The organism is Alkalihalobacillus deserti, assembly GCF_020734105.1.
Classification (GTDB): domain Bacteria; phylum Bacillota; class Bacilli; order Bacillales; family Bacillaceae_D; genus Halalkalibacter; species Halalkalibacter deserti.
The window spans coordinates 229527-287197 of the sequence record NZ_JAJAFR010000003.1; the positions used below are offsets into that span (position 1 = coordinate 229527).

The window sequence follows — 57671 nt, forward strand, 5'->3', positions numbered from 1 at the left end:
CTTATTTTTATCAAAATGCTCGTTTAATTGATAATTATATAATTGAAGCGTAGGAGGAACTACCATGTACCGTACAATGATGAAAGCCAAAATTCACCGTGCACGTGTAACGGAGTCGAATTTAAATTATGTTGGTAGTATAACCATTGATGAAGATATTATGGATGCTGTCGACATTTTAGAAAATGAAAAAGTACAAATTGTTAACAATAATAATGGTGCTAGGTTTGAAACCTATGTGATTAAGGGACCTAGAGGCAGTAATGTTTTTTGTTTAAATGGAGCAGCTGCCAGGCTTGTCCATGAAGGTGATGTAATAATTGTGATTTCTTATGCTCTTGTGGCTGATGAAAAAGTGAAAGAACATAAACCGAGAGTAGCTATTATGAATGAGCATAATCAAATTGTTGAAATGTTACATGCAGAGCCAGCTTCTACCGTTCTATAATTCGCATATTCCTCTCCTCTTCGATGAACACTTTAGATAAGCGTTTGTAGAGGAGGGGTTTTTTTGAATGAATGGTTATCTTCATGGCAAACCATTTTTAAAGAGACAGAGAAAAAATGGACACTGATGTCCGAAGAAGAACAGAAAGAGCAGATAAATTATTTAGAAGAAACAGCAGGCACGCTTTTAGATACATGGACAGAAATGGATGAAAAGATTAATGATTTGCGTGATGTAGTCGGTAAAAATGATTTAATTTCGTTTAGATCTAAAGGTACATGGTTGTACGAATTAGAGATGTTTGAACAAGCGAGTGATGAACTTGAAAAAGAAAAAACAATTGGAGAAAAAGATCTATTACGTAGGTTATATCTAGGTTATGCTTTGCTTTTTTCAAATCAAATGGCAAGAGCTAGAGAAACCTTTTTATATTTGGTACAAGTTAGTCCACATCCACATATTAAGCACTTTGCTTATATTGGCTTAGGTTGTGTGCAAACTCAAGAAGAGCGTGTTCAGGATGCGATTGTTTCTTTCCAGTCAGCCAAACAACTTACGTTAACGACTGATGTCGTGTATAATTTAGGAGTATGCTATTTTTTTGAAGAAACGTTTCATCTCGCTGAAGAATATTTTATGGCTTATTGCGAAGAAGAACCTGAAGATGGTGAAGCCTTGTTCTTTTTAGGTTGTTGCCAATGGGAAACTGGAAAAAAGGATGAAGCGTGGGCATCTTGGACAACAAGTATTCACTTGTTGAAATCAAAAGAGGCTTTGCTTTCATTGGCCTATGTCTGTGAATGGCATGGTTATCATTATGCAGCTATACATTGTTATAAAAGAATTCAGGAAAAACATGGGGAGACGATTCCTACTTTGCATGGTTTAGCTTGGAACTATGCTCTAATTGATAATAAGGAGAGCGCTCTTAAATTTTTCCGTGAAGTACTTCTTCTAGATCCGGGTAACAATGATATTAGAAAATCGCTTCATTGGCTTGGGGACACTTGGACAGAAGTACATGAACTGTAATTAAAGGAGTAGGGTCGTTTAAATAGAGGTGGAAAAATGAAAGAACGCTATACTGTGGTTGATGTTGAGACAACAGGACATTCAGTTGTAAAAGGAGACAGAGTCATTCAAATAGGCGCTGTTGTTATAGAAAATGGTGAGGTGGTAGAAACGTTTGCTACGTTTGTGAATCCTGGTCAATCCATTCCTCCCTTTATTGAGGATTTAACGGGTATTTCTGATGCTAATGTAGCAAATGCCCCTTCTTTTCATGAAATCATACCTGATTTCCTCGAGTTATTAGAAGGGAGTTCCTTTGTTGCACATAATGTGGACTTTGATGAGTCTTTTCTAAGAACGCAGATCGAGTTAGAAGGCTATCAATTTCCTAAGATGTCTGTTTTTGACACGGTTGAATTATCAAGGATCTTATTACCTCAACAGGAAAGCTATAAATTAAATCAGTTAGCTGAACAACTTGGCTTTTCTCATGAACGTCCTCATCAGGCGGATAGTGATGCGGAGGTTACGGCAACTCTTTTTTTGACTTTAATACATAAATTAAAAAAATTACCATTATTGACCCTTCAACAATTGGTTCCTTTATCAAGAAGATTTAAAAGTGATTTAGAACCTTTATTAACCAGTTTCATTCATAAAAAAATGATAAATGGGATAAATGATGAAAAGTATTTTGATTGCTATCGTCAATTGGCCTTAAAAAAAACAGTTGAAGAGCAGCGAGAAGTTGATTCAGATTCTTGTTTCACTTTTGCTGACTACTCTTCTTTTTTATTTGAAGAAGATGGGAAGATGGAACTAGCTTTTTCAAAGTATGAATTAAGACCAGGACAACGACAAATGATGAAAGAAGTAGATGAAGCATTTCAACAAAATGAACATAAAATGATTGAAGCAGGAACGGGTACAGGAAAGTCCCTTGCTTATTTGATACCTGCGGCTTTCTATGCTCACGAGAACAACCAGCCAGTTGTCATTAGTACGCAAACGATACCGTTGCAAGAACAGTTACTAGCCCGTGACTTGCCTTTACTTAAAAAAATGCTTCCCTTCCATGTGGATGCAGCTTTGTTAAAAGGCCGAAGTCATTATTTATGCTTAAGAAAATTTGAACAATCTCTTACTTCAATTGATTCAGATAGTTATGATGTTTTATTAACGAAAGCTTTGTTACTAATTTGGCTAACGGAAACGGACCAGGGCGATATCGAAGAATTAAATCTACCTTCGGGGGGGAGAGGGTTTTGGTTTGAAATTCAAAGTGATGCAGCTTCTGATTTAGGGCGTTATAGTCCATGGTTTTCTCGTTGCTTTTATCATCGAGCTAGGAAAAGAGCACAACAAGCCAATTTAATTATTACAAACCATGCTCTTTTGTGTACCGATTTGGTTCATGAGCAAAGGTTATTGCCCGCTTACACTCATGCTGTAATTGATGAGGCGCATCATTTAGAAGAAACGGCAAGTGATCATTTAGGAGCGAAAACCGACTTTTTAACATTCTCCTATTTGTTTCAACGGATGGGACTGAATCAAGAAGCGGATATGTTGAAAACGTTAAATCATTTGATTGAGAACTATCAGATCGCTGTTAAAGCTGAGGACCTTTCGTTCAAAATTATAAGCTTAAAAGAAGAAATGGATGAGTTATTTCGGATGCTTCATGGATATGTCATGCAAAAGCAGAAAACGAGTTCGAGTGATGTAGGTCGCTTTCGTTATCGTTTTGAAAGTTATGCGGAAAATAACTCGCATTGGCAAGCGATTTTAGAATGTGCGATGCGTATTCATATGCAAACAAAAGATTGCTTACAACAACTCAAACGATGGTTAAAACCATTTCAAGATATTCGGGATGACATGACGTATAAAGACAGAGGGTTTGTTGTTGATATAGAAAGTGTTATCGACTCTTTATATGAAGAAGAACAAGTTCTTTATGAGATGTTACTTGAGTGTGATTCGAATGTTGTGTATTGGATTGAGATTGAACCAAGAGGAGCAAAGAATGCGACATTTCTTTTTAGTAAACCAATTGATGTATCTGACTTACTTGCTGATCATTTTTTTACGAAGAAGAAAAGTGTTGTGCTCACCTCTGCTACTTTATCGGTGAATGGGACATTTCGTTATCAAGAAAAACGATTAGGATTGACAGACTTTGGAGTGAAGACATCGATTATTCCTTCGCCTTTTTCCTATATGGACCAAGTTAGAGTTCTATTACCTAAAGATATTCCTGCAATTAAAGACGTTAAGGAAGAAGAGTTTGCAGTTGAGGTAGCGATTAAGTTATGGAGATTAATGGAAGTCTCTAAAGGGAAAATGTTAGTTTTATTTACTTCATATGAAATGCTTAAACAAGTTTATTATCATGTTAAAGATTTCAATGAATTTGGTTTGTATCAGCTTATTGGTCAAGGTATTACAAGTGGAAGCAGAGCAAAATTAATGAAAATGTTCAAGCAAAGTACTCAAGCTACTCTATTTGGCACAAGTAGTTTTTGGGAAGGCATTGATCTTCCTGGAGATGAATTAAGAACATTGGTCATTGTGAGATTACCCTTTTCTCCACCGGATCAACCGTTGCTGCAGGCTCAATTTGAAAAGGCAAAAAAAGACGGACAGAACCCATTTATGGAAATATCATTACCACAGGCTATTATTCGCTTTAAACAAGGATTTGGCCGTTTAATTAGAACAGCTGACGATCGTGGAGTCGTGTTTGTTTTTGACCGGAGAATTTCGACGTCTCGCTATGGAAAACAATTTATTCGTTCCTTACCAGATGTACCTGTTTATGAAGATCAATTGGAAAATTTGCTCGAACAATTTCAAGACTATATGTAAAAGTATGGAGGCGTGCTGCTATGCGAAAAGGTCTTTTAGGACTGTTAGGCCTTATTGTCTTAGGAGTTATTGTAGGATTAGATCTCGGTGTTACGACAAATGATCATGATGAACAATTAGAACTTGACTTAAAACTAGCAGAAGAAGATTTTGGATTGGTTTTTATAGATTTACCAAATGGAGAATCAACTTATATCGAGTTACCTAATGGCCAGACTGTTCTAATTGGAACAGGAGCGGAAGATTCTTCAGAAGAATTATTTTCTCGTTTAAATAAACTTAAAGTAAGCCAAATAAACACCATTATCCTACCAAGATTTGAAAAAGAGTATAGTGGCAACGTTGAAAAAATTGTTACAAAGCTACAAACGCAACAACTTATCGTGCCTGAGCAAGGCTTAAGTCAAGCTATTACACAATATCAACATTTAGAAATAGATATAGTCGGTTGGGCAGATGATGAAGAATACGCCTTTAGTGAATATCTGAAATTTAAAACATTATCTACCCATTCTTCGTTACTGCCGGTGCTTTCCTTTATTCTTACTATACATGATAAACATCGTTTCTTCTTTTCGTCTGAAGCGAATAAGCAGCTTGAACAAAATTGGGTAGAAGAGGGATTATCACCAGTTGCCATTTTAAAAGTAGCTGAATTCGGGACGGAAGAAGGAACAACTCAACGCTTTTTAAAAGAAATTGATCCACAAGTTGCGATTCTCTTTTCGAAAAAAAACAGCAAGATCAGTAGTGCGCTATTGGAAAGGCTACAAGAAACCTGGATTGACACCTACACACTGAACCAGAATGGATCCGTAATCATAAAAGTAAACGACTTTGACTACGAACTCGTAACCGTACATTTTTAAGTGTTCATCCCAAAAGGTCGAACTTTACCTTTTGGGATGAACACGAAGCATGAGCGGAACCGCTGCAAGGTTTTAAGTTTGTTCTGAGCGCTCTTCTCGGGACAAACGCGCAGCGAGTGAAGCCATGCCACGCTTAAGCATTATTAGTGTAAAAAGGTCTTTACCTTTTGGGATGAACACGAAAATGTTCTGCACAGGGCATTGTGCAGAACATCATTGAGGTGTGAGTAGGAAATGTTATTGTTTGTTATTGAACTTTGTCTTATGATGGTACTACGATATTTAATCAGGACGATCTTGAAAAAACGATGGAAATATAGTTTGTCTAATTGAAATAGGAAATACTTGATGCCATTTCAACCCTTTACGACGTAATAGAGCAACATCGTTTTTTTCTTTTTGAAAACGTTCTGCAGTTGACTTTAAGCTAGACAAAATGTACGCCCCCTTTCATCGGCGTACTTATAGTATCACCATGAGTGCTATAACTATGTTAGCAATACCTGTACATCGAGGAATAACTTTATTTAAATGGAGGAGCAGAAATGGAACAAAAAATGGTTGTGTTATCAACTACTTGTGTGAATAAAACGGCTGATCTTTATAAGATTGTTGATTCACTTAATCGGACTTTGAAAGAGCAGGATCTGATGTTTGGTCTCGCATTGGATAAACAAGATCATGACAAAATGGTTTTTACGATTTATCGTACTTAGTTGGAGTATAAAATGAAAAAATGGATTATTATCGTTTTCTTTTTTATGATGATTTCTCTAACTGGAGCTGGAGTTTACGCATATCAAACGATTCGCGAACCTTTGTTGCACAACCTTGAACAGGCAGAACACTATGTGAAAGGTCACTTGTTAAAAACCGTCTATGATGTTTCTTATTATCACGGGACTGAAGCTTTTTATGTTCTAAATGGTTTAACGGAAGAAGAGGAAGACACGGTTGTTTGGGTTTCTGAAGATTTTTCTTTTCATCATACAGAAAAAACAAGCGATGGAATTTCAAAAGAAGATGCCATTGCTATCGTAAGAAAAGAAGACAGTGTAAAAAGAATTCAGTCTGTAAAACTAGGCTATGAGAGAGGGTTACCTATATATGAGGTGACGTATCTTAATAAAGACAATCGAAAAGGATATTATTATCTTACTTTTGATGATGGAACTTTTATGAAAAGATATGTACTTCGAACTGATTAAATGGATCGAAGTAATGAGAAAAAGCAATGATTCATATATTTTAACGTATTTGGACTTGAATCATTGTAGGTGACACACTATAGTGTATATATAAAACTTTGGAGGGACAATTAATAATGAATTTAGCTAAAAGAGTATCTACCTTAACACCTTCTTCAACACTTGCCATTACAGCAAAAGCGAAGGAGCTTAAAGAGCAAGGACATGATGTAATAGGACTTGGGGCAGGTGAACCTGATTTTAATACACCACAATACATAATTGATGCTGCAGTACGTTCGATGGAAGAAGGACATACAAAATATACACCTTCAGCTGGTTTACCTAAATTAAAACAAGCTATTATTGGAAAGTTCGAGACGGATCAACAAATTACCTATACTCCAGGTGAAATTCTCGTTGGTTCAGGCGCGAAACATGTATTATATACATTATTTCAAGCCATTTTAGATGCTGGGGATGAAGTGATTATTCCGACACCTTACTGGGTAAGTTATCCAGAACAAGTGAAACTGGCAGAGGGAACTCCTGTTTATATCGAAGGACTTGAAAGTAATGAGTTTAAAGTGACTGCGGAGCAACTCGAACAAGCTATTACCGAAAAAACAAAGGCATTTATTCTGAACTCACCGAGTAATCCTACAGGCTCGATGTATTCAGAGGATGAACTTCGTCAACTTGGCGAAGTATGTATCAAACAGAATGTTCTTATTGTTTCTGATGAAATTTATGAAAAGCTTGTTTATGGTGGGGTAGCACATACGTCAGTTGCTCAGCTATCTAAAGAATTAAAAGAACAGACGATGGTTGTAAATGGAGTATCGAAATCACATTCGATGACAGGATGGAGAATCGGTTATGCTGCAGGGAATGCTGAGATCATAAGAGCGATGACGAACCTAGCAAGCCACAGTACATCGAATCCAACAACAACTGCCCAATATGGTTCGATTGCAGCTTACACAGAAGATGACGGCTCTGTGGAAACAATGAGACAAGCATTTGAAGGTCGTTTAGACCAAGTCTTCGATAAACTTGTTTCCATTCCTGGAGTATCGTGCGTAAAGCCACAAGGTGCATTCTATCTTTTCCCTAATGTTAGTGAAGCTGTAAAATTAAATGGCTTTGCAAGCGTGGATGCTTGGGTTGAAGCGATTCTTGAAGAAGAGAAAGTTGCACTTGTACCCGGGTCCGGATTTGGTGCTCCAGATAATGTTCGCTTATCTTATGCGACATCTCTTGAAGCGTTAGAGGAAGCATTAACTAGAATTGAACGATTTGTTCGTACACATACAAAATAAATTATACATTTTTCATCTGATGAAAAGCTCCATCTAACAGGTTAAGACGGAGCTAGGTTTACAAATACGATCAAAGGTGACTCAAAGGGGGCAAAATACCAACCTTTGAGTCACCTTTTTTACTCAAGACAATTCGTTGACTTGAAAAAATGCAGAAGGGTATAATGAAGGATATTATACATAGTAGCGATGGAGGTATAAATGTGAAAACAACTATAGCTAAAGTGGGCCAATATGTTGAACAACAAGTTACGATCGGTGCTTGGCTTGCTGGAAAGAGATCAAGTGGCAAAATTGCTTTTTTACAATTACGAGATGGGACAGGCTTTATCCAAGGTGTTGTAGTGAAAGCTGAAGTTGAAGAGGCGATGTTTCAACAAGCGAAAAATTTAACACAAGAGAGTTCTTTATATGTTACAGGAATCATTCGCGCTGATGATCGAGCCCCGTCTGGATATGAATTAACTATTACTAAAATTGAAGTATTACATGAAGCTGTAGATTATCCAATTACACCAAAAGAGCATGGCACAGAATTTCTAATGGACAATCGTCATTTGTGGCTACGGTCAAAACGTCAGCATGCCGTGATGAAAATCAGAAACGAGATTATTCGTGCGACATATGAGTTTTTCAATGAGAATGATTTTGTTAAGATTGATCCTCCTATCTTAACGGGAAGTGCCCCAGAAGGAACTTCAGAGCTTTTTGCAACGAAATATTTTGATGAAGATGCTTATCTTTCTCAAAGTGGGCAACTTTATATGGAAGCAGCAGCTATGGCGATGGGCCGTGTATTTTCATTCGGGCCAACTTTCCGTGCTGAGAAATCGAAAACACGTCGTCACCTGATCGAGTTCTGGATGATTGAACCAGAGATGGCTTTTGTTGAGTTTAATGAAAACCTTGAAATTCAGGAACAATATGTATCGTACGTCGTTCAATCTGTATTGAAAAACTGTCAGTTGGAGTTAAAAACACTCGGGCGTGATCTTTCTAAGCTAGAGGCTATCCAAGCGCCATTCCCGAGAATTACGTATGATGATGCCATTAAGTTCTTAAATGAAAAAGGATTTAATGATATTTCTTGGGGAGATGATTTTGGTGCTCCTCATGAAACGGCTATTGCTGAACATTATGAGAAACCAGTATTCATTACACATTATCCAACATCCTTAAAACCGTTTTATATGCAACCTGCAGCTGAACGTCAAGATGTTGTCCTTTGTGCAGATCTGATTGCCCCAGAAGGCTATGGAGAGATTATCGGTGGCTCGCAAAGAATTCATGATTATGAATTACTAAAGAAAAATTTACAATTTCATAACCTCTCTCTTGAAGCGTATCAGTGGTATCTTGATTTGCGTAAATATGGATCAGTTCCACATTCCGGCTTTGGTTTAGGGCTTGAGCGAACGGTAGCATGGATTTCTGGTGTAGAACATGTTCGCGAAACGATCCCATTCCCTAGACTTCTAAATCGCCTATATCCTTAAGGGGTAATAAAAGCTGAAAAAACGTATACACTTCGTGAGCTTGTGCAAGCCTGCTATGAACACTCATAGCAGGCTTTTACATATAAGAGTATCAAATAAAGAGAAAATGTTGAGCGATTTCCTACTTGGAGAAAAACCTTTCTTCTGAACTTTCTGTATTGTTTAAAGTCAGGAAAAGGAAACCCGGGTTATGATTTTACATGTTATAATAGAGGGTAGAGGTGTTAGCTGATGGACCAGAATTTATTAATAAGATGGACAACCCAAAGACAACTTTCCATACCAACATTATTGCTCAAACATTATAAACAGTTAGGACTGAAGGAAGAAGAACTTGTTACTCTATTACACGTTCAATCATGTATTGATGATGGCGATGGTTTTCCAACTCCAGAGCTTCTAAGCGAACGAATGACTTTGTCTATGAATGATTGTGCCGACATGCTTGGACGATTGATTCGCAATGGTTTTTTAACGTTAGACAAACGGTGGGATGAACACGGAATTTTATTTGAATTTTTCACGCTTGAACCGCTATGGGTTCGTTTAATCCAATTGGTAAAAGGTGAACAGATGCAAGTACAAGAACAGCAGAAGCAAAGTGATGAAGGTTTATTATATAAAAAGTTTGAAGAAGAATTCTGTAGGCCCTTATCTCCAATTGAGGCTGAAACGTTATCAATGTGGTTAGACCAAGATAATCATTCTTCAGAATTAATTATCGCTGCTTTGCGTGAAGCGGTTGTATCGTCTAAATTGAACTTTCGATATATTGATCGAATCCTGTTTGAATGGAAACGTAACGGGATCAGGACATTAGACCAAGCAAAAGCACATGGAGAGAAATTCCGTAAATATAATCAACAATCTAAACCAGAATCAAAAAGAGTTCGAGCTGAATCGTATCCAACTTTTAGCTGGCTTGATCAGTCGTAAGGGAAGATAGGGAGAGAATAAAGATGTTATCCAAAAAACAAACGATAGAGGCTCTTAATGTCATTGCCGAGATGTTTCCTGATGCGGAGTGTGAGCTTACACATTCAAATCCGTTTGAGTTAGTTATTGCGGTTCTCCTTTCGGCACAATGCACAGATGCGCTCGTAAATAAGGTAACTCCTTCCTTATTTAACAAGTACAAGCAACCTGACGATTATTTAGCCGTACCATTAGAAGAGTTAGAGCAAGATATTCGATCAATTGGACTTTTTCGAACCAAAGCTAAAAATATAAAAAAGCTATGTCAAACGTTGATTGAGGAGTATAATGGGGAAGTACCGGGAGAAAGAGATGAACTTGTAAAGCTTGCTGGGGTAGGGCGTAAAACAGCCAATGTAGTGACATCTGTTGCGTTTGGTGTACCAGCGATTGCGGTTGACACACATGTAGAGCGTGTGTCAAAACGCTTGGCCGTTTGTCGTTGGAAAGATAATGTTCTACAAGTAGAGGAAACATTAATGAAAAAAATTCCTGAAGAGCGATGGTCTGATTCTCACCATCAACTTATTTTCTTTGGTCGGTACCATTGTAAAGCGCAGTCGCCAAGATGTGAAACTTGTCCGTTATTAGATGTTTGCCGTGAAGGCAAAAAGCGCATGAAAGCGCGTGAAAAAATATGATTATTATACCTGACTCTTTTCAAGTCCAACCTTTTTATTACCAAAAAACGATTTATCTTCCGGATTTGAATCGTTCATTTAAAGACATCTGTCGAGCTGTTCCTTTCTATTACGATATGGTAGAGGAGGAGATATTTTGGAAAAACAAGCATGATATTATACCAGTCATTTTCGAATGGTGGAATGAAGAAGAACAGACGCTCACATCCTTATATCGTGAACGTAATTCGAAAAAAGCTAAACCTATTATGATTACAATGATAGCTGCCTTTATTGATTGTTTATTTTGGATGAATAATAAGAAACTTACGGGGCTTAATCAACTTAAAGAGGCTTTAGCACCATTTAAATTTAAACCGGTTAATTGTGTAGAAAGGCTAGATTTTCTACTTCTTAATCCATCTCAATTTCATTCATTTACACAGTTAAGAGCCTTATTTCTAGAAATGAAAAAAATATACGCTAAAATGAAGGTAATAGAACATAAAGTTTAAAGAGAAGGTCTCGTACTGATCCTTCTTGCATTAATATAATAATCTGAATACATAGTTAGCTAAAAAAGTGGGTGGATACGATGAGTATAGTATTAGATTCAATGGTAAAAGTGACAAAGATAACAGAAAAAGAGCAAGAACGTAAACAATTAATGGTAGAAAAAGCGGAAAATAACAGTTTTCAAGTGGCTTTCTGTGGTCATTTCTCTGCTGGGAAATCGACGATTCTCAATCATTTATTAGGCGCAGAAATGTTACCAACTAGTCCTATTCCAACAAGTGCAAATATAATTGGCATTAAAAATGGCGATTTAAGTTTAACCGTTCAGTCAATCGAGGGAGACAAAACAAAATGGGTAGGGGAAATCCCTTGGCAGCGTGTTCGAGAATGGGGTATGGATGGTGGCGAGATCTCTTCTCTAACGATTCAAGCGCCATTACCGTTCTTAGGAGCTAACAGTTGGATTTATGATACTCCTGGAGTCGACTCTACAGATCCAACTCATCAGTCCGTTACATTAGAAGCGCTTTATACAACGGATTTCATCTGTTATGTGATGGATTATAATCATGTTCAATCTGAAACGAATTTAACTTTTTTGAAACAATTATCGGATGAAAAGAAGCCGTTGTACTTAATTGTAAATCAAATTGATAAGCATGATGACCGTGAACTTTCTTTTCAAGAGTTCGATCAGTCCATTCGTGACACCTTTGCTTCATGGGGAATTAACATCCTAAAACTGCGATATACGAGTATGAAAGCAAAGCAACACCCACTTAATCAGTTAGCACAGTTTGAAAAAGAAATGAAAGCCATTTTATATCGAGGGCAAGAGCTACAACCCTTCGCTAAACAGCGTCTACAGCAAGGTTTCTACTTAAGCATTATTAATCGACTCGAAGAAGAAAAAGAGGATGAACTAGATCAAGTCAAAGAAGAGCTGAAACAACATGGTTTTTCTTTAAAACAGTTAGATCGAAGACAAACATTAGCTGTAAGTTATGAACAATCCATTCATGCAAGGAAACTGTTTGAAGAAAGCTTTGAAAGGGAATGGCAGAAAATCGTGAAGGACGTTACGGTTTTCCCTTATACAACCACAGAGCTTGTAAGAAGTTGGCTAGAAAGCCTCGAAGCTAATTTCAAAGTAGGTCTATTATTTACGAAAAAGAAAACACAAGAAGAACAAGAGGTTAGACTAAAACGTTTACTAGAAGAAACTCAAGATAAAGTTAAAAGCCAATTAGAGTTTCATTTGCATAAACTATTTTACTCATATGACTTCACTTTGTTGACTAATCGCGAACAGGTTGAGACTGAGTTAAATCAACTTCATGTGGTCATTGATGATCTTTTTTTTAAAGAAGCGGTTCAACCTGGCCCTAAAAATAGAGAATATGTGTATACATTTACGAAAGATCGAACAGCAACCATTATCAAACTCCTTCGTCAAAAGTCAGCATCAATCATCAATTTAATGGCATTAGGAATGCAGGATCATTGGGAAGAAGAACAAGATAAAATAGAAAAAGAGCTAGAGCAACTTCATGAGATCGATGTATTTGCTATGCAATTAGTAAAAATAGAGGATAGCTATGATTCGGTTGTAATGGATCATCTAGATCGTGTAAACCAATACCAAGACGCTGGAGGTTTTGAACGAGTTCTAGTGGAAGCTATGGATAAAGAAGTGCCTAAGTTTAAGGTGTCAGCATCCGTTTCCTCGATCACATTACCAGATGAATCAGTAATTGATACGGATTGGCAGCAAGACGATGTGATAATAAATGAATTTAACGATGAGCAAGCACACGAATGGATCAATCAAGTAGCTTCTGTGCTTAATCAGTATCAAGTTATAGAAAGAACAGATTTTGAACGATCGATGTTACTTGAACGTATCCAACGATTTAAAGAGCAAACGTTTACGATCTCTTTATTTGGCGCTTTCAGTGCTGGTAAATCTAGTTTTGCTAATGCTCTACTTGGAGACACAGTTTTACCTGTTTCACCGCATCCAACAACGGCTACAGTCAATATTGTTAAGCGTTCAGAAAAAGACCACGCTTCTGGTACAGCTATTGTGCAAGTGAAAACAAAAAAACAATTATCTGATGAAATCCAATCAGTGGGAGAGCAATTAGACCGGGAAGTAACCATTGAAACTCTTTCATCATGGAAAGAAGACCCTACAGTTACAACCAGTTGGCAAAAAACGTATCAAGCATATCTCTCAACTTTAAAAAATAGTCTGGCAGATGGGAAATGGGAATTAGGTTCATCTTTTGAAGTAACTCTACAGGAACTTCAACCATTTGTTGCAAATGAACATGACGCGTGTCTCATTGATCAAGTGACGCTTTACTATGATTGTCCTTTAACGAAGCAAGGGATCATTCTTGTGGATACACCAGGTGTTAATTCTATTCACGGTAGACATACGAATGTTGCGTTTAAACAGTTGAGGGATTCTGATGCGATCTTTTATTTAACGTATTATAACCATGCTTTTTCTAAAGCAGACCAACAGTTCTTGCAGCAAATGGCGAAAGTTAATGAAGGCTTTCGAACAGATAAATTATATTTCATATTAAATGCAGCTGACTTGGCTAGTAGTCCATATGAATTGAATGGTGTAAGGAAACATGTGTTTGATCAATTAATAAATAACGGTCTTAATGAACCTCGGTTATATCCACTCTCCAGTAAGCAAGGTTTAAAAGGGAAACAACAGCAGGGAGATGGAGATGAACTATTTACAAGCTTTGAAAAAGCGTTCTACGACAAAACGATTACGGAACTTAAGCGATTAAGCTTTGATTTATTAGGAGAAGAATTAAAGCGCTATAAAACCATGCTTATGAATAGTTTAGAATATGCAACAGGTGAGGAGCAGGGCAGAGAAGAAGAACGAAATAAAATCGTCTCATCTATATCTATCTGGCAAAAGAAAATTGATGAGTTAAAACCTTTAACTGCCCAACAAACGAGTACACAAGAAGTCAATCAACTTTTCTTATTTTTACGTGACCGAGTTCGCTATGTTTTAGGAGATCAATTCTCTGAAGCAGTCAATGTTACAACAGTTATTGGAGCAAGTAAACGTGCTCAACAAAAAGCATTACTAACATCACTTCAAGAGTGGAGAAGTGAAGGAGAGCATTTTATTAAGCAGGAGATACAAGCAACGTTAACCCGGATTGAGATTGCGTTGTCGAACGCGATAGAAGACTGGATGGAAGAAACGATTAAACAGATTCGCAGCGATTTCCCTGCATTTCAAGCATCATATGAACGAGGGGAACAAGATTTACCTTTAAAAAAGACTGAGAAATTTATAACCGTTGAAATAGACGAATATAAAGGTTATTTTCAATCGGCTAAATCGTTTTTCGAAGAGGGTCAACTTAAAAAGTTAAAAGAAGACCTTGTTCAAAAGGGAACGGAGCAGTCAAGTTCAGCGTTACGGAAAGTAGAACAACAAACTCTAGCTTTATTGGGAGAAAGATTTGAAAGAGATATGATCCAAGCAAAAGAAAAGCTTAGAGAAGGGTTGATCCGTGAACTAGAGAGATTTGAATCGTTAAAGGATCCTAAGCTTGTTGAAGAATTAGTAAATGAATTCAAAGACCTTAAAGCACTGTAGAAAAAAGACCCGCAACTTAGCGGGTCTTTTCATTATTCTTGGTTAGTTGCTTCTTCGTCAGTGTTTTGTTCACCATCAGTAGTAATATCGTCATCTATTGCATCTTCAACAACATCGAGAGGATCTGGTATAATTATTTCTTCCTCATCTTTTTCCTCATCTTCTTCCTCATCTTCAACAGTTTCTTCTTCAATTATTGCTTCTTCTATTTTAACTTCTACTGAAGCAGGGTCACTTCTTAAAGAGCTGTTATCATCTGAAATAGCAATAACAGTAAAGACATAACTAGAGCCTGGTTGTGGACCACCGAAAATGTATTGCATTTCTTTCTTGCGATCAAGTGTTTGAGGACTGCCTCCATCAATAGCTACCTGAACTTCAAACGTTACATTTTCACGATGCTCTTCGGGATAATCCCATGTAACGATAATCTGATTAGCGGATTCTTCATAGCTCGCCATTAAGCTAGTGGGAGCATCGATTTTTATGAATTGTTCAGAGACACGAGTTGGTTCATTCCCACGAACGAAAAGCTCCTGAATGATTTCACTTTGAGGTGTCCATTCACTTGGTAGTAAACCCGTTGATTGTTCTACATTAACTCGTACAACAGAGTTAGGCATAGTGAAATCGGGTGTTTCAATCTCTGCCGATACATTTTGCATGATTGCTTTGAAAATTTGCTGGGCTGCTTGTCGTGAATTAGCACCACTGGCGAAATAATTGTTGCTAGCATTATCAGCGTTACGATTAAATCCTGTCCATACAGACATTGTATAGTTTGTTGTGTAACCTGAGAACCAGATATCAGGTACGCCGCCCTCGGGGATTCCGAGTCTTTCTCGATCAGCCTGAGCAAAGTTAGTTGTTCCTGTTTTCCCTGCCATAGGCAAGCCGGCAATATTGGCTACACCACCAGTACCGTTTGTAACAGCTGTTTTTAACATATCCGTAATCATATATGCTGTATAATCAGCCATTGCTTGCTTTGGTTCTGGTTCTAGGTTGATGACTCGCCCGTCGGGGAATTCAACTCTACGAACTGTATAAGGTTCGGTGTAAGTACCATTATTGCCAAAAGCCGCATAAGCACCAGCTAGTTCCTTCGTCGTGACACCATTAGCAAATCCACCAAGCCCATATGCTTCTGGCATTTGGTTATTCTGAATTTGTGACTCAATTGGTATTCCAAGCCCTTCAGCAAACGACTGAGCTCGTTCTACGCCAACTTCTTGTAAAGCTTTAATCGCTGTTACATTTCGAGAGCGAGCTAAAGCTGTACGCATTGATATCTGGCCAACATACCGTCGATCGAAATTTCGAATAGGAGTTCCATTCGAATAAGCATGCTGCTCATCGGTAATTCGATGAGCTGTTGACCACTGTAGATATTCGATGGCAGGGCCATAATCGAGAACGGGCTTAATCGTTGAACCGGGTTGACGTCGTTCATCGGTGGCTAAATTATACCCACGCTGTAAGCCGGTGTCTTCTCGCCCACTTCCAAGAGCTTTTATTTGCCCTGTTTTTGTATCAAGAAGGGTAACGGCAGCAGTAAAGTCCTCATTATCTGGGTAGACCCCTACAAATTCATCTGTTTGTAGCACCTTTTCAACATGTTCCTGAGCTGAAACATCAAGTGTTGTATACACTTTTAAACCTGCATTGTAAATATCACTAATCGAAATCCCTTCCATTGCTTCAAGTTCCGATAATACTTGATTGTAAAATGCTTCATATGAATAGGATTCTCTTTCGGTTAAGACGATCTGATCTTCAAGTGGAACAGCTTTAGCCTCTGCAGCTTCTTCACTTGTGATTTTTCCATGTTGTTCCATTAAAGAGAGAACAAGATTTCGTCGACTTTCAGCAGCTTCCGGGTTTTTGGTTGGATCATAGTAACTTGGACGACGCGGAATGCCTGCAAGCAGGGCAGCATCTGCTAACGATAACTCTTCAACCGATTTATTAAAGTAGGTTTGCGATGCGAGTTCAACCCCATATACACCAGAACCTAAATAAATTTGGTTTAAATACATCTCAAGAATTTGATCTTTTGAGTAGTGTTGTTCTAATTGGATCGCTAGATATTGCTCTTGAATTTTTCGCGTTATTTTTTTCTCATCATTTAGGAAAAGATTTTTTACAAGTTGTTGCGTAATGGTACTTGCACCTTCTGCACCGAATCCACCAGTAATATTCGCTCTAACTGCACCAAACAGACGTTTAATATCTATTCCGAAGTGATCACGAAAACGGATATCTTCTACGGAAATAAAAGCATCTTCAACAACTTGAGGAACATCTTGTATACTAACAGTGACACGGCGCTCGGTCGTTTCTAGTTGTGATACAAAGACATCCTCATCATCATGAATAAGAAGACCTTGAGTTAACATAAGCTTCTCTTCATCGAGATCTGGAGCCCCTTGTATCATAGCAAAGATGGTCACACCACCAGCTATAGCAGTAACAAATGCTAAGATAACAAAAGCTAACAACAATTTTTTCCTTATGCCTTTTTTAGGAACTTTATTATTATTTTTCTGTTGTCGGGCTTGACGACGCCCAAATCTCGTATTATTTGTTTCGTTTGACATCGTATTACTCCCTTTCCTCTATGATTTTATGACTCATTCTTAAAATAAACAGAGTCAATCACCTGTAAATAATCAATCCGTGGATGATATCCTATTTTAATCAAATAACCGAATTTTTCAATATCTGATTTACGGATAGATTTTCTTGAGGATTCTTTTTGATCATAAAATTGTATTAAATGGCTTGCATCAAGTAAATAGACTTCGTCTGTGACTGAAAATCTTAAAATGACGAAAGCAATTCCATTTTGAATCATGACTTGTTTCATATGTTCAATTTGATGGTCATGAAAGTTTTGCAATGGAAAAGAAGTTTTATTTTTTGTTTCCTTCGCTTCGAAGTCAAGATAATGACCGCGATAGACTCCATTGTAGTCTGTTGTTGATGCTTGTTTGAAGTATGCTTCTTTAATGACAGCAGCACTTCTTTTTGGGTAATCAACTTGGACAATTTGGACTGGAGTTGGTTTCTTATGAATGACGGCCTGTTTTTTTTCTAAATAAAACTGATTCGTTTCATTTAGATCTTCTTCTAGTGTCATTCCTCGATTGCTATAAGTGACTTCTTTTTGTGGTGTTTTTTTTAAGGGACTAGGCCCATTAAATTGCCGTCCGTTTGGATAACGTATCGCCATATCGCTCACAAACCTTTCCAAACAAATATCTATCCATGCATGGATTTTCTAAAAACTGAAGAAAGTATAATTAGATTCCATCACATTATCTTACCATAAATAGACACTTATAAGGTAAAAGTTTTATGAATAAACGATGAACGAATAAAGAGGGTGTATCTATGTTAGCAGAAATACGAGATGAGATCATAAAGCAGACAGAACAAGGTAACATCGATAATATTTCACGTACCGTATTTTATGAACAATTTTATAAAAAAAACCCAGAGATAAAATGGTCACTTTTAGCTGGAATTGTGTCAAGAAATGCTGGCTGGAATATGACAGATCTCAAAAGTGAATGGTTTCAAACATTGTTGACAGATCGTTATAGATTTTTATTATTCCAAACATATGAACGGGCTAACTGGACAATTTTTGCGGATGCCTATCCGCAATTGCTTTGGTATGCATGGGCTAAATCAATAAGTCGGCCTAATTACGAGCTCCTTGAGCTGTTAGGGGTCTCTAAATTTATGCAAAAAGAGTGGAAGTTATATATTGAAAACCGAGATGATGATAGACTTTGTACAGCTCTGATTATCAACGAGCAACATATGTTAGAAGAAACCGTAATGAAGAAATCATTATATAAAAAGAAAATTTTTTCTTCTCTTCTTTATATTTTGGAAGAACATGCTCATATGAGCTATGTTATTTTTCCAACCATTGAGGGAAAAGTGTATGGTTTTTATGTGAGGAACTTTAAGAATGTAAAAGCTCGTATTTGGTTAGGGAAACAGCTACAGCAATTATTATCTCATCCTTTTATTCATAAAGATGTTTATCAATTTACTCTCGAAACTCCTCCAACAGGTTCTAGAGATGACTATGAGCAATTTATGTCTTGGTCGACAGGTAACACAAGTCCTATACTTCGAGATGTTTACCCAGTCGTCTCCCACCACTGGAGGAAGAAAGTAGATTGGTCTAAACAAGTACAAGAGCCTGCACACTATTTTAATCCAATCAAAAAAACCAGCCCGGTGGAACGAACAACATGGTTACAGAACAAGTGGGTAGAATTATTTCTCATTCAACATATAAAAAAAATTGCCTCAAAAAGGCATTCACCATGACTTTTTAAGACAATTTTATAACGCTCCTATTTAAACAACTCCAATCCGCAGTTAACCATTACATTTGGTTTTGAAGTGACTTATTTAACGAGACTGTATCATTATTCGGCTGGGCGATTAGGGCCACCTAGCTTTTTGTCCCCAGTATAACCTTGCTTTCGTTGTTCTTTTGCTTTGTCGTGTGTATTAAGTTCACTTTGTTGTTTATTTTCTTTGTTCATTTTTGAACAGCCTCCTTTTTTGGTTTCAGATTTAGTATGCGAGAGGCATGTGTTCTCCATTCATGACGTCCATCAACAAATGCTTACAAGTTTTGTCAAAATCCGAAGATCTTTCTTAGTCGAGAGAGTATTTTCACTATCTTTGACGAATTAATTCTAGTTTTGTCAAGGGTGAAGGGATCTGCTCATTAAGAGACGAATTCGTTTGCAAGAAGAAAAAATGGGAGGGACGTTTAATGGTAACTACAATGAAAACGAAAGAAGTATCTGAGATACTAGGCGTTAACTCAACAACAGTTCAACGTTGGGCAAAATATTTTGGTCTAGTGTGTGAAACAAATGAACATGGTCATTTTCTATTCACAAATGAGCATGTGGAAACTATGCGTAAAGTCCAAATTCAACTTCAACAAGGAAAAAGAATGAAGGAGATTCAATTAGGATTTAATCAACCAAACCAAGTTGAAAAGAAAGAAGTTAACATTGAAACGGCTAATTATGAAGGGAAATTAGAAGAGGTTATAAATCGTGTTGGAGAATTGGATCGAAAGTTATCTCAAAAAGCAGATGAGGTTGTTAGTTATCAATTGCTAAAACACCGAACAGAATTAGAAGATATGATAAAATTGATTAAGAGCTTAGAGGGACGTTTAAGTAAAATCGAGGAACGAATGCAGGATCATGAAATTTCAGAAGAACGAGAGTTGCCAATGGTTGTTGGGGGGAGTGTAACAAAAAACAAATGGCGCTCACTGATGCAGATCTTTTCCTTTTAAGTTAGGGGCTGATTTGCTAAGATGAGGAACGGAGGTGCAAAATGAAAGAAAATACCCGTTCCGTACTAAAACATCTAACCAATGAATTAATTCGTTTAAATAAAGAAGCTGAAGCCTATTATACAAAAGCTAGAGAAGAAGAGGGAAAAGTTGATTTCTTTGGAGTAGTCAAACCTTTCGCCGAAGAAGTGGCAGAGATTCGTGATCAGTGGATGCCACTCGCACAAGCGTTTGTACAAAAAGAAAAGCCACTGCATCTTCATCCTAGTCAACTGCAGCAAACTGAAGAAAACCTCGAAATTGTAGCAATAAAATCGTTCTATAAAAAAACAAGTTTAAAAAGACAAATGGAAACTTTTAAATCAGTAGAGTATGTACTACACCAAATGATAGACGCGATTGAAAAAAAAGTCTGAGCGAACTCCTCAGACTTTTTTGTTAGTCTGAGCGAACTCCTCAGACTTTTTTGTTAGTCTGAGCGAACTCCTCAGACTTTTTTGTTAGTCTGAGCGAACTTCTCAGACTTTTTAACTCAAACTCTTTTCCTGACCTTGCTTAAGCCTGTTTATTTTTCTACGAGGTAACTGCCAACGCAAGTGAACGGAGAGCATGCGGAGGATAATGACACTTATAAATAGAATGGTTAATCCTATTGCGCCAGAAAGAATGTCAAATCCAATGATAACTCCAGTTAACATTGCCCACCCGATATAGATTTCTTTTTGAAGGAGGAGTGGCTTTCTTCCTGCGAGCACATCGCGGACCAATCCACCACCAGCTCCTGTAAGAGCGGCTGCAACAATAATGGCAGATAAAGGATGGCCCATTTCGGTCGCATATAAAGCTCCTTGAATGGCAAAGGCAGAAAGTCCGATTGCATCAAAAAGGAGGTTGAATTTAACCCAATGATTAAATAATATTGTTGGTAAGATAAAAGCGATACTTATGACGATAACCGCAATGCTAAAAAAGGAACCTTGTTCCCATAAAGCTGAAACAGGGAGACCAATTAATAGATTACGAATAGCCCCACCTCCAAAAGCAGTTACTAGCCCTAAGATGTATACCCCCATTAAATCATAGTCTTCTTCCAATGCTACGATAGCTCCACTAAGCGCAAATGCAATCGTTCCAATGAACGTTAAAATGTCCCAAATCATTTTTCTCTCTCCCAATATAAATTCTCTTTTTACACAGTAAGTATCCGCCGGTAGAACGGGCGGTTTTAATTTCCCCTATAAGGACACTTTACTGACAACCTCCTAAAGGGGACTCTAAATTGACCGTCAACCGTTCATTCCTATTATTTATCTTTATAAATGGATCGACGTATTCTCTCTTCGTCATATGGTCGCGCAGTCTATCCTCGGCTTCTTGTTCCCGTATATACTACGCAACTGTTTTTTGATTGAGTCCTACTGTACTCACATAATATCCTTTTGCCCAAAAAGTACGGCTACCATGGTTGTATTTTAAGTTCGCATGTCGATTATAAATCATTAACGAACTTTTCCCTTTTAAATACCCCAAAAATACGACACAGACATTTTGGGTGGTATTCACACTAACATATGGATATGATCAGGCATCGCATGTGCTTCTATTATTTCTACATCTTTCATTTCATAATTTTCTGAGAATAGCATCTATGTCTCTTCTCAACTTCCCATAGATTACTTTCTTCTATACTTTGGGATGAAAACGATATAATACCTACAATTCCACCTAGCTTGTGATAAACTATTGTCACTCGATATGAATAGTGCTCCTTTCGTTATATAGAAGTTGGTTTGACGGCCAGTTTCAATTATAACGATTGGAGTTTTTTTGTCACTTTACCACTCTAGAAGTTTTGTTTTCACACGTGCAGAGCACGTGGTTTAAAACCCTATAATAAAAAACGTGGACAATCATTCGTTGTCCACGTTACTTGCATTTAGCTGTTAGCCATTATCACGAAACGAGAAAAAAATCATTACAACAAGTGTTAAAATTGACATAATTGTTAATGCAGCCAATAGTAAACCTGATGGTTCAGCGTGAGCAGCTTCTTCGGCCCCACCGCCGCCTGCTGCAAGAATTTGTCCAGGAATGATAACTAAAGCAAAAACAATTATTGATACTAATGTAAACAATCTTCCCATGATCAACCCTCCTTGATTAAAAAAACAGATGCCTCTACCTATGTATCTGTTAGTACATGTTCTATCCTCTCTATTATAGTTAGGACCTTTTAAATAATCAATCATGAAAAAGTTATATTTTAGTAAGCGTATTCAAACAAATGTTTAATAAAGGTGATCATGTATGGGGTTACGCAATTGCTAGAGGTTATGATAAGATAAACGTATTGTGAATTTGAAGATAGTTTGAAGTGAAAGGATTAAGACAAATGGAAACCGTACATATTGAGGATATTATTATTGCAAACCAGCGATTAAAAGATGTGGTCACTCATACACCATTACAGTTAAATCAAGTTTTATCAGAAAGGTATGACTGTAATGTTTATTTGAAACGAGAGGATTTACAAGTGGTCCGTTCGTTCAAGATTCGTGGAGCTTTTCATCAAATATCAAGTTTGTCTAGAGAAGAATTAAATAATGGAATCGTTTGTGCGAGCGCGGGAAATCATGCGCAAGGTGTTGCGTATTCTTGTCGCACATTACGTATTCAAGGAAAGATTTTTATGCCTTCAACAACTCCACGTCAAAAGGTAGATCAAGTTGAATTTTTTGGTAAAGAGTATGTAGAAGTTATTTTAACAGGAGATACATTTGATGATTCATTCAATGAAGCGATGAATTATTCAAATGAAAATCAAAAAGCTTTTATTCATCCTTTTGATCAAGAAAAGATTATTGCAGGTCAAGGTACAGTTGGAATGGAAATCATGAATGATATTGAAGAGAATATTGATTTCCTATTCGCTTCAATTGGTGGTGGGGGCTTAATTAGTGGGACAGGAACGTATATTAAAAGTATTAGTCCGCTTACCAAAATAGTTGGTTGTGAACCAGCTGGAGCAGCATCCATGAAGGAATCGTTAAAACAAGGAAAAGTAGTTGAACTTGAGAAAATTGATAAATTTGTCGATGGAGCAGCCGTTAAAAAGCCAGGTGAAATCCCATTTGAAATTTGCCGAAATATTTTAGAAGATATTGTTCTCGTACCAGAAGGGAAAATATGTACAACCATTCTTGAGTTATATAATCAAAATGCGATTGTCGCAGAACCAGCTGGAGCTATGCCAATTACTGCTTTGGATTTCTATAAAGATGAAATTAAAGGGAAAAATGTCGTATGTATCGTGAGTGGAGGAAACAATGATATCGGTCGTATGCAAGAAATGAGAGAACGTTCTTTAATCTACGAAGGGCTCCAATATTATTTTATTATTCAATTCCCTCAGCGCTCAGGTGCTTTAAGAGAATTTATTCAAGAAGTGGTTGGACCGGATGATGATATTAACCGTTTTGAGTATACAAAGAAGAACAATAAAACAAATGGTCCGGTCTTACTTGGTATCGAACTAAAGAGACCAGAGGATTATCCAGGTTTAATCAAGCGTCTTGAGAAAAAAGGATTTGGTTATCAAGAAATTAATAAACATGAAAGCCTTTTTCACTTACTTATTTAATAATTATGCGTTTAAACGTGTAAGTCCTGAGGAGGAGTTCATAAGTGAACGAAGAAAAAGGAATTTTACTCGAAAGTGGTACAAATGAGTTAGAAATGATTGTTTTTCGGGTTGGGACAGGCACGTTTGGAATTAATGTCATGAAGGTAAGAGAAATCATTCAAGCTCCTCCTGTTACGGCAATGCCAAACGCACATCCTCACATTGAGGGAATCATTCGTTTAAGAGATGAAGTACTGACAGTCGTTAATTTAACTAAAGTATTAGGATATTCACCATCTGAACATCCTGTACAAGATAAATTAATTGTATCTGAACTGAATCAAATAAAAGTAGCTTTTAGAGTACAAAATGTTTCTAGAATCCATCGAATCTCGTGGGAACAAATTGAAAAGCCAACTGAGCTTTCACAAGGACTAGAAAGTGTATCAACAGGAATAGTTAAAATGGATGGTCAAATGATTTTACTTCTTGACTTTGAAAAGGTTGTTGTTGATATCAATCCTGACAAAGGTATTAATGTAAAGCAAGTAAAGTCATTAGGTGAAAGAGAGCGGAGTTATAAAAAATTGTTACAGCTGAAGATTCAGCGATGCTACGAAAACTGCTACATGAAACTCTTTCTGAAGCTGGATATGATCAAGTAACTTTTTTTGATAATGGAAAATCAGCTTGGGATTATTTAACTTTCCTCAAAGAAGACTCTAAGGTTGATATAAATCAGGAAGTTCAGCTAATGATTACAGATGTCGAAATGCCGCAAATGGATGGACATCATTTAACGAAACGAATGAAAGAAGATGAACAACTGTTCAATATACCTGTTGTGATATTTTCTTCATTAATTACTGAGGACGTCTACCATAGAGGTAAGGGTGTTGGAGCTGATGCCCAAATTAGCAAGCCAGTTATCGTCAAACTAATCCAAACTATTGATCAATTAATTTTATAATATCGAAAAGAATGAATGATATAGTTTGGAATTCGTTTCAGAAACGAATTCCAAACCTGTTATCATTCTTTTTTTTGTGGGAAATGAATAAAATATTGCATATTAATTGTTTGGTTTTATATAATTAGCGCTAATCATGTACTTTTCTGATAATTCTGATGAATAAAAATTCATATTCTTGCATTGACGAAGTGATTTTTATCAGATATGGTAGATAGGGTAATAGATAAATAGGAGGTGGAAGAGAGTGGCTGAGCGTATGAAACTGGTCTCCTTAGTTATTTTAGGGTTAATTCTTACATCACTAGGGTTGAAGTTTTTAGCACAACATGAGTTAACTTTTGGAGGAACAGCAGGACTTGCGACAGTATTGACCTTTTTAAGCACGTGGTCGTGGGGTGTGCTGTTTTTCTTAGTAAATCTACCTTTTTTCTGGATGTCTTTTAAGAAGCTTGGAAAATGGTTTACGATTTCAAGTTTTATGTCGATTATCGGGATTGCGTTCATCCGTGATGGTTTAGACTTGATTCCTTTTTTCTCGGTACCAATGTGGCTTGCAACCGCTCTTGCGGGTTTATGTATTGGTTTTGGAGTTATTCTCGTACTAAATAATGGTTCTTCTCTTGGAGGAATTCACATATTGGCATTATATCTTGATCAGAAATTTAAATTTAATCGCGGAATTACTATTTTTGTATGTGATTTATCGATTGTTGTTTTTGCTGGATTGTTAGTAGGTTGGGGTAATGCCCTTCTATCTGTATTTACGATTTCTGTGGCTAGTATGATTATTGGCAGATATAAAAAATCTCCAATTAAAGAACTAGTTCAAGAGGAATTTAGTGAAGTACGTTCTAGATCAGCTAAAGAAGCTTAAATAAAGAGAGAAGGTTGCGGGAGTGCAACCTTCTTTCTTTATTTTAGAATCGTTTTGCACCTAAGTATCTTTCTGACCAATATGATTGATTGAGTGAGGCTGTTGCAACTCCGGTAGAAGAACCTGCGTGAATAAATTCTCTGTTACCTAAATAAATGCCAGCGTGGGATGGTCCGCTCTTGTAGGTTGTGAAGAACACAATATCGCCAGGCTGTAAATTAGAAACGGCTTGCCCTTTCTGATATAGATTAGTTGTTGTTCTTGGAAGGTTCTTCCCGTGTTTATTAAAGACGTATCGGATAAAGCCGCTGCAATCAAAACCAACAGGTGAAGTCCCACCCCATACATAGGGAGTGCCTTTTAAAGAGGAAGCAGTTTGAGTGAGATTTGAAAGAGTTGATTTCGTTTCACTTACAGGTTGGGTCGTCTGTCTTTTTTGTTCGGTTACTTTTGTTGGTTGGTGGACCTGTACGCTTGTTGGTTGGATCTCGTCTGTTTTTGCAAGCATGACTTTTGTTTCAGGTCCAATAAGACCATCTACTTGTAATCCGTGTTTCTCTTGAAATAATCGAACAGCAGCAGTTGTTTTCGGACCGAAGATACCATCGACACCGCTATAATAACCATGTTTTTGAAGTTGTCGTTGAAACTCGGTTAATTTACTACCTTGATCACCTTGAACGAAAATTTTTATAGAAGAGGCTTTTTCTGTGACCACTTCATTAGGATTGTTAGGTTCTTCCTTCATTTTTTCTGATGTCATTCCATTTAAGTTAACTTGAATATTACTTGAATATAGCAAGTGGCCAATGGTTGCTGGCCCAGCTATTCCGTCCTTTTTTAAGTAATGTTTTTCTTGATATGTATGGACTGCTTGCTTAGTTAGAACTCCGTAAATACCATCATGTTGTCCCGTATAGTAATCAAAAGTCTTTAAATAACTTTGTACTTCATAGACTTTGGGACCGGCTGAACCAAATTGAAGGACTTGGTTAGTTTGAAGTTTCATTTCTCTTGAAACAGGTTTAATCGATGCTTCTTCTTTATGATCAGTTAGTGGCATGGTCAATACAGTACTAAACATCGCAGTTGACAGAATAAAAGTGCTTGTTGTCTTTACGTTCATGTGAATCCTCCTGCTATTTAAATTTTATCACAATCTACGCCTTATTTTATGAAAGAGGCGTTTGGCTAGAACTGCCTATTGTTTTTGCTAATTCATTAGACATGCTATACTTACCCTATGAAAAGGAAATAGGAGTGATAATATGCGGTTACAAGATAAAAAAGTTATGGCGATTGTGGATGAAGAATTTGAAGATTTAGAACTTTGGTATCCTATCATGCGATTGCGTGAAGAAGGGGCTACGGTTCATATAGTAGGGGCCGAAAAAGGAAAAATGTACATAGGTAAATATGGGGTTCCTGCAACGACTGATTTCGCTTATACGGATGTTGAATCGGAGAATTATAATGGAATATTAGTTCCGGGAGGTTGGGCGCCAGACAAATTGCGTCGTTATAGTGAAGTGTTAAAGTTTGTAAAAGAGATGGATAAGGCAGAAAAACCAATTGGACAAATTTGTCATGCTGGTTGGGTACTCATCTCAGCAAAGATTTTAAAGGGAAGAACGGTTACAAGCACACCGGGAATCCGTGATGATATGGAAAATGCAGGAGCGAAGTGGCAAGATGAAGCAGTTGTGGTTGATGGTCATATTATTTCAAGCAGAAGACCTCCAGATTTACCTCCATATGCGAAGGCTTTTGCAGACGCTCTAGCTAATGAGTAGGTGACGTTCATGGAATTTCATTTTTTAGGAACGGGATCAGGAGTCCCATCAACAACTCGAAATGTAAGTGGTCTCGTTGTTCGTTTTTTACAAAAGAAAAGTACTCAATGGTTGTTTGATTGTGGGGAAGCGACACAACATCAAATCCTCCATAGCCCCATTACATTATCAAAAATTGAACGTATTTTTATTAGTCATCTTCACGGAGACCATTTATTTGGATTGCCTGGTTTATTATGCTCTCGTTCAGCTCAAGGGGCTAAAACATCTTTAACTATTTATGGACCTCTTGGAATCGAAACCTTTGTAGAGACAGCATTAAACGTTTCTAAATCTTACCTTGGCTATGAAGTAATATATGTCATTGTTGAAGAGGGGATAATTTTTCAAGATCATTTGACCACCGTCGAGGCTTTGGAATTGGATCATGTCATGCCTAGTTTTGCCTTTAAAATCATTGAAGCTGATAAGCCTGGTTCATTAGAAGTTGAAAAGTTAAAGGAGCTAGGAGTAGAGCCAGGTCCTATTTTCCAAAAAATCAAAAACGGAGAAGTCATTGAGCTCGAAGACGGAACACACATAAATGGTCTAGATTTTATAGGTAAAAACAAAAAAGGGCGTGTCATCGTTGTTGCAGGAGACACAAGACCCTTAAAGAAAATGAAAGAGTTTTCTCAAGGGATAGACCTCCTTATTCATGAAGGTACATTTCGTGAAGATAAAAAAAGTCATGCTGATCAATTTGGACATTCAACGGTTTCTGATGTTGCTTTTTTAGCAAAGGAGGCTAATGTGGGTCAATTGATCTTGACTCATATAAGTTCACGCTATGTAGGGGAAGAAGAAGGCTTACTGGAAGAAGCTCAACGGACTTTTGCTCACTCTCTTATTGCGTCTGATTTAATGGTATACAAGTTAATGAATAACACATGAGGAAGATGTGCAAAGTAAGATCAGGAATTCAACTACTCTAGGAGGAATGATCATGGCAGAGCGCACTCATGTTGCACAGTTTCTTGAAGAAGTAGAAATGACATTGCAGGGAGCACAACAGGTTTTTAACGACTCACAACGTGTTGAAGCAGGTGATCTAGAGGATTATACAAAAGTACAAACTCAATTACAACAATTAGATGATGAGCTTGATACACTTTTACATGCGGCTACACCAGAGCAACGCGATGAATTATATCGTGCCCAACTTCAAGTCCATCAGATGCAAAACCATTTTATTCTTAAGCGTTAGTCGAAAGCGAGCATCATGGATGCTCGCTTTTATGATTCAAAACAAAGAAGATAGCTATACATAAATCACTACCCGAGCATTTCTCATTATTTTCTGGTAAAATAGATCTTAATGAAATGAGGGGAAATAGATGGAGGAGATTGTAAGTAGCGGACTGAATAAAAAGTTATCAGCTAGGGAACCACTAACGATTGTTTTTGTTTACACTCCACTATGTGGCACATGTAAATTGGCAGAGGGTATGTTGCGGGTTATCCAGTCTAGTTTTGATTCACTACCTATGTTTTCTCTAAATATTAATCATTCGCCAGCTTTTGCGCAACAGTGGAAAATAAAAAGTGTTCCATGTTTACTTGTGTTTCAAAAAGGGTTAGGGGTAGAAAGAATTTATGCATTTGGTTCGATTGGATTGGTGCATAACAAGTTAAAACCTTATGCTACTCTTTTGGCTTTACAAAAAACAGATAGGATTGAAAGGGGAAAATAATTATGTCAATGGCTTATGAAGAATACATGCGTCAAGTGGTTTTACCGATGAGGGCAGAATTAACGGAAAATGGTTTCAAAGAATTAACAACGGCTGAAGAAGTGGACCGATATATGGAGCAGGCAGATGGGACAACTTTGGTCGTCATCAATTCAGTCTGTGGATGTGCAGCCGGTTTAGCACGACCATCCGTAGTTACTTCACTTCAACATGACAACACTCCAGATCATATCGTGACCGTCTTTGCGGGTCAAGATAAAGAAGCTACTGCGCAAATGCGATCTTATTTTTCAGAAATTCCGCCATCATCACCCTCAATGGCTCTTTTGAAAGGGAAAGAAGTGGTGCATTTCATTCCTCGTGAGCAAATTGAAGGGCAAACACCAGAAAGCATTATTCGTAATTTGGCGATGGCTTATAACGAACATTGTAGTAAATAAGTTGAAAAAAGGTGACTCTATCTATATGAGAGTCACCATTTTTTGTAGAGGATGATTAGACAATGAAAAAAGCACCTATTTTTACTTTGCCTACTGTACAAGAAGGAAGTTGGTCACTTGAAAATGCTACTAAGAAAGTGACTATGTTAACATTCTGGACGTCTTGGTGTCCAGATTCACAAAGAGATTTACAAGCGAAACATACTTTATATGAGTCTCTCCATACAGACGATCTCGAAATGCTCATGATCCATGTAACTGGAAGAGATCCGGATGTCGATATATCAACATTCCTTGACGAGTATAACTATTTGTTTCCTGTTTTAAAAGACGATGGAACAAAAGTCTATGATCAGTATCATTGTATGGGTGTTCCAACAACCGTTCTTATTGATGAAAATAAAAACATTGCTTTTGTCTATCACGATAAGTCAACAATCATGGATGTTATGAAAGGTGTAGCATCGTTACTAGGAACAGATCGTTAAGGTCTTACCCCGTAAAATATAACTCGTCCCATCGTTTCAATATTTGGATATCCACCTTGCTTATAGATCTCTACAACATGCTCGCGATTATAAGGTACACGATTAAGATGGAGACGATGTCTACCTTCTTCTATGTCAGCAATTAAATAAGAAGCAAGTGGATGTCCGTCAAACGGCATTCCAACACTGCCAGTATTGACGACATTTTTACCATGCATCGATCTAATATAAGGATGGTGGATATGCCCATAGACATAAAGGTCAGCGTCATCACGTTGCATGATTGTTTCTTCAATCTTAGAAGTATCATCGGCCAATACAACATCGAATAAACTTGTTGGAGTAGCATGAAACGCATGAACGATTGAATCTAATCCTTCTTCAAGTACTAATTCAGTCGGAAGATTTTTTAAGTAGTTTAGATCAGCCTCATTAAGACGTTGAAGCGACCAGTCACGCTCCTGGTTCATAATTTCAAGAGAACTTTCGGGAACCTCACCAGGATGAATTCCTCGAACGAGCCATTCATCAGCGTTTCCTTTGATTACATCAGCGTCCAAGCTACGAACAATGTCTAAAACACGTTTCGGCTCTGGACCACGAAAGCATAAATCTCCAAGAAAGCAAATCCTATCTACTTGCTGTATGTGTACATCTCTTAATACAGCTTCTAAAGCAGTAGCATTTCCATGAATATCAGACAAAAAAGCTATTCTCATATGTGAACCCTCCCTTTCTTCTTAATTATAACAGACAAGTTTCAAAATTCACGTTTCAAATACTTATCATTTACGATTCATTTGTTTAACAAAGAATAAACCATGTGGTTGGCAGGATTTTTACAGCTATGATAAGATCAAATAGAGATCATGATAGAAGAGTGAAGTGGAGGGTAAAAGCAAATGCATATTACATCAATTGAACCAACACCAAGTCCAAATACAATGAAATTGACTTTAAGTGAGAGTCTTGGTGACAGTGCGAGAAATAGCTATACTGAAAAAAATAAAGATGAAGCCCCATCATACATACAACAACTTTTTGAAATCGAGGGGGTTAAAGGGGTGTACCACGTTGCCGATTTTATTGCAATTGACCGTCATCCTAAAAAAGATTGGAAAGAAATCCTTCCTCAAGTACGAACTGTGTTTGGTGAAGATGTTGATGCTGCAACAGATGAAAATCAAGTAAATGATCACTTTGGCGAAGTAAATGTTGCTATTCAAATGTTTAAAGGAATCCCGATGCAAATTAAGTTGACAGATGGAGAACAAGAAAAAAGAGAAGGCTTGCCTGAGCGCTTTGTCGAAGCCATTGCCAAGGCTCAAAAGCCAGATGACAATGTCGTGATGGCTCGAAAGTGGGTAGATAAAGGGGTACGATATGGTGAATTGGAGGACATCACGAAGGAGGTGGCTGATGAAATTTCAGCAGCTTATTCCCAAGATCGTTTAAATGGACTTGTTGCGATGGCGAATGGAACTGAAAATATTCAAGTGGCTCAACGTGAACGTTTTATTGATGTGACACTAGCTATGCTCGAGCAAGACGATTGGCGTGATCGCTATGCGGTATTAGAGCGTATGGACCCGAAGGAAAAAGATATTCCAGTTTTAGAAAAAGCATTACAAGATGAAAAAGCATCAATCAGACGCTTAGCAACGGTTTATTTTGGAATAATTGAAACCGAAAAAGTGTTACCTTATTTATATAAAGCTTTAAAAGATTCATCTGTAACGGTACGTCGTACGGCTGGAGACTGTTTATCTGATTTAGGTAAAGCTGATGCCATTCCTGCCATGATAGAAGCCCTAAAAGATAAAAATAAATTAGTTCGTTGGCGCGCAGCGATGTTTCTTTATGAAGTAGGAGATGAAAGAGCTGTTAATCCTTTAAAAGAAGCTGAATCAGATCCAGAATTTGAGGTAGCTTTGCAAGTTAAAATGGCACTTGCTCGAATCGAAGGTGGAGAAGAAGCTAAGGGCTCTGTTTGGAAACAAATGACCGAATCACGAAAACATAACGATTAGAGGTGTTAAGATGACAAAAGGAGAAGTCATATCGAAATTAGAAAGCCTAAGGATGGAAGATATGCTTGAATTGATTGAAGATGCTGAATCAGGTCACCTTGAAGAGTTAGAACTAGTTGAATCTATTGGCCTGCTCTATGATCGTGAACTAAATGAAGCTCTTTTGAATGTACTAAAAGACCTTGGTGTATCCATTGTATATGTAACGGATGAGGAAGAAGAATCGTAATATATAGAAGAGGGGGGCATTTAGTTGCGCCTTGAACCAACTCAATTTTTATCAAAAAAAGCATTATCATTATGGAGACTACAAGCTTTTTTCGAGAGTTTATTTGTGGCGTTCGTCCCAAGCGGATATGGTGCCCTAATATATTTTTTTGATTTCCCGTTATGGATCTTATGGATACTCATTATTGGTTATCTCTTATATTTAATTTTAACAACTTTAATCATACCGCCACTGCGCTGGAAACGTTGGCGGTATGATGTGCTCGCTGATAAAATTGACCTTCAACGCGGCGTCTTTATTGTAAAACGTACTCTCATACCGATGGCAAGAGTTCAGCATGTCGATACGGAACAAGGACCGTTATCTAAAAGATATCAGTTAGCTGCTGTTTCCATATCTACAGCTGCAACCGTACATCGAATTCCTTCTTTAACAATTGAAGTTGCAGATGAATTACGTGATCGTATTGCTAAATTAGCAGCGGTGGCTGAAGATGAATAATTTAAAAAGACTGCATATTGCGGCTATTTTTGTTTTATTTTTAACAGCTCTTCGAAGTTTTTTGCTTCCATTTATCCTAAGTTTTTTTCTTGGTAGTTCAAATGACCAGGTCGGTTTCTTTCGTTTTGAATACATATGGATTGGGATTCTTCTCTTTATATTCTTTCAAGGTATTGGTCATTGGCTCACGTTTAAATATCGGATCGTTGCTGGAGAATTATACATACAGAGAGGGATTTTTGTTAAAAAGAAACGATACATTCAACAACAAAAAGTTCAAAGCATTGATATTAGCGCAGGATTGTTTCAGCGGTTGTTCGGTCTGGTGAAACTGAAAGTGGAAACAGCGGGTGGCGGAGCTGAACCAGAGGTTAATTTTAGTGCTATAAGTAGAGAAGAGGCAGAAAATATACGCGCACAGTTACTTAGAAAGAATGAGTTTATTCACTCTGCATTCGATTTAGAAAAAGGAGTAGCAATTGAACGAATTGATGAAAAAGTCAACTATTCTTGGTTTTTGTCAAAAGGACATCTGCTTATAGCGGCATTAACGTCAAGTGGGATTGGGTTAACTATATCTGCTGTCGCTGCATTATTTAGTCAAGTTGAGCAATTCTTACCTGAATCAATCTATGAGCAACTTTTTGGCATTTTTGCCGAGTCTGGAATGGCCCTTTTTTTAAGCTTAATTGCCATTGTTATATTCTTATCCTGGTGCATATCTTTTCTTGGAACGTTATTAAAATATGGAGGTTTTAAAATAGAAAAGCAAGGGGAAGAGCTTGTGATTTCAAGAGGATTAATGGAACAGCGACAATTAACCATCCATACTCACCGAGTAACAGCGATTCGAGTGGTTCGTAATGTATTTAGACAACCGTTTGGTTTTGCAACGATATATGTAGAGAGCGCAGGTGGTGGTACAAATGACGAACAACTATCTACTGTTTTAATTCCACTTACACGAATGAAAGATATCAAGGTTATTTTCGAGCAAATTTTACCGAATTACGCATTGGAATATCCAATACAATCGGTTCCTAAGAGAGCATTAATTCGTTTTTTAATTCGCAACACCATTATCCCGCTAGTAGCGACTGTCTTAATAGGTTGGTTGGTTAATCCACTTGGCTATTATGGATTTTTCGTTGTAGCTATTTGTTTAATTTTCGGTTATTTGAAATACTGTGATTCGGGAGCTGGCTTTGATCATTCACGGGTTTGGTTACGTTACCGTAAAGTCAGTCAAATCATGGTTATTTCAGAACGAAAAAAGATTCAAGCAGTTGAAATAAAAACTTCTTTCTTTCAGAAACGAAGAGCTTTAACTAGTTTTCGTTTTTCGATCCTTTCAAGTGTAGTCGGAAAGTCATTTATGGTTTTAGAGCTTGACAAAGATCATGCCAAATCTTTGCTAAAGTGGTTTTCGAGTAGTAAAAATAAAGAAAGAAATAAAAAAGCTGATCGGTACTCTGAGTGCAGAGAGTAACGATCAGCTTTTTTGCCGAGTGAAAAACGATGCTAACCGAATAAACTTGTCATAACGAATACTGTTTGAAAAAACAGGATATAGATTACTATTTTATTCTATGATCTTTAGATCGAATATTCATTCGTATAAGTGACAATAGAGCGTGTACCTTGTTCCGATGTAAATTCAAACCGGTCATAAACTTTATCATTTTTATATTTGTGTAATTCACGTTCATAGTGGTGTTGAACTAGGAATAATCCTTTAGTTCCACTGTATGTTAAGAAATTTACACCAGTGAAGGTCTTTTGGCCAACCGCATCCAACAGTTGAGATAAAAGTGAATTATGACATTCTACTAGATCTTCATGCTTCAGATGATGGTGTGCTAAGTTCTTTTCTAGAGAAGACAATGCTGCAGGTTCAAGTTCATTAAGAAGAATAACGTATGGGTCAAACTGTTCCTTTGCTATGATAAACACGGCACCTTCTTTTGGAGTGTACCTGACACCGTTATCAGAGAGAAAGGAACCATTAGTCTCGTAAACTCCGGTAACGATTTGATCTTTATTTTTCCACGAAATTTTAAATGGGCAATCTTGTAAGTCAAGTCGTTCATCCTGCTCGTCGACTAAGATGTAACGATCTCCATCATGATGAAATGTATATTCAATGAAATCAGTTTTCTCGTCTTCTATTTGTTGATCATCGATAAGATTTAAATCAAGGCCTAAATCTCCTAAATACGTGAGGAACATCTTTTCTTTTTCTTCTATTAATCCTTGTTCTGCTTGCAAGTCTTTCATGAAGATTTTGGCTGACTTTACTAAACTCTTTTCGTATGGTTCTGGTATTGCTTGCTCGAGATCAGCTGATAATTTAGCGCCATCGAACTCTAGTATTTGATCTTCTTGGTAAGGAAGACGTGGTACTTGATTGTTGTTATGCTTAAAAACAGGGAGTTTCAAAACGGCTTTAATTTCAACGACTCCTCTCCAAGGTTTACGTGGCTCGGTATGAATCTCTTTTAAGATAGCAGTATAACTGCCTGCTATTCCATCATCTACTTTTATAAATTTCCCTATTAATGTTTGTGCCTTTTTTCGGTCCATAAAAACCCCTCAATTCTACAACGGTCTTGATGCAAAACGCATTTAATCCATACTATTCCACTTTATTATAGTCGTCTCTATTTTCTTAAAGCAAGTCATTGCTCGCAATTATCATTAATTCAGAAAAAACATTTAACTTTTCTTCTTTTTTAAGTAGTCAATGATTCCCATTGAACAAATTTGCAAGTCTAATGTAATATGCTCGTAAACCGGATGGTTTCTAGAAACGCCGAGTCTGTCTAGTTCCTGTTGGATGGAAGTGAAAAGCAAGTCATTTAGTTGATCCACTGAACCATTTCTTTTATAATTTTCAAGTCCGGCAATTACATATCGTTCTAACCAGTATTGAATTTGTTCATAGACCTTTTCTGGTTGGTGGGAAACGCTGTAATGACCAAAATAAATCATATCGACGTCAAGAGATTTAATTTTCTCAAGTGAAGCAGTCATATCTTCAGGATTAAATTGGTTAGGAGATGTTGAGGGAAGGACAAAATGAATTCCATCTTTAGCTAATGATTCGTAATGGACACCAAGCGTATCTCCTGTAAATACTCCATTTGAAACTGGATCTAAAATACTAAAATGGTGTGCAGCATGACCTGGTGTATCATAAAAAGTTAATTCGCAATTTTGTCCAAGGACAAGGGTTTCTAAATCACTTTTTATAAGCAAACGATTTTCTTCAACTGGTACGATTGGTTGGAATAAAACATCAAATTTATCCTGATAAACTGCTTGAGCTCCTGCAATTAAGCGAGAAGGATTTGTTAAATGACGAGCCCCTTTAGGATGAACGACTAGTTTAGCATTTGGACATTTCTCAAGCAGAAGACCTGCCCCACCAGCATGATCAAGATGGATATGAGTGACGATTAAATAATCTACTTGTTCAGGAAGAATTCTTAATGTTTCTAATCCCTTAAGGACGTGGGGGATTGAAGGGCTTGGGCCACTTTCAACTAAAGTAGTCTTTTCCTCTTGTATGACATATGTACCTGTTCTTTCTTCAAGACCTAAATCAAAACCATCGATTAAAGAGATTCTTGGTGAGATCGATGAGATATTGGACATACAGCTAACCTCCTTACAAAATGAAAACACTTACAATAAGTGTAAGTGTATGGGGAGTAAGTGACAAGGGAAATTTTAGAAAAAGTGTAACGAGTCCTGCCTTTTTACCTATTAAATGCAAGAAGGCCCTATACTCCATACTCAAGGAGTGTGAAAGGCAGTTCAATTTTTATCGTACCGTAATGATTGTAATCTAAGAAGGTGATTCATCCGATCGACTCTTAATTCTTCCAAACGATAGACGTAGTCGATGAGCTTAAGTTCCATTTTTGATAAAGCAATGTAGAGATTTTCTTTTTGTTCTAATTGATGTTTTAACGATAAAGACAAAAAAGTATGGATTAAAGATGGAATATCGTCCTTAAACATTCGTCTAACGGTATGTCTCTCTTCAAAATCAAGTAGTAAGAAATCGTCCTTTAATTTTTCAGCTTGCTGAAGAAGTCTTTGAAGCCGACTTTCAATTACTGGATCAAGCGAGAATTGTTTCACCGTTTGCACATATCTTTTTGATTGTTCAAGTAATAGCATCAGATCTTTGGATGATGTTTCTTGCAAAAGTGTTTGTTCGTTCGTTAATAGTTCTTTTGAGGGTTGGCCCATTGTAACGGATTCATTGGAATATGCAAGATCTAATTGATGAATACGGTAAAAAAGAGTATGAAAGATGGGTGACTCGCGAACAGAGCGAATATGAGCTCGTCCATCTTTTATATAGTGAATATGGGCTTCTTTACAAAGTCCAACGCCATTTTTCGCCTTCATGTATTTCCGATAGCATCTAATTACAAATCGCTTTTTTATTGGAGAAGTCGAATTTTTTTGATCGATCATAACAACAGAAATAAAGGTGTGTGTAATTTTCACTTTTATCAACCATTCTTTCTGCTTTCGGCGCACAGTTCGTTTTTTGTTGTAAGAGGGGGCATTCTGAGCCAATCGTACTAAAAGCTTTTCCGTATCTTCGACTAGGCTTCTAGTTGATTTATCTCTTATTAAATGTTCATCAATAGGCTTTTTATGGTTTGGGGTAAAAAAGAACTTTACTTTGTCGATCAATTCCATACCCAAATCCTCCTCTCACTGTAAAATATAAAGATTGTTAATTAAGTAATTTAGTCTGCATCTCTTTATTTAGTGAATCTAATTCTTTGATAAAATCCTGACCTGATTGAACGATTTTCTCATTAGACTTCTCTGTTAATTCTATCGCTTCAAATACATTATTATAAGCTTTTCGGAAGGATTCAATCGCAATTGCAGGTTCTTCTAGTGTTTTAAGAGTTTCCTCGGTGTTTTGTTTTAACAACTCTGAATTTGATAATAGCATTGATTCTGTTGCTTCATTAACATTTTTAACTGCTTTAATTACTTTTTGTTGGTTTGATAAGGCTAATTGAATTGAAGCCGATACTGTAATGACATTTTTAGTCATGGTTATCGCATTAAAAATGGCTTCCTCTAGCTTGTCATTATTCTCAACAATTAAATCAACAGATGCTAAAGATTGCTGCAAAACCATAACCGCTTGGGACATGTTTTTTAGACGAGAAGTAACTTTTAACTGTCCTTTTCTTAACTCATTCGGATTATCTGCCCATTGTTCCTTTGTCATTTCATCTTCAAGCATACGGTTTAGTTGCTGTCCAAGTTCAATTTGTTCGTTTAAATTACTAATTCTTTTTCTTGCAGTGTCTTTTAATTGGTGTAGCATCAATGAATCTTCTTGTAATTTATCTTTGCCGCTTAGTAGGCCCTCGACAATGGAATCTACTTGTGCTTCTACTGTTTGATATTTTTTAGCATATTGCTCGATTGGATTTCTGCGAAGAAGTTTATTGATCAATTTTTTTGTTTGACTTGCTTTAAGATAATTAGGTTCTAATTGACTAACAGTTTCTTTTAATTGGTGGAGTTGTGTCGGTAAGTGATTAGATTGGTCTTGCATCATTTCTTTCACAGGTCTTTTCAATGCTTCAAGAGATTCACCAGCTTCACGTTGTTCACTTTCACCTAACGTATCTAATGAAGAAAGAAGTTTGGTTATATCCTTATCTTCTTTATATTGATTTAATAAACTGTTGGTATTTTTTGATTGATTGCTCATTCTACGCCTCCCTCTGCTGACTATCCTTGTATACGCAAAAATTTTCTACTCGTTTCAATTCAAGTAATATTATGATTGATTTTCATCTTGAATACAATCATATCAAACTATATAAGGAAGAAGAGGTGAATGATTCGTTAAATAGAATTGGTGACGTTATCATTAGATTAATGTAGATGTTTGTTTTATAATTTACTTATATATTTAAGAGGTGGTTAGAAAATGTGTTTACTTGCTATGGCATTTAATGTGCACCCAACTTACAGGATGATTGTATGTGGAAACAGAGATGAAGTTTTTAGTAGATTAACTAAACGTCCTCATTACTGGGAAGAAGACCAGAACGTCTTGGCGGGAAAAGATTTATTAAAAGGTGGTACTTGGATGGGGGTAAACCGTAACGGTAAAATGGCTGCTGTTACGAATGTTCGAGAAGTTCGTCAGGCAACGATGGGAAAAGCAGAGAATTCACGTGGGAAACTTGTTTCTGATTTTCTCACTGCACCTGTAAGTGTAGATAACTATATGAGACAACTTGAGGAAAGTGATGTAGAATACCAAGGCTATAATTTAATATTTGGTCAAGAAGATAACTGGTATTACATGTCAAATCGATCCGTTAAGACAAAACTAAAGCAGGGAATTCATGTAGTCAGTAACGCTGATTTGCAAACAGACTGGCCAAAAACTGTTCGAGTCAAAGAAAAATTTAAAGAAATTTGTCGGAACGTGGAACATGAACAACAATTAACTGCTGCATGTATGAATATGTTAAAAGATGATGAGTTGTTTCATGATAGTGAACTTCCCGATACAGGTATAGGAATTAAAAGAGAACGAGAACTTTCACCGATTTTTATAAAAGGAAGAACGTATGGTACGCGCGCTTCGACAATTATTTTAATTGGTCATAATCGACAAATAAGGTTGTTTGAGCAAGGATATGACGCTGATGGATTAAAACTAGGAATAATCGAAAAAGGATGGATTAGTTAAAAAATATTTTTATACAAAAATAAATTAATAAAACTAATTTTGGATTTTTATACATTCTATTTATGGTAATATGCAATCGAAACGATGAAATTGATTCGTTCAACTAAAGAAAATTCATTAAAAACACACGGCGGGAAGCGCTTTCATAACTTATTTCAGTAAATTTTAATTTGCCGAAATGTCAGAAAAATGATATGATCTTGTATATTAGCTCATGAGTTTAGGGGAGAGTTGATTGATTTTTACTTTTTTGGAGAGAGGGTTGATGCCAATGCGGTACTCACAATTACCGAAGAAACAAGGCCTATATGATCCACAATTTGAGCATGATAATTGCGGTATCGGCTTTTTAGCCCATATGAAAGGGAATAAATCTCATCAAATAGTTCAAGATGCCCTTCATATTTTGCGAAACTTGGAACATCGTGGCGGACAAGGCGATGAAATTAACACTGGAGACGGTGCAGGAATCTTATTACAAATACCTCATCGTTTTTTTGAAAAGGTCTGTTTAGCAGATGGTGTAACTCTTCCTGAAACAGGCGAGTATGGAGTAGGGATGCTGTTTTTGCCACAGGATGAAGAAGCAAGGGAAAGTTGTGAGAAAGGTTTAGAAGCCATTGTAGAAAAAGAAGATATGGAGCTTCTAGGCTGGCGTACAGTTCCTGTTGATGATTCAATGCTTGGTAATGCGGCAAAAGCAGCTATGCCATATATTCGTCAATTATTTATTAAACGTAACCCAACCTTGAAAACTGAATTAGATTTTGAACGTAAACTGTATGTGATTCGTAAACGGGCGGAACAAGAATTAATTTCTTTTGTTCCAGAAGATGAATCATTCTATTTTGCTAGTTTATCTAGTCGTACCATTGTCTATAAAGGAATGTTAACAACAGAGCAAGTTGATCAGTTCTTTTTAGATATTCCAGATCCTGATTTTGAGACAGCCATTGCGCTTGTTCACTCAAGATTCAGTACTAATACGTTTCCTAGCTGGGAAAGAGCACATCCAAATCGTTATATGATTCATAATGGTGAGATCAACACAGTAAAAGGGAATGTAAACTGGATGCATGCTCGTGAAGCAATGTTCAAATCAGATGCATTCGGAAGTGACTTAGATAAGATTCACCCAGTAGTTGATAAAGATGGATCGGACTCATCTATGTTTGATAATACCATTGAATTCTTATCTCTTTCTGGTCGATCGATGGCTCACTCAGCAATGATGATGATTCCTGAACCTTGGCAGAATGATGAACAGATGTCAGCTGAAAAGAAGGCCTTTTATGAATTCCATAGCACACTGATGGAACCGTGGGATGGTCCGACAGCAATTGTATTTACAGATGGTAAACAAATTGGAGCATGCTTAGACCGAAACGGACTACGTCCGTCTCGTTACTATGTAACAAAAGATGACTATATCATCATGTCATCTGAAGTTGGGGTCCTTGACATAGATCCTGAAAACATCCTATATAAAGAACGTCTTCATCCAGGGCATATGTTGTTAGTTGATACAGAAGAAGGTCGTATTATTCCTGATGAAGAAATCAAGCACCAAATAGCAAGTGAGCACCCATATGAAGATTGGGTAAAAGAGCACCTAATTCAACTTGAAGATGTTCTTGAAACAGCTCACGTTGAAAATACCGATTTTAAAAATTTAGAAACTCGCCAACTTGCTTTTGGTTACACATATGAAGAGTTGTCTAAAGTTATTCAACCAATGGTTAAAGCAGGTGTCGACCCAGTTGGTTCGATGGGGTATGATTCACCGCTTGCAGTTCTGTCTAAACGTCCTCAGCTTTTATATAACTATTTTAAGCAATTATTTGCTCAAGTTACGAATCCGCCAATTGATGCGATTCGTGAAGAAGTCGTTACAGCGATGGGAACAACTATCGGAGCTGAGCGTAACTTATTAAACCCAGAGCCACTAAGCTGTCGCCATATTCATCTACCATATCCAATTTTGGATAATGAAGAGTTAGGGAAGCTTCGCCATAACAAAATGGAAGGCTTTAAATCTATTACTTTACCAATTACGTTTGATGTCTCTAAAGAAGAGAATCAACTAGAAGATGCTCTAAATTCCTTGTTTGCTCGCGCTGATGCAGCGATTAAAGCTGGTCACACTCTAATCATTTTAAGCGACCGTGGGATGAGTGCAACGCAAGCTGCGATTCCAGCGTTACTTGCCGTATCTGGCTTACATCATCATCTGATTCGTCAAGGCACGAGAACACAGGTTAGTCTTTTAGTTGAGTCGGGTGAGCCGAGAGAAGTTCATCATTTCGCTTGCTTGCTTGGATTCGGAGCAGAAGCAGTAAACCCATATCTTGTGTTTGATTCGATAGACGGATTAATCCAAGATGGATTACTTGAAGATATTTCTTATGTAGAAGCCGTTAACAAATACGTAAAAGCTGCTTCAAAAGGAATTATGAAAGTTTTGTCTAAAATGGGGATCTCAACCATTCAAAGTTATCGTGGAGCACAAATTTTTGAAGCTGTCGGAATTCACGAGTCCGTAGTAGACAAATATTTTACATGGACGACAACTCGAATTGGTGGAGTGAATTTAGAAATCATTGAAAAAGAAGTTCGTACACGTCACAGTCGTGCTTACTCAGGTCAAGAAGGCGTTGATAAGGCGTTAGACCCAGGTGATGATTTACAATGGCGTCGTAATGGGGATCCGCATCAATACAACCCTCATACGATTCATATGCTTCAAAATGCATGTCGGACGAATAATTTTGATTTGTTTAAGAAATATTCAAATGCAATCAATGAGCAAACAAAAGAACAAACAACATTGCGTGGCTTGCTTGCTTTTAAAGAAGGTCGTACACCTATTTCAATTGATGAGGTAGAACCGGCGGAGGAAATTTTCAAACGTTTCCGTACGGGGGCGATGTCATTTGGTTCAATTTCACAAGAAGCTCATGAAACATTGGCAATCGCAATGAATCGTCTTGGTGGTAAGAGTAATACCGGTGAAGGTGGAGAAAACCCTAACCGTTTTAATGCAGATGAAAATGGTGATTTACGTCGTAGTGCTATTAAACAAGTTGCTTCTGGTAGATTTGGAGTAACTAGTCACTATCTCGTCAATGCTGATGAAATTCAAATTAAGGTTGCTCAAGGAGCAAAACCAGGTGAAGGTGGTCAATTACCTGGTAATAAGGTTTACCCTTGGGTAGCAGAAGTACGAGGTTCTACACCGGGTGTAGGTTTAATTTCTCCACCTCCTCATCATGATATTTATTCAATTGAGGATTTAGCTGAATTAATTCATGACTTAAAAAATGCCAATCCCACTGCAAAAGTTAGTGTGAAATTAGTTGCTGGGACAGGTGTTGGAACGATTGCTGCAGGTGTTGCAAAAGGACGTGCTGACGGAATCATCATTAGTGGTTATGACGGTGGTACAGGCGCTGCTGCAAGAACAAGTATTAAACATACGGGTCTCCCTTGGGAAATTGGGCTTGCAGAAACGCATCAAACATTACTTCTTAATAATCTTCGTGACCGTGTTACATTAGAAACGGATGGGAAACTTATGACTGGTCGCGATGTTCTAACAGCAGCTTTACTTGGCGCAGAGGAATTTGCATTTTCAACTGCACCACTTGTTGTATTAGGCTGTATTATTATGCGTGTCTGTCATCTTGATACGTGTCCGGTTGGAATTGCAACTCAGAATCCAGAACTACGCAAGAAGTATATGGGGCAAGCTGAGCATGTTGAAAACTTTATGCGCTTTGTAGCCGAAGAGATTCGTGAGTTAATGGCTGAGCTTGGTTTCCGTAAAATTGACGATTTAATTGGTCGTACGGATTTACTTGAAATGAATAAAAATGTTGATAACTGGAAGGCTCAGCATCTAGACTTGTCAAACTTACTTTATCAACCAAAACCTGATAATCACGAAAGAAATTACTGCACAAAGAACCAAGATCATCAACTAGAGGCCTCGTTAGATATGAGAGAGTTACTTGCTGTAAGTCAGCCGGCTCTTGAACGTGGTGAGAAGGTTCATGCCGAATTCCCTATTAAAAACGTTGACCGAGTTGTCGGAACGATTGTAGGTAGTCATATTAGCAAGCGTTACGGAGCAGAGGGCTTACCTGAAGATACGATTACGCTTGATTTTAAAGGATCTGCAGGTCAAAGTTTTGGTGCGTTCGTTCCAAAAGGTATGACCTTGCGTTTAGAAGGTGATGCCAATGATTACACGGCCAAAGGTTTATCTGGCGGTAAAATCATTGTTTACCCTCCAGTAGCTTCTACTTTTAAAGCTGAAGATAATATTTTAATTGGAAACACTTCTTTTTACGGGGCAACTAGCGGTGAAGCCTATATCAATGGTATTGCTGGAGAGCGTTTTGCTGTACGTAACTCTGGAGTCCATGTTGTAGTTGAAGGTGTGGGTGACCATGGCCTTGAATATATGACTGGTGGAGTGGTAGTTAACCTAGGAACTGTTGGGAAAAACTTTGCTGCTGGTATGTCTGGCGGTGTTGCATTTGTTCTTGATCAGGATGGAAGTTTCGATAAAAAGTGTAATCAAGAAATGGTTCATCTTGAGCCTGTAGTTGAAATGAAAGATATCGATCAATTACGTAAATTACTTGAAAACCATTCTTCTTATACGAAGAGTACTCGTGCTGCAGAGGTTCTTGCAAATTGGAATGAGTATTTAACGAAGTTTGTTAAAGTAATTCCAAAAGATTATAAGAGAATGCTTGAAGCAATTGATCGAGTGAAACAAGAAGGACTTACTGACGTTGATGCGGTAATGGTTGCTTTTGATGAAAACAAAAGTGATAAGACGCGTGTGAGCGGAAAATAAAAGAACTCAATAAGCGATTCCTTTCTTAAGCTTGATTTAGCTTAGGAGAGGGTCGTTTCCATGAGTTAATATTCCTTCTCAGTGTCAGAGATTAAGATGATTGGAGTGAATGCGATGGGGAAGCCGACTGGATTTATGGAATATAAAAGAGAGAATCCTACAAAAAGAGATCCTTTCGAACGAACTAAAAGTTGGAAGGAATTTCAAATTTTAATGCCTGAACCCATTTTACGTGAACAAGGGGCTCGCTGTATGGATTGTGGGGTACCTTTCTGTCAAACTGGGACAACAATGGACGGGTCTGGAGAAATTGGCTGTCCGGTCTACAATTTAATTCCTGAATGGAATGATTTAGTTTACCGTGGGAAATGGAAAGAAGCACTAGATCGTCTTCATAAGACAAATAACTTCCCTGAGTTTACAGGTAGAGTTTGTCCTGCTCCTTGTGAGGGTTCATGTACGGTTGCGATCAGTGATGATGCAGTAACAATTAAAAACCTCGAATATCATATTGTAGAACGAGGATTTCAAGAAGGTTGGATCGTGCCGCAGCCACCTATGAGAAGATCAGGTAAAAAAGTTGCAGTGGTTGGTTCTGGTCCAGCTGGACTAGCAGCAGCAGCTCAGCTTAATAAGGCTGGTCATTTGGTAACGGTTTATGAAAGAGAAGATCGTATTGGAGGACTTCTTACTTATGGAATCCCTGATGTGAAACTTGCAAATGAAACGGTTGAAAGACGTGTTAAAATTCTTGAAGAAGAAGGCATCATGTTTAAGACCAATGTAGAAATTGGAAAAGATGTTTCAGCTGCTCAGTTAAAAAATGAATTTGATTCTGTCCTTTTATGTACAGGTGCAACAAAGCCTCGTGATGTCGAGGTTGAAGGCCGAGAATTCAAAGGAATTCATTTCGCAATGGATTTTTTAACTGAAAATACAAAGAGTCTATTAAACTCTAACCATCAGGATGGCAAGTACATCTCAGCAAAAGGTAAAAATGTCGTTGTAATCGGTGGAGGAGACACGGGAGTAGACTGTATTACAACATCTGTTCGACATGGGGCAAAGTCTATTACTCAGTTTGATATTAACCGTCAAAAACCAGATGAGCGTAATGACAAAAATCCTTGGCCATTGTTTCCAATTGTGCATACAGTTGAAGATGGGCAGAAAGAAGCTAAAGCTGTTTACGGGAGTGACCCTCGTAGTTACCAAGTTAGTACAACAAAATTTGTTGGTGATGAAAACGGTCATGTGAAAGAGCTTCATACTATTGGTGTAGAAACGACAGTTGATGCAAATGGCCGAAAGGTTCGCACACCAATTCCTGGAACAGAGAAGGTTTGGCCTGCAGATCTTGTTCTACTAGCGGTAGGTTTTACAGGTCCAGAAGAACGTATTATTGAAGAGCTTTCGATTGAAACGACTTCTCGTTCAACGATTGAGGCAGAATATGGAGAGTATATGACAAGTGTACCGGGTGTATTTGCTGCTGGTGACAATCGACGTGGACAAAGCCTTGTTGTTTGGGCTATTCATGAAGGACGTGAAGCTGCTAGAGAGTGCGATCGTTATTTAATGGGAAGTTCTAATTTACCATAGTATTTCACAATCTTTTAATCGATTTGTAATGGTGCTTTCATAGATTTCATGAGAGAATAGTATTAATAGAGCGTATACATTACGAACAGTTGCTAAGCCTGCTGTGAGAAAACTCTCATAGCAGGCTTTATTATAAAAGTGTATTGACTACTCTCTTGTTGAAAATGAAACTATGGAAGGGCGTATGAATGTGTTTCAACTAATGAAGCGTGGACTCGTTATCTCATCGGCGCTTCTGACATTGTTTGTGCCTACAACTGATTTTGTTCGTGAGGTCCAAGCTGAAGCTCCACAGAAAACCACTGGTGAAACTAATAGCGAGAAATCATTAATATATCAAGTTAACGAACATAGTTATGATTTATTTGATGAGGTTTTACCCTCAAAAACAGAACGATATATCCATCGAAATGTAGCATCTGCCGATCTACTCACTAACTTTATAATTAAACAAGCTGTTGAACAGAGTATGATGAAGTTTGGTAAAGTGATAACAGAAAAAATTAGTAAGCCTTTTGCAGAAATGATTGTACCAGGTTTAGATTCAGTTCTTCGTGAAACTGCAAAGACTTTATCTGATACCGATTGGGAAAAAATTAAAATGTCAAGCACACCTTCGGCTGGATTGGGTGAGAAAATCTTTCATATTTATAATGAAGACACAGGTGAGGATATCTTTCGTTTTCATGTTAGAAGAGACCAACCTCCAAAACAAGGATATACCTTTAATTTTCATTATCACACGTATTTAGATCAGCATGAGAAACATCATACAATTGGAAATATTCCTTGGGGGAAAGATATGCCTCCTAGATGGAATAACATGGACCGCGTATAAAGTATACGTGGTTTTTTTGAAAATTTATAAAAAATTAAAAAAAGACGGCTACTCCGTTTTATTGATATAAAAAGTGTGAATAAAGGATGAGTAATGAATGAAGTATGAAATCTCACTCGTAGAAGAGCAAGGGCTTCACTGCTGCGCGTCGAACGATAAGAAACCACTTGTTGTTCGATTTAAAAGAAAACAGCGGGTTCGTTCATTGCTGAAAGACCGCGCTGTGGTTTTTCTTAGTGACGAGTTAGAAATTTTGTAGCAGACAAGCTTTTCTATTCATGGTAAAATCGACCTAGAAAAATGTTTATTTGAAAAATGGAGTGAGGAAATGTTCAAACAATTATTAGTAATCAGTTTGGCTGTTATAATGTTTGTTGGTGTATGGGTTTTAGTACTTTTTCAGTTTAATAATCAAAAAGAGCCCTTCTCATTTGATTTTAATTCTAGTAGTGAAGCAAATAATGAACGAACTTTTGATTTTCCTGATTCTGTAAAGAGACTCGATGAGAAAGAACAATTAGTAGGGACTGATAATGAGAATAATTCCAACTCTATTAGTGAAGTTATTGAAGAACAGATTAGTAGTCAAGTGACCAAACAATTTATTGATTTAAGGGATTATGATTTCAGTGATGTTTCTTCTGTTAATGGTATACCAATAGACGCGATACTTGAGAAATTAAAGATAGAATAATAAATTCATTATTTTTTCAATAACTCCCTCTGTTTTTTGACATAATTCTGATAGGATAAAGATATATTAGTTTGCTTTTGCTGGGGAGGGATTCGGTTGAACTCACACGCGCAAGAAAGAGGGCGCCCGGAATGGTTAAAATGGACAGTTCGAATCTTGGTAGGGTATGCAGCGTTGCTTGCCATTATTTTAGCGATCACTATTATTTCGATTTTAATTACATTTAGTTTTATTGTTATTGACAGTTTTTCAGAAACGACTAGACTAGGAGTGTTTTCTCAACAATACCTCGTTCCAACTTCGGAATTAATGTGGAAACTTTTCACTTGGCTAGTACCAGGTTTATAGGAGGCCATATGCCACAAGAAATTCAATTGATTATTACTGTTTTTCTATTTTTTATCTTAACTGGTCTGTTTGGGGGAATTGGCATTTGGAGTTTTCTCCATCAAAAGAGAAAGCGAGCGATTTGGAGTTTTACAATAGGACTTATCATGATCATAATATATTTAGTCGTAATGTTTTCTTTTGGAATAATCTAAGGATAAAAGGGGTTAGTTAAAATGAAATATGTTCGTGCCTTTTATAAAACAGGTGTATATATAGCTGAATTAATGGAACGACAAGAAAACATGCAACGTGCTCTGGTCAAAGTATTAGCTGTTTTAAAGCATCCTATTCAAGGAGATCTTCATCATCCTAAGATGATTGATGTGCCTCTTTTTCATCAACGTAAGGCATTAGCACATTTTGAGAAAACATGGGTCTCTCTTTCTTCGTTGAAACCGTATGAAGGAGAAGTACCTGAATATAAGAGTTCTCTTCTTCAAGCAATTGATGAACAGCAAAAAGTTCTACAACAAGATGAAACGGAATGGGCAAAAGCATCTCTAGAAAAGCTTAATGAATGTAAAAGTGAATACGGATTTAATTAGAAAAGCGGGCCTTCCGCCAGATTCGTTATGAGTAGCCCTCATAACGATCCCATGCAATGGTTGGAATCTGGAGGAGGCTTCTTTTTTTGCTATAATCAGAAATCGTAATGACTTCTAATCGTCATTTGTTTTCATTCCATTCAACCATAAACGAGTACTTAAGTCTAAAATAAATAAATCATCTGCATCATCTAAGGAACAATTAGTTAAAGTCTCTATTTTTCTTAAGCGATAAAGAAGTGATTGTCGATGTAAATTTAGTTCTCGAGCCGTTTGACTTACATTGCCTCGATTATGATGATACGTTGTAAATGTGTGCAATAAATTAATATGCCGTTCTTCAGAGTACCGTAGAAGTGAATCAAGAACAGAACTAGCGATATCGATTAGTTCATCGTTTTTTAATAAATTTTCAATAATTCGGTCAGCTGTTGTATCAGCAAAAGTCGATATTGCATTAGAACTTTTTCTTTTTCTCCCAATTTCAAGCGCTCGTTTAGCTTCTTGATAGCTAGACGTGAAACAAGAGTAACCATATTGTTTCGCGATGCCCCATGTTAGAGTAATAGTTGGATATAAATAGTAAAAGCGACTGACTAATTTGGTAATATACGTCCTAGTTTGTTGATTCGCATTTTGATGATTTACTTCTAAAAAGATAATTAATTCTTCTTGCTGATACGTAACCATTGACTTTAGTGCCATCGATTTTGCGACACTCTCTGCTTCTTCTTCCATGTGACGAATACATTCGTGAAGCCAGTGATCAAACGTAATTGTCAGGTGCGTTATGGATTGAAAGCTTTGTCTTAGCTGGTCAGGTTTAGCAACGACGCAAATATACGGTAGATTCATTTGATATCCAAGTGATTTGGATCTTGAAAGCATCGATTCTTGTGAGTGAATAGACCCCCTCGTTAGTTCCCAGACAAAATCATCTCGAAGACGCCATTCTGCTTCTTTCGCTGCTTGCTCATGCAGAAAATGTATAGCAACAGCTGTTGTTGCATGTTCAAGTAACATAACCCATTCTTTATGTTCCTCTTCTGTAAAGGGTTCGGCACTAAAACCCCCCACGACAATATACCCTTGGATATTTCCAGCTGAGTGAATGGTTAACTGAAGAGCGTAACCTCCTGAGTATGGAAGCCACTCAAATGTATTTCCGAGCGAGTGATAAATACCATCCTCTTCTAGCTGTTCTTGCATGAATAAAATCCATCTATTTTGTAAGTCTTCGGCAACATCATGACATTTTCCACGGATTACGCCTCGTTTATCTGCTATAAACACTTCACAGCCAATCGAAGAAGAAAAGTGTTCAGCGACCACGTCAAGAGATTGCCCCGATAAAATACAGTGAAGCAGAGATTTTCGAATCGTCTCAATTTTATCAAAATACTGTCGTTTTTTTTCATGAATTTGTTCAAGTACTTGCTCTAAAATATCTGAAAATCGCACAGACCAATCTAATTCAATTAAAATGAAATCATTTTGTAAAGCTAGATTAATAACAGGAGGAGGAATTTTGTCAACAAAGGGACCTAATGCAATGGCTAACGCAGATGCACCTGAATTTATTACATCATGAACAAATGAATAAAATAACTCTTGATCGTGCCCGCATCCGACACCAGAAGTTAGGACAAGTTCATTTTCACGAACGAAAGATTCCACAGGTGTTTCAATAACTGAAACCCAATTTACATAGGTAGTTTCCAACTTTTGAGTACCTGTTCGAATCGAAGAATCTTTAAAAATTGCTAAAGATTGAACATCCATCATGGTAATACTCATATAGCTAACCTCCTTAAACATGAAGCACTAATTGTATTGTATCTATTATCAGACTATTTGTAAAAATAGATGAATCATCGTATTGAACTTTCATACAATTTGTTGAATGTTTTCTTTAATATTTTGGAATATGATGAAGTAAATAGAGGAAGGGGTGGCACCATGAAAACAAATAGACAATTAAATGATGCGACGCAATCTGTTTGGGCTGGTGAAAAGGAGTATTTGGTGCACGGGGCAACGCAAGTACCAGTTGTGCTTAGTGTTGCTTATAATTACGATGATATTGATGAATGGTATGAAGTCGCCATTGGAAAAAGGAAAGGTCACATTTATGGGAGAAATACAAACCCTACTGTTCAGGCATTTGAAGATAAAGTGAAGGCGCTTGAACACGCAGATGCTGCAACAAGTTTTTCAACAGGGATGGCTGCCATTTCCAATTCTTTACTAACAGTTTTAAAACCAGGAGATCGAGTTGTCTCTATAAAAGATACTTATGGTGGGACAAATAAAATATTCTCAGAATTTTTACCTAGGTTGCAAATAAATGTATCGTTAGTTGAAACAGGAAATCATGATGAAATGGAAAAGGAAATAGCAAAAGGCTGTAAGCTCGTTTATTTAGAAACTCCTACCAATCCAACGGTTAAAATCACTGATTTAGTTCGGATTACTAAAGCGGCGAAAACTGCAGGAGCTTTGGTCTTCGTGGATAATACATTTGCAACACCTATTAATCAAAACCCACTAACATTCGGTGTCGATCTCGTCATCCATAGTGCAACCAAATTTCTTGGCGGTCACGCTGACGCATTAGGTGGAGTGGTGTGTGGTTCAGAAAGTCTTGTGAAAGAAATTTATCATTATCGTGAAATTAATGGGGCTACAATGGATCCAATGGCTGCTTATTTGTTATTAAGAGGAATGAAAACACTAAAATTAAGAGTAGAAAAACAACAAGAAAACGCACTAAAAGTCGCTAAGTATTTATCAACCCATGAAAAAATAGAGCAAGTGTTTTATCCAGGGCTAGAAACACATAAACACCACGATATTGCAAAACAGCAAATGAGCGGGTTTGGTGGTATGTTAAGCTTTGCTCTAAAAGGTGAACTTGATGCGGTTCGACAATTTTTACCAAAGCTTGAGTTTGCTCATCGTGCTGCTAACCTTGGAGCTGTTGAAACAACCGTAGGACCTGCAAGAACGACGAGTCATGTGGAGAATACGGAAGAGGAACGTGCTGCTCTTGGGATACCAGAAGGACTCGTTCGCTATTCAGCTGGAATTGAAGATATCGATGATCTTATCTCGGATTTAAAGCAAGCTCTTGCTGCAATTGATGTCTAGACAAAGGGGATGTATCTATGGTTAGTATTGACAAACTAATTACATGGAGAAGACATCTTCATCGCGAACCTGAGTTGAGTTTTCAAGAAATCAAAACAACAACTTATATCATTGAACAATTACAAGGATTGCCTGGTGTTCGTTTACAAAGCGGTATCGATCAAATAGGTGTTGATACGGGGGTTCTGGCAATAGTCGGTAACGGAACCGGACCAATTGTCGGTCTCCGGGCAGATATTGATGCACTACCGATTACAGAAAAAACTGGTGTCTCCTATCAGTCATGTAAACAGGGGGTTATGCATGCATGTGGCCATGATGGTCATTCCGCGATGTTACTAGGCGCTGTGCATACTCTATCTAATCTCTACCAATCTGGTAAGTTAAAAGGTACTGTGAAATGTTTATTTCAACCTGCCGAAGAAGCAGAAGATGATCAGGGAAAAACAGGTGCCCAGTATGTCTTGGAAAAAGGCGTGTTAGCTGATGTTGAAGCAATTATAGCCCTTCATCTTGATCCAGAGATTCCTCTTGGAAAGGTTAAATTAAAATCAGGACCAGTAATGGCTAATGTTGACACGTTTAAGTTGACGATTTCAGGTACAGGTGGTCACGGAGCCTATCCTGAACAGACTGTTGATCCCATTTGGCTCTCGTCATTCATACTCCCTTATTTATATAGCTTACCTAGCCGTAAGCTTGCAGCTCTTGAACCTACTGTTTTAAGTATTTGTCAAATATCTGGTGGAGCTTCAACGAATGTCATTCCCTCAGAAGTAACATTACGAGGAACGATGCGCACATATTCTGAGGAAGCTAGAGTGCAACTAGTAAATGAACTCAACCGTGGTTTAAAAACGATTATTGAATTAGGTGGAGCATATGATCTACATGTTCACCAAGGAGAGCCAGCTCTCCTAAATGATGATGAACTCACTCAAATGATGGAAGAAGTCTTACATGAAGTTGAACCAAATTGTTTCATTCTTTATGAATCATTTGGAATGGGCGGAGAAGATTTTAGTCATATCACAAGAAAGATTCCAGGAGTCATGCTGTTCCTTGGTGCACAAGCAGAAACGAAAACAAGTCTTCATCAACCAACTTTTAATTTTGATGAACTCGCAATGGATTTTGGTTTACGGACCCTTGTCGAAGGAGCCTTACGTATGATCAAAAGAAGGAGGGAACCAGATGGCTCATAAACTTGCTTTAATTGGTTTTGGTGGCGTTGGCCAAGGTTTTGTCAACATTCTAAGAGAAAAAAAAGAGAAATTGTTTGAAAATCATCACATCGATTTCAAAGTGGTATCCATTTCAGATCTTTATAAGGGCTCCTTACACCATCCTGATGGACTTTGCTTAGATGAGGTCATAAAAGCGGTTCAAGACACAGGTTCTTTAGATACCTATCCGAACCATGACGGTTTAATCCGTGATTTGAGCAGCAAAGAGACCATTGAGCGAACAAATGCCGATTCAATCGTAGAAATGACCTTTACTGATGTTCAAACAGGCCAGCCTGCTATTGATCATTGTAAATGGGCTTTCGGTCATAAACGAAATGTCGTCATGACCAATAAAGGACCGGTTGCATTAGCCTATAATGAATTATCAAACCTGGCCAAGGAAAATGGTGTTCAATGGTTATTTGAAGGAGCTGTTATGAGCGGAACTCCAGCCCTTCGATTGCCACAAGTGACCTTAACAGGAAATGAAATAACGGAAATTAAAGGCATATTAAACGGAACGACAAATTATATGCTCATGCGTATGGAGGATGGGCTTGACTACGAGGAAGCCCTTAAGGAGGCGCAAGATTTAGGTTATGCAGAAGCAGACCCAACCGCGGACGTAGAAGGGCATGATGTGTTATATAAGATATTGATTCTAGCAAATGTAGTGTTAGGAGTTCCATTAAAACGAGAAGAAGTCGAATGCATTGGGATTTCAACGATAAGTAAAGCTGATATCAAAAAAGCAAAAGAGTTAGGGAAAAGGTGGAAACTAGTAGGTGCAATTAGACAAAAAGAAACAGGGGTAGAGGCCACAGTACAACCTGAACAGCTAGATTTAGATGATCCCTTGGCTGGAGTGATGGGAGCGATGAATGCCATTACGTATACATGCGATTTATCAGGACCTATCACATTAGTCGGAGCAGGAGCGGGAATTAGGGAGACAGGATTTGCTGTGCTCATCGATTTAATCGAAATAAACCGTCATAAAAAGGGGATGGAGGGATAGCATGTCGACGCAAATTACTCAAGAGCGAATGTTAATTGGTGGTCGTTGGGTTCATAAAAATGAGTCAATAGATGTGTATGATCCTGGTACGGGTGAATTAATCGCTACCGTCCCTGAAGCGACAGTAGAAGATGTAGAGTTTGCTATTGAAACAGCACGTGAAGGTTTGCTAAAAAGTGCACGTCTTCCGGTTCATGAAAGAATGAGGATTCTTCACGGCGCCGCTTCTTATATAGAGTCGAATCAAGACGTTTATGTAAGAACAATCGTGTTAGAGAGCAGCAAAACTATTAGAGAAGCGAGAAAGGAAGTAAATAGATGTATTGAGACACTAAGGATTAGTGCAGAAGAAGCAAGACGAATTGAAGGAGAAACCATTCCTTTCTCACAAATGCCTGGACATGAAAATCGAGTTGGATATGTGTATCGATTCCCAGTTGGAATTGTTGCGGCGATCACTCCTTTTAATGATCCATTAAATCTCGTTGCTCATAAAGTTGGTCCAGCAATTGCAGCGGGAAATGCTGTAATCGTTAAACCCGCAACCGCTACGCCATTAAGTGCAATTCGCTTGGCAGAAGCCTTTTTACATGCGGGGTTACCTGAAGAAGTGTTATCTGTATTAACAGGTCGAGGTGCAAAAATTTGTGATCCCTTAATTGAACATGAGGAAGTTCGGTTTGTTTCGTTTACTGGTGGATATACAACCGGTAAAGAAATTACCCGAAAAGCTGGAGTGAAAAAGACAGCAATGGAATTAGGATCGAATTCACCAACGATTGTGTTAGAAGATGCCGATATAGCTGAAGCTGTATCAGCGACCGTATCTGGATCTTTTGGGGTAGCCGGTCAAAATTGCATCGGGGTTCAACGTATTTTTGTTGACAATTCAATTTACAAGACCTTTCTAGATCAATTTATTACCGCAACAAAGAAACTAAAAGTTGGGTTAAAAACAGATGAAACAACCGATATGGGGCCATTGATTTCCGAGAAAGAAGCAGAGAGAGTGGAGCGGTGGATTACTGAAGCAATAAGATTAGGAGCGAAGTTAAGGTGTGGAGGAAGAAGAACAAAGGCTTTTTTAGAACCTACTGTTTTAACGGAAGTTCCTGAAACCGCCGCAATCTCTCAATATGAGGTGTTTGGGCCTGTTGTTATGATTGAGTCAGTTCATTCATTAAATGAAGCGATACAGCGATCTAATCAAACGGGATACGGCTTACAAGCAGGGATCTTTACGAGCAATTTAGAAGAGGCATTTGAAGCTGTCCATCAATTACAATTTGGTGGCGTGATGATTAATGATAGTAGTGATGTCCGGATTGACGCTATGCCATTTGGAGGAATCAAAGGTTCTGGAATAGGTAGAGAAGGTGTTCGTTATGCAATTGAGGCAATGACTGAGCAAAAAGTAGTCGCGTTTAAATTAAAAAAAACTCCATTTTTTTAGGAGGATCGTAGTAGAGAGAGAAAGAGGGTGACGTGATTGTTCGCATTAGAAGAGTATACACAAAGGTTAGAGGCTGTCAAGAAGCGAATGGTCGACGAAGGGGTAGATGTTCTCCTTATTTCTAACCCTTCGAATATGTTTTATTTAACAAATTATTCTGCTTGGAGCTTTTATGTCCATCAGATGATGGTTGTCACATTAGAAGATGCACAACCCATATGGATTGGTCGGCAAATGGATGCAAGTGGTGTGGGGAAAACAACGTGGCTTGATGAACACCATATCATCTCATACCCTGACTTTTACGTGCAATCAACGGAAAGACATCCGATTGATTTCGTAGCTAATATATTAACAGAGATTGGTCAGAGTGCTCGGACAATTGGAGTTGAAATGGATGTTCATTATTTTACTGCACTATGTTATGAACGTTTAAAGAGAGGATTGCCAAACGCTACCTTTAAAGATACTTCTAGCCTTATTAATAGGGTTCGGTTAATCAAATCGACACAAGAAATTAACTATATGAAAAGGGCTGGAAGAATTGTCGAAAGAGCTATGACTGCAGCCTATGAACGTGTCCAAATTGGTGTTAGAGAATGTGATGTAGCTGCCTCTATCTATTATGCGCAAATTCAAGGAACTCCTGAATTTGGAGGAGATTACACGTCAATCGTTCCGATGATGCCATCAAATGAAAACACATCCTCCCCTCATTTAACCTGGACGGATAAAACGTATGAACAAGGAGATTTTTTAACAATTGAAATCGCAGGCGCATACAAGCGCTATCATGCTCCAATGGCTAGAACGATGTCAATTGGTACGGCACCAAATGAGGTAAAGGATTTAGCTAAGGTTGTAGAAGAAGGGATAGAAGCAACACTTAATTATATTCAACCAGGTGTAAAAGCCGAAGAGGTAGAGAGAGTATGGAGTAAAGCGATTGGGAAATACGGTCATCGAAAAAGCTCAAGGCTTGGGTACTCAGTTGGTTTAAGTTTCCCGCCTGATTGGGGTGAACACACCGTGAGCTTTCGTCCAGGAGATGACACGATATTACAGCCAAACATGACTTTTCACCTTATGCCTGGTATTTGGTACAGCGATTACGGTGTTGAGATCACAGAAACGATTCGAATTACAGATAGTGGTGTTGAATTATTAACGAATTTCTCGCGTGACTTATATGAAAAACCAGTGCTCGGTCTTTTACCAGATGAAAATACCTCCTAGCGTTAATGGAAACGGCTTTTGCAATAGAACACCGTATTAAAATGGACCTGATAAAAGATGGAAAGCTCGAAGGAGTAATAATACTCATGCGAGCTTTTTCTTATCTTTTACTAAAACATTTTCATTTCGAGTTACGAAAAAAATTCGTGACGATTTTATAAGGCGGTGATAAGATACTAATCAAAGAGAAAAGAAATGGAGTGGACGGTTGGTATGAAAAACAAATCACTTGTTTTTACATATGGGGTCGTCTTTTTTGTGATGATCACTTGGGGATTAAATGTTGTGTTACTCAAAGTTCTAGTGGAAGCATTTTCTCCCGTGACGATGACGGCTTTTCGGGTAATGATCGCGGGAATAGCAGCAATAACGATCGTTTTATTTGGTCGTTCAATAAGAAAACTAACAAAAAAGGAATGGCATCTTACCTTTTTAGCAGCGCTTTTTGGATCGGTAGGGCATCATTATTTTCTAGCAACTGGATTAACGTTAACGAATGCGTCAAATGCGGTTCTAATTCTTGCTTTGTTGCCACTAACAACCTCCATACTTGCTGTTATTTTCTTGAAGGATTGTTTAACAAAATGGCGGTTATTTGGAATAAGTGTTGCTTTTGTTGGTGTATTATTAATTCAAGGTGGAACTGGAAAGTGGTCAATAGATCTAGGAGAGTTTTATGTTTTTCTTGCGATGTTTTTTCAAGCGGTCAGTTTTATCTATATAAAAAAGGCAACTGAATCCCTTGATTCTAAGCAAATGACAAGCTTAATGCTGTTACTTGGCTCAGTCGGGCTTTTAATCATTAGTTTAATTATAGAGCCAACAGGATTCAAAAGCCTAACTTCTGGTTCATTTATGATGTATTTGCTATTCTTTATTTCTTCTATTTTTG

The 57671-nt window shown here is 37.5% G+C and carries 55 protein-coding genes and 2 pseudogenes (2 of these 57 cut by a window edge); 44 read left to right on the top strand and 13 right to left on the bottom strand.

The window, feature by feature from the left end:
• The 5 genes from panC to LDX58_RS07580 all read left to right on the top strand — a co-directional run.
• Nucleotides 1-53, top strand: the end of a protein-coding gene (gene panC, locus LDX58_RS07560; RefSeq protein ID WP_227936221.1) for a pantoate--beta-alanine ligase. Its footprint begins 790 nt before the window's first position; only the last 53 of its 843 coding nucleotides appear in the window; its start codon lies off the left edge, out of view; its stop codon occupies nucleotides 51-53.
• A gap of 11 nt (nucleotides 54-64) precedes the next feature.
• A complete protein-coding gene (gene panD / locus LDX58_RS07565; RefSeq protein ID WP_227936222.1) occupies nucleotides 65-448 on the top strand; it encodes an aspartate 1-decarboxylase in 384 nt (127 codons plus the stop codon).
• 63 nt (nucleotides 449-511) lie between these two features.
• Nucleotides 512-1480: a tetratricopeptide repeat protein gene (locus LDX58_RS07570; protein ID WP_227936223.1), complete on the top strand. Its 969-nt coding sequence runs from the start codon at nucleotides 512-514 to the stop codon at nucleotides 1478-1480.
• Between the two features lie 36 nt (nucleotides 1481-1516).
• On the top strand, nucleotides 1517-4330 hold the full coding sequence (gene dinG, locus LDX58_RS07575) for an ATP-dependent DNA helicase DinG (protein WP_227936224.1): 2814 nt from the start codon (nucleotides 1517-1519) through the stop codon (nucleotides 4328-4330).
• Between the two features lie 20 nt (nucleotides 4331-4350).
• Nucleotides 4351-5199: a ComEC/Rec2 family competence protein gene (locus LDX58_RS07580; protein WP_227936225.1), complete on the top strand. Its 849-nt coding sequence runs from the start codon at nucleotides 4351-4353 to the stop codon at nucleotides 5197-5199.
• A gap of 282 nt (nucleotides 5200-5481) precedes the next feature.
• Here the strand turns inward: LDX58_RS07580 and LDX58_RS07585 are convergent, their stop codons facing one another.
• Nucleotides 5482-5634, bottom strand: coding sequence for a hypothetical protein (locus tag LDX58_RS07585; protein WP_227936226.1), 153 nt, complete (start codon nucleotides 5632-5634; stop codon nucleotides 5482-5484).
• Nucleotides 5635-5744: 110 nt separating this feature from the next.
• Between LDX58_RS07585 and LDX58_RS07590 the strand changes: the two genes are divergently transcribed.
• The 8 genes from LDX58_RS07590 to LDX58_RS07625 all read left to right on the top strand — a co-directional run bounded on the left by LDX58_RS07590 (nucleotide 5745) and on the right by LDX58_RS07625 (nucleotide 14964).
• Entirely contained in the window at nucleotides 5745-5915 is a 171-nt protein-coding gene (locus LDX58_RS07590) for a YpmA family protein (RefSeq protein WP_227936227.1), read from the top strand.
• 12 nt (nucleotides 5916-5927) lie between these two features.
• On the top strand, nucleotides 5928-6407 hold the full coding sequence (locus tag LDX58_RS07595) for a cell wall elongation regulator TseB-like domain-containing protein (RefSeq protein WP_227936228.1): 480 nt from the start codon (nucleotides 5928-5930) through the stop codon (nucleotides 6405-6407).
• Between the two features lie 116 nt (nucleotides 6408-6523).
• On the top strand, nucleotides 6524-7708 hold the full coding sequence (locus LDX58_RS07600; RefSeq protein ID WP_227936229.1) for a pyridoxal phosphate-dependent aminotransferase: 1185 nt from the start codon (nucleotides 6524-6526) through the stop codon (nucleotides 7706-7708).
• Between the two features lie 203 nt (nucleotides 7709-7911).
• Nucleotides 7912-9204 carry an asparagine--tRNA ligase gene (gene asnS, locus LDX58_RS07605; protein ID WP_227936230.1) on the top strand — a complete coding sequence of 431 codons (1293 nt, stop codon included), beginning with the start codon at nucleotides 7912-7914 and terminating at the stop codon, nucleotides 9202-9204.
• A 231-nt stretch (nucleotides 9205-9435) separates the two neighbouring features.
• Nucleotides 9436-10140 (top strand): DnaD domain-containing protein, encoded by a 705-nt coding sequence (locus LDX58_RS07610; RefSeq protein ID WP_227936231.1) that lies wholly within the window; start codon nucleotides 9436-9438, stop codon nucleotides 10138-10140.
• A gap of 23 nt (nucleotides 10141-10163) precedes the next feature.
• Complete coding sequence (gene nth, locus LDX58_RS07615) at nucleotides 10164-10820, top strand: endonuclease III (protein ID WP_227936232.1); 657 nt, start codon at nucleotides 10164-10166, stop codon at nucleotides 10818-10820.
• Nucleotides 10817-11314: a YpoC family protein gene (locus LDX58_RS07620; protein WP_227936233.1), complete on the top strand. Its 498-nt coding sequence runs from the start codon at nucleotides 10817-10819 to the stop codon at nucleotides 11312-11314. The genes nth and LDX58_RS07620 overlap by 4 nt, the downstream gene beginning before the upstream one ends.
• 80 nt (nucleotides 11315-11394) lie before the next feature.
• Nucleotides 11395-14964: a dynamin family protein gene (locus LDX58_RS07625; protein WP_227936234.1), complete on the top strand. Its 3570-nt coding sequence runs from the start codon at nucleotides 11395-11397 to the stop codon at nucleotides 14962-14964.
• Nucleotides 14965-14996: 32 nt separating this feature from the next.
• Here LDX58_RS07625 and LDX58_RS07630 read toward each other — a convergent pair whose 3' ends face one another.
• Both LDX58_RS07630 and recU read right to left on the bottom strand, forming a co-directional pair.
• Nucleotides 14997-17564, bottom strand: coding sequence for a penicillin-binding protein 1A (locus LDX58_RS07630; RefSeq protein ID WP_227936235.1), 2568 nt, complete (start codon nucleotides 17562-17564; stop codon nucleotides 14997-14999).
• 26 nt (nucleotides 17565-17590) lie between these two features.
• Nucleotides 17591-18199: a Holliday junction resolvase RecU gene (gene recU / locus LDX58_RS07635; protein ID WP_227936236.1), complete on the bottom strand. Its 609-nt coding sequence runs from the start codon at nucleotides 18197-18199 to the stop codon at nucleotides 17591-17593.
• Nucleotides 18200-18360: 161 nt separating this feature from the next.
• Between recU and LDX58_RS07640 the strand changes: the two genes are divergently transcribed.
• The 3 genes from LDX58_RS07640 (at nucleotide 18361) to LDX58_RS07650 (ending at nucleotide 20730) form a co-directional block, all read left to right on the top strand.
• Nucleotides 18361-19317, top strand: a complete 957-nt coding sequence (locus LDX58_RS07640) for a DUF2515 family protein (RefSeq protein ID WP_227936237.1) — start codon at nucleotides 18361-18363, stop codon at nucleotides 19315-19317.
• A 457-nt stretch (nucleotides 19318-19774) separates the two neighbouring features.
• Nucleotides 19775-20314, top strand: coding sequence for a chromosome-anchoring protein RacA (gene racA, locus LDX58_RS07645; protein ID WP_227936238.1), 540 nt, complete (start codon nucleotides 19775-19777; stop codon nucleotides 20312-20314).
• A gap of 41 nt (nucleotides 20315-20355) precedes the next feature.
• Nucleotides 20356-20730, top strand: coding sequence for a YppE family protein (locus tag LDX58_RS07650; protein ID WP_227936239.1), 375 nt, complete (start codon nucleotides 20356-20358; stop codon nucleotides 20728-20730).
• A 111-nt stretch (nucleotides 20731-20841) separates the two neighbouring features.
• On the opposite strand, the gene LDX58_RS07655 is transcribed toward LDX58_RS07650, so the two are convergent.
• From LDX58_RS07655 to LDX58_RS07665, 3 genes and pseudogenes are all read right to left on the bottom strand, one after another.
• A complete protein-coding gene (locus tag LDX58_RS07655) occupies nucleotides 20842-21474 on the bottom strand; it encodes a trimeric intracellular cation channel family protein (RefSeq protein WP_227936240.1) in 633 nt (210 codons plus the stop codon).
• Between the two features lie 88 nt (nucleotides 21475-21562).
• Nucleotides 21563-22071: pseudogene (tnpA, locus tag LDX58_RS07660) on the bottom strand (IS200/IS605 family transposase).
• Nucleotides 22072-22257: 186 nt separating this feature from the next.
• Nucleotides 22258-22458: a hypothetical protein gene (locus tag LDX58_RS07665; RefSeq protein WP_227936241.1), complete on the bottom strand. Its 201-nt coding sequence runs from the start codon at nucleotides 22456-22458 to the stop codon at nucleotides 22258-22260.
• Nucleotides 22459-22706: 248 nt separating this feature from the next.
• On the opposite strand from LDX58_RS07665, the gene ilvA reads away from it, so the two are divergent.
• The 3 genes and pseudogenes from ilvA to LDX58_RS07680 all read left to right on the top strand — a co-directional run bounded on the left by ilvA (nucleotide 22707) and on the right by LDX58_RS07680 (nucleotide 25783).
• Entirely contained in the window at nucleotides 22707-23954 is a 1248-nt protein-coding gene (ilvA, locus tag LDX58_RS07670; protein ID WP_227936242.1) for a threonine ammonia-lyase IlvA, read from the top strand.
• 44 nt (nucleotides 23955-23998) lie between these two features.
• Nucleotides 23999-24906, top strand: a pseudogene (locus LDX58_RS07675) (chemotaxis protein).
• Between the two features lie 247 nt (nucleotides 24907-25153).
• Nucleotides 25154-25783, top strand: coding sequence for a YitT family protein (locus LDX58_RS07680; RefSeq protein WP_227936243.1), 630 nt, complete (start codon nucleotides 25154-25156; stop codon nucleotides 25781-25783).
• 43 nt (nucleotides 25784-25826) lie between these two features.
• Here the strand turns inward: LDX58_RS07680 and LDX58_RS07685 are convergent, their stop codons facing one another.
• Nucleotides 25827-26909, bottom strand: coding sequence for a C40 family peptidase (locus tag LDX58_RS07685; protein WP_227936244.1), 1083 nt, complete (start codon nucleotides 26907-26909; stop codon nucleotides 25827-25829).
• 142 nt (nucleotides 26910-27051) lie between these two features.
• Here LDX58_RS07685 and LDX58_RS07690 point away from each other — a divergent pair, with 142 nt between their 5' ends.
• The 6 genes from LDX58_RS07690 (at nucleotide 27052) to LDX58_RS07715 (ending at nucleotide 30237) form a co-directional block, all read left to right on the top strand.
• Nucleotides 27052-27576, top strand: coding sequence for a type 1 glutamine amidotransferase domain-containing protein (locus LDX58_RS07690; protein ID WP_227936245.1), 525 nt, complete (start codon nucleotides 27052-27054; stop codon nucleotides 27574-27576).
• Between the two features lie 9 nt (nucleotides 27577-27585).
• Nucleotides 27586-28509: a ribonuclease Z gene (gene rnz, locus LDX58_RS07695; RefSeq protein ID WP_227936246.1), complete on the top strand. Its 924-nt coding sequence runs from the start codon at nucleotides 27586-27588 to the stop codon at nucleotides 28507-28509.
• 52 nt (nucleotides 28510-28561) lie between these two features.
• The gene (locus tag LDX58_RS07700) at nucleotides 28562-28822 is read left to right on the top strand and encodes a DUF2524 family protein (protein WP_227936247.1); all 261 of its coding nucleotides are present in this window, start codon (nucleotides 28562-28564) and stop codon (nucleotides 28820-28822) included.
• 130 nt (nucleotides 28823-28952) lie between these two features.
• Nucleotides 28953-29309: a thioredoxin family protein gene (locus LDX58_RS07705; protein WP_227936248.1), complete on the top strand. Its 357-nt coding sequence runs from the start codon at nucleotides 28953-28955 to the stop codon at nucleotides 29307-29309.
• A gap of 2 nt (nucleotides 29310-29311) precedes the next feature.
• On the top strand, nucleotides 29312-29749 hold the full coding sequence (locus LDX58_RS07710) for a BrxA/BrxB family bacilliredoxin (RefSeq protein WP_227936249.1): 438 nt from the start codon (nucleotides 29312-29314) through the stop codon (nucleotides 29747-29749).
• A gap of 62 nt (nucleotides 29750-29811) precedes the next feature.
• Nucleotides 29812-30237, top strand: a complete 426-nt coding sequence (locus LDX58_RS07715; RefSeq protein ID WP_227936250.1) for a TlpA disulfide reductase family protein — start codon at nucleotides 29812-29814, stop codon at nucleotides 30235-30237.
• Here LDX58_RS07715 and LDX58_RS07720 read toward each other — a convergent pair.
• Nucleotides 30234-30956 carry a metallophosphoesterase family protein gene (locus tag LDX58_RS07720; protein ID WP_227936251.1) on the bottom strand — a complete coding sequence of 241 codons (723 nt, stop codon included), beginning with the start codon at nucleotides 30954-30956 and terminating at the stop codon, nucleotides 30234-30236. The genes LDX58_RS07715 and LDX58_RS07720 overlap by 4 nt on opposite strands.
• A gap of 183 nt (nucleotides 30957-31139) precedes the next feature.
• Between LDX58_RS07720 and LDX58_RS07725 the strand changes: the two genes are divergently transcribed.
• Genes LDX58_RS07725 through LDX58_RS07740 form a run of 4 tightly spaced genes read left to right on the top strand, consistent with a single transcriptional unit; the run spans nucleotide 31140 to nucleotide 34486 of the window.
• Nucleotides 31140-32267: a conserved virulence factor C family protein gene (locus LDX58_RS07725; RefSeq protein ID WP_227936252.1), complete on the top strand. Its 1128-nt coding sequence runs from the start codon at nucleotides 31140-31142 to the stop codon at nucleotides 32265-32267.
• Between the two features lie 10 nt (nucleotides 32268-32277).
• On the top strand, nucleotides 32278-32496 hold the full coding sequence (locus tag LDX58_RS07730; RefSeq protein WP_227936253.1) for a hypothetical protein: 219 nt from the start codon (nucleotides 32278-32280) through the stop codon (nucleotides 32494-32496).
• Between the two features lie 24 nt (nucleotides 32497-32520).
• On the top strand, nucleotides 32521-32997 hold the full coding sequence (locus LDX58_RS07735) for a PH domain-containing protein (RefSeq protein ID WP_227936254.1): 477 nt from the start codon (nucleotides 32521-32523) through the stop codon (nucleotides 32995-32997).
• On the top strand, nucleotides 32990-34486 hold the full coding sequence (locus LDX58_RS07740; RefSeq protein WP_227936255.1) for a PH domain-containing protein: 1497 nt from the start codon (nucleotides 32990-32992) through the stop codon (nucleotides 34484-34486). The genes LDX58_RS07735 and LDX58_RS07740 overlap by 8 nt, the downstream gene beginning before the upstream one ends.
• Nucleotides 34487-34593: 107 nt before the next feature.
• Here LDX58_RS07740 and LDX58_RS07745 read toward each other — a convergent pair whose 3' ends face one another.
• The 4 genes from LDX58_RS07745 to LDX58_RS07760 form a co-directional block, all read right to left on the bottom strand.
• Nucleotides 34594-35580, bottom strand: a complete 987-nt coding sequence (locus LDX58_RS07745) for a DUF2777 family protein (protein WP_227936256.1) — start codon at nucleotides 35578-35580, stop codon at nucleotides 34594-34596.
• Between the two features lie 132 nt (nucleotides 35581-35712).
• Nucleotides 35713-36654, bottom strand: a complete 942-nt coding sequence (locus LDX58_RS07750) for an MBL fold metallo-hydrolase (RefSeq protein WP_227936257.1) — start codon at nucleotides 36652-36654, stop codon at nucleotides 35713-35715.
• Nucleotides 36655-36816: 162 nt separating this feature from the next.
• The gene (locus LDX58_RS07755) at nucleotides 36817-37719 is read right to left on the bottom strand and encodes a hypothetical protein (protein WP_227936258.1); all 903 of its coding nucleotides are present in this window, start codon (nucleotides 37717-37719) and stop codon (nucleotides 36817-36819) included.
• A 37-nt stretch (nucleotides 37720-37756) separates the two neighbouring features.
• Nucleotides 37757-38761: a toxic anion resistance protein gene (locus LDX58_RS07760; RefSeq protein ID WP_227936259.1), complete on the bottom strand. Its 1005-nt coding sequence runs from the start codon at nucleotides 38759-38761 to the stop codon at nucleotides 37757-37759.
• Nucleotides 38762-38983: 222 nt separating this feature from the next.
• Between LDX58_RS07760 and LDX58_RS07765 the strand changes: the two genes are divergently transcribed.
• The 9 genes from LDX58_RS07765 to kapB all read left to right on the top strand — a co-directional run bounded on the left by LDX58_RS07765 (nucleotide 38984) and on the right by kapB (nucleotide 48693).
• A complete protein-coding gene (locus LDX58_RS07765; RefSeq protein ID WP_227936260.1) occupies nucleotides 38984-39757 on the top strand; it encodes an NRDE family protein in 774 nt (257 codons plus the stop codon).
• A gap of 271 nt (nucleotides 39758-40028) precedes the next feature.
• A complete protein-coding gene (gltB, locus tag LDX58_RS07770) occupies nucleotides 40029-44624 on the top strand; it encodes a glutamate synthase large subunit (protein ID WP_227936471.1) in 4596 nt (1531 codons plus the stop codon).
• A gap of 114 nt (nucleotides 44625-44738) precedes the next feature.
• Nucleotides 44739-46226, top strand: coding sequence for a glutamate synthase subunit beta (locus LDX58_RS07775; protein ID WP_227936261.1), 1488 nt, complete (start codon nucleotides 44739-44741; stop codon nucleotides 46224-46226).
• Between the two features lie 184 nt (nucleotides 46227-46410).
• Nucleotides 46411-47064: a YpjP family protein gene (locus LDX58_RS07780; RefSeq protein ID WP_227936262.1), complete on the top strand. Its 654-nt coding sequence runs from the start codon at nucleotides 46411-46413 to the stop codon at nucleotides 47062-47064.
• Nucleotides 47065-47161: 97 nt separating this feature from the next.
• Nucleotides 47162-47323, top strand: a complete 162-nt coding sequence (locus tag LDX58_RS07785; protein WP_227936263.1) for a hypothetical protein — start codon at nucleotides 47162-47164, stop codon at nucleotides 47321-47323.
• A gap of 69 nt (nucleotides 47324-47392) precedes the next feature.
• On the top strand, nucleotides 47393-47758 hold the full coding sequence (locus tag LDX58_RS07790; protein ID WP_227936264.1) for a hypothetical protein: 366 nt from the start codon (nucleotides 47393-47395) through the stop codon (nucleotides 47756-47758).
• A gap of 96 nt (nucleotides 47759-47854) precedes the next feature.
• The gene (locus LDX58_RS07795; RefSeq protein WP_227936265.1) at nucleotides 47855-48106 is read left to right on the top strand and encodes a hypothetical protein; all 252 of its coding nucleotides are present in this window, start codon (nucleotides 47855-47857) and stop codon (nucleotides 48104-48106) included.
• An 8-nt stretch (nucleotides 48107-48114) separates the two neighbouring features.
• Complete coding sequence (locus tag LDX58_RS07800) at nucleotides 48115-48300, top strand: hypothetical protein (RefSeq protein WP_227936266.1); 186 nt, start codon at nucleotides 48115-48117, stop codon at nucleotides 48298-48300.
• Nucleotides 48301-48321: 21 nt separating this feature from the next.
• Nucleotides 48322-48693 carry a kinase-associated lipoprotein KapB gene (gene kapB / locus LDX58_RS07805; RefSeq protein ID WP_227936267.1) on the top strand — a complete coding sequence of 124 codons (372 nt, stop codon included), beginning with the start codon at nucleotides 48322-48324 and terminating at the stop codon, nucleotides 48691-48693.
• 114 nt (nucleotides 48694-48807) lie between these two features.
• Here the strand turns inward: kapB and LDX58_RS07810 are convergent, their stop codons facing one another.
• Nucleotides 48808-50490 carry a PucR family transcriptional regulator gene (locus LDX58_RS07810; RefSeq protein ID WP_227936268.1) on the bottom strand — a complete coding sequence of 561 codons (1683 nt, stop codon included), beginning with the start codon at nucleotides 50488-50490 and terminating at the stop codon, nucleotides 48808-48810.
• Between the two features lie 162 nt (nucleotides 50491-50652).
• Here LDX58_RS07810 and LDX58_RS07815 point away from each other — a divergent pair, with 162 nt between their 5' ends.
• The 6 genes from LDX58_RS07815 to LDX58_RS07840 form a co-directional block, all read left to right on the top strand.
• Entirely contained in the window at nucleotides 50653-51843 is a 1191-nt protein-coding gene (locus LDX58_RS07815) for a cystathionine gamma-synthase family protein (RefSeq protein WP_227936269.1), read from the top strand.
• A gap of 17 nt (nucleotides 51844-51860) precedes the next feature.
• The gene (locus tag LDX58_RS07820; protein ID WP_227936270.1) at nucleotides 51861-53048 is read left to right on the top strand and encodes a M20 metallopeptidase family protein; all 1188 of its coding nucleotides are present in this window, start codon (nucleotides 51861-51863) and stop codon (nucleotides 53046-53048) included.
• Nucleotides 53038-54090: a homoserine dehydrogenase gene (locus tag LDX58_RS07825; RefSeq protein ID WP_227936271.1), complete on the top strand. Its 1053-nt coding sequence runs from the start codon at nucleotides 53038-53040 to the stop codon at nucleotides 54088-54090. The genes LDX58_RS07820 and LDX58_RS07825 overlap by 11 nt, the downstream gene beginning before the upstream one ends.
• Before the next feature lies 1 nt (nucleotide 54091).
• The gene (locus LDX58_RS07830) at nucleotides 54092-55543 is read left to right on the top strand and encodes an aldehyde dehydrogenase family protein (protein WP_227936272.1); all 1452 of its coding nucleotides are present in this window, start codon (nucleotides 54092-54094) and stop codon (nucleotides 55541-55543) included.
• A 36-nt stretch (nucleotides 55544-55579) separates the two neighbouring features.
• Entirely contained in the window at nucleotides 55580-56779 is a 1200-nt protein-coding gene (locus LDX58_RS07835; RefSeq protein ID WP_227936273.1) for a M24 family metallopeptidase, read from the top strand.
• 195 nt (nucleotides 56780-56974) lie between these two features.
• Nucleotides 56975-57671: the 5' portion of a DMT family transporter gene (locus LDX58_RS07840; RefSeq protein WP_227936274.1), read on the top strand. The gene runs 251 nt beyond the window's last position; 697 of the gene's 948 nt are visible here — the first part of the coding sequence; the start codon lies at nucleotides 56975-56977; the stop codon falls past the right edge of the window.

Bases quoted from the DNA above. Each gene is read 5' to 3' on its own strand.
- nth (WP_227936232.1), top strand. From the start codon at position 10,164: ATGTTATCCAAAAAACAAACGATAGAGGCTCTTAATGTCATTGCCGAG.
- LDX58_RS07700 (WP_227936247.1), top strand. From the start codon at position 28,562: ATGGCAGAGCGCACTCATGTTGCACAGTTTCTTGAAGAAGTAGAAATG.
- LDX58_RS07825 (WP_227936271.1), top strand. From the start codon at position 53,038: ATGGCTCATAAACTTGCTTTAATTGGTTTTGGTGGCGTTGGCCAAGGT.
- LDX58_RS07800 (WP_227936266.1), top strand. From the start codon at position 48,115: ATGCCACAAGAAATTCAATTGATTATTACTGTTTTTCTATTTTTTATC.
- LDX58_RS07655 (WP_227936240.1), bottom strand. From the start codon at position 21,474: ATGATTTGGGACATTTTAACGTTCATTGGAACGATTGCATTTGCGCTT.
- LDX58_RS07630 (WP_227936235.1), bottom strand. From the start codon at position 17,564: ATGTCAAACGAAACAAATAATACGAGATTTGGGCGTCGTCAAGCCCGA.
- LDX58_RS07610 (WP_227936231.1), top strand. From the start codon at position 9,436: ATGGACCAGAATTTATTAATAAGATGGACAACCCAAAGACAACTTTCC.
- LDX58_RS07580 (WP_227936225.1), top strand. From the start codon at position 4,351: ATGCGAAAAGGTCTTTTAGGACTGTTAGGCCTTATTGTCTTAGGAGTT.
- LDX58_RS07690 (WP_227936245.1), top strand. From the start codon at position 27,052: ATGCGGTTACAAGATAAAAAAGTTATGGCGATTGTGGATGAAGAATTT.
- dinG (WP_227936224.1), top strand. From the start codon at position 1,517: ATGAAAGAACGCTATACTGTGGTTGATGTTGAGACAACAGGACATTCA.
- LDX58_RS07730 (WP_227936253.1), top strand. From the start codon at position 32,278: ATGACAAAAGGAGAAGTCATATCGAAATTAGAAAGCCTAAGGATGGAA.
- LDX58_RS07745 (WP_227936256.1), bottom strand. From the start codon at position 35,580: ATGGACCGAAAAAAGGCACAAACATTAATAGGGAAATTTATAAAAGTA.
- gltB (WP_227936471.1), top strand. From the start codon at position 40,029: ATGCGGTACTCACAATTACCGAAGAAACAAGGCCTATATGATCCACAA.
- LDX58_RS07650 (WP_227936239.1), top strand. From the start codon at position 20,356: ATGAAAGAAAATACCCGTTCCGTACTAAAACATCTAACCAATGAATTA.
- LDX58_RS07775 (WP_227936261.1), top strand. From the start codon at position 44,739: ATGGGGAAGCCGACTGGATTTATGGAATATAAAAGAGAGAATCCTACA.
- LDX58_RS07815 (WP_227936269.1), top strand. From the start codon at position 50,653: ATGAAAACAAATAGACAATTAAATGATGCGACGCAATCTGTTTGGGCT.
- LDX58_RS07640 (WP_227936237.1), top strand. From the start codon at position 18,361: ATGTTAGCAGAAATACGAGATGAGATCATAAAGCAGACAGAACAAGGT.
- LDX58_RS07725 (WP_227936252.1), top strand. From the start codon at position 31,140: ATGCATATTACATCAATTGAACCAACACCAAGTCCAAATACAATGAAA.
- panD (WP_227936222.1), top strand. From the start codon at position 65: ATGTACCGTACAATGATGAAAGCCAAAATTCACCGTGCACGTGTAACG.
- LDX58_RS07620 (WP_227936233.1), top strand. From the start codon at position 10,817: ATGATTATTATACCTGACTCTTTTCAAGTCCAACCTTTTTATTACCAA.
- LDX58_RS07705 (WP_227936248.1), top strand. From the start codon at position 28,953: ATGGAGGAGATTGTAAGTAGCGGACTGAATAAAAAGTTATCAGCTAGG.
- LDX58_RS07600 (WP_227936229.1), top strand. From the start codon at position 6,524: ATGAATTTAGCTAAAAGAGTATCTACCTTAACACCTTCTTCAACACTT.
- kapB (WP_227936267.1), top strand. From the start codon at position 48,322: ATGAAATATGTTCGTGCCTTTTATAAAACAGGTGTATATATAGCTGAA.
- LDX58_RS07790 (WP_227936264.1), top strand. From the start codon at position 47,393: ATGTTCAAACAATTATTAGTAATCAGTTTGGCTGTTATAATGTTTGTT.
- LDX58_RS07720 (WP_227936251.1), bottom strand. From the start codon at position 30,956: ATGAGAATAGCTTTTTTGTCTGATATTCATGGAAATGCTACTGCTTTA.
- racA (WP_227936238.1), top strand. From the start codon at position 19,775: ATGGTAACTACAATGAAAACGAAAGAAGTATCTGAGATACTAGGCGTT.
- LDX58_RS07625 (WP_227936234.1), top strand. From the start codon at position 11,395: ATGAGTATAGTATTAGATTCAATGGTAAAAGTGACAAAGATAACAGAA.
- recU (WP_227936236.1), bottom strand. From the start codon at position 18,199: ATGGCGATACGTTATCCAAACGGACGGCAATTTAATGGGCCTAGTCCC.
- LDX58_RS07765 (WP_227936260.1), top strand. From the start codon at position 38,984: ATGTGTTTACTTGCTATGGCATTTAATGTGCACCCAACTTACAGGATG.
- LDX58_RS07710 (WP_227936249.1), top strand. From the start codon at position 29,312: ATGTCAATGGCTTATGAAGAATACATGCGTCAAGTGGTTTTACCGATG.
- LDX58_RS07685 (WP_227936244.1), bottom strand. From the start codon at position 26,909: ATGAACGTAAAGACAACAAGCACTTTTATTCTGTCAACTGCGATGTTT.
- rnz (WP_227936246.1), top strand. From the start codon at position 27,586: ATGGAATTTCATTTTTTAGGAACGGGATCAGGAGTCCCATCAACAACT.
- LDX58_RS07665 (WP_227936241.1), bottom strand. From the start codon at position 22,458: ATGGGAAGATTGTTTACATTAGTATCAATAATTGTTTTTGCTTTAGTT.
- LDX58_RS07715 (WP_227936250.1), top strand. From the start codon at position 29,812: ATGAAAAAAGCACCTATTTTTACTTTGCCTACTGTACAAGAAGGAAGT.
- LDX58_RS07595 (WP_227936228.1), top strand. From the start codon at position 5,928: ATGAAAAAATGGATTATTATCGTTTTCTTTTTTATGATGATTTCTCTA.
- LDX58_RS07785 (WP_227936263.1), top strand. From the start codon at position 47,162: ATGAAGTATGAAATCTCACTCGTAGAAGAGCAAGGGCTTCACTGCTGC.
- LDX58_RS07750 (WP_227936257.1), bottom strand. From the start codon at position 36,654: ATGTCCAATATCTCATCGATCTCACCAAGAATCTCTTTAATCGATGGT.
- LDX58_RS07590 (WP_227936227.1), top strand. From the start codon at position 5,745: ATGGAACAAAAAATGGTTGTGTTATCAACTACTTGTGTGAATAAAACG.
- LDX58_RS07760 (WP_227936259.1), bottom strand. From the start codon at position 38,761: ATGAGCAATCAATCAAAAAATACCAACAGTTTATTAAATCAATATAAA.
- LDX58_RS07830 (WP_227936272.1), top strand. From the start codon at position 54,092: ATGTCGACGCAAATTACTCAAGAGCGAATGTTAATTGGTGGTCGTTGG.
- LDX58_RS07740 (WP_227936255.1), top strand. From the start codon at position 32,990: ATGAATAATTTAAAAAGACTGCATATTGCGGCTATTTTTGTTTTATTT.
- LDX58_RS07755 (WP_227936258.1), bottom strand. From the start codon at position 37,719: ATGGAATTGATCGACAAAGTAAAGTTCTTTTTTACCCCAAACCATAAA.
- LDX58_RS07820 (WP_227936270.1), top strand. From the start codon at position 51,861: ATGGTTAGTATTGACAAACTAATTACATGGAGAAGACATCTTCATCGC.
- LDX58_RS07780 (WP_227936262.1), top strand. From the start codon at position 46,411: ATGAATGTGTTTCAACTAATGAAGCGTGGACTCGTTATCTCATCGGCG.
- ilvA (WP_227936242.1), top strand. From the start codon at position 22,707: ATGGAAACCGTACATATTGAGGATATTATTATTGCAAACCAGCGATTA.
- LDX58_RS07810 (WP_227936268.1), bottom strand. From the start codon at position 50,490: ATGAGTATTACCATGATGGATGTTCAATCTTTAGCAATTTTTAAAGAT.